Source organism: Paracoccus sp. SCN 68-21 (genome assembly GCF_001724535.1).
GTDB classification, from domain to species: Bacteria; Pseudomonadota; Alphaproteobacteria; order Rhodobacterales; family Rhodobacteraceae; genus Paracoccus; species Paracoccus hibiscisoli.
In genome coordinates this window covers 1-55,787 of record NZ_MEES01000012.1, presented here as the reverse complement: position 1 = coordinate 55,787, position 55,787 = coordinate 1, and the positions used below count along the sequence as shown (strand labels likewise).

58 protein-coding genes (1 of these 58 running past the window's edge) are annotated in these 55,787 nt (G+C 65.8%); 37 read left to right on the top strand and 21 right to left on the bottom strand.

Annotation, left to right across the window (positions count from 1 at the left end; genetic code table 11):
• The 7 genes in view from ABS73_RS06025 to ABS73_RS05995 are tightly spaced (at most 55 nt apart) and all read right to left on the bottom strand, a layout consistent with a single transcriptional unit that may run on beyond the window.
• A protein-coding gene (locus tag ABS73_RS06025; RefSeq protein ID WP_277023327.1) for a PqiC family protein crosses the window boundary here: on the bottom strand, positions 1-379 show its 5' portion. 272 nt of this gene lie to the left of the window's left edge; only the first 379 of its 651 coding nucleotides appear in the window; the start codon lies at positions 377-379; the stop codon falls past the left edge of the window.
• Between the two features lie 2 nt (positions 380-381).
• Entirely contained in the window at positions 382-2,433 is a 2,052-nt protein-coding gene (locus ABS73_RS06020) for a PqiB family protein (RefSeq protein ID WP_277023325.1), read from the bottom strand.
• Between the two features lie 31 nt (positions 2,434-2,464).
• Positions 2,465-3,121, bottom strand: a complete 657-nt coding sequence (locus ABS73_RS06015; protein ID WP_136855020.1) for a paraquat-inducible protein A — start codon at positions 3,119-3,121, stop codon at positions 2,465-2,467.
• A complete protein-coding gene (locus ABS73_RS06010; protein WP_338118607.1) occupies positions 3,118-3,888 on the bottom strand; it encodes a paraquat-inducible protein A in 771 nt (256 codons plus the stop codon). The genes ABS73_RS06015 and ABS73_RS06010 overlap by 4 nt, the downstream gene beginning before the upstream one ends.
• Positions 3,889-3,912: 24 nt before the next feature.
• Complete coding sequence (locus tag ABS73_RS06005) at positions 3,913-5,688, bottom strand: sensor histidine kinase (RefSeq protein ID WP_277023323.1); 1,776 nt, start codon at positions 5,686-5,688, stop codon at positions 3,913-3,915.
• 34 nt (positions 5,689-5,722) lie between these two features.
• Entirely contained in the window at positions 5,723-6,289 is a 567-nt protein-coding gene (locus tag ABS73_RS06000; protein ID WP_136855018.1) for an RNA polymerase sigma factor, read from the bottom strand.
• Between the two features lie 55 nt (positions 6,290-6,344).
• Positions 6,345-6,455, bottom strand: a complete 111-nt coding sequence (locus tag ABS73_RS05995; protein WP_231558891.1) for a NepR family anti-sigma factor — start codon at positions 6,453-6,455, stop codon at positions 6,345-6,347.
• Positions 6,456-6,586: 131 nt separating this feature from the next.
• On the opposite strand from ABS73_RS05995, the gene ABS73_RS05990 reads away from it, so the two are divergent.
• On the top strand, positions 6,587-7,390 hold the full coding sequence (locus tag ABS73_RS05990) for a response regulator (protein WP_136855017.1): 804 nt from the start codon (positions 6,587-6,589) through the stop codon (positions 7,388-7,390).
• 32 nt (positions 7,391-7,422) lie between these two features.
• Here ABS73_RS05990 and ABS73_RS05985 read toward each other — a convergent pair whose 3' ends face one another.
• Genes ABS73_RS05985 through ABS73_RS05970 form a run of 4 tightly spaced genes read right to left on the bottom strand, consistent with a single transcriptional unit; the run spans position 7,423 to position 10,504 of the window.
• Positions 7,423-8,313 (bottom strand): YihY/virulence factor BrkB family protein, encoded by an 891-nt coding sequence (locus ABS73_RS05985; protein ID WP_277023319.1) that lies wholly within the window; start codon positions 8,311-8,313, stop codon positions 7,423-7,425.
• Between the two features lie 55 nt (positions 8,314-8,368).
• A complete protein-coding gene (gene dnaQ, locus ABS73_RS05980; protein WP_277023317.1) occupies positions 8,369-9,073 on the bottom strand; it encodes a DNA polymerase III subunit epsilon in 705 nt (234 codons plus the stop codon).
• Complete coding sequence (gene coaE, locus ABS73_RS05975; RefSeq protein ID WP_277023315.1) at positions 9,066-9,653, bottom strand: dephospho-CoA kinase; 588 nt, start codon at positions 9,651-9,653, stop codon at positions 9,066-9,068. The genes dnaQ and coaE overlap by 8 nt, the downstream gene beginning before the upstream one ends.
• On the bottom strand, positions 9,650-10,504 hold the full coding sequence (locus ABS73_RS05970) for a shikimate dehydrogenase (RefSeq protein ID WP_277023336.1): 855 nt from the start codon (positions 10,502-10,504) through the stop codon (positions 9,650-9,652). The genes coaE and ABS73_RS05970 overlap by 4 nt, the downstream gene beginning before the upstream one ends.
• A gap of 494 nt (positions 10,505-10,998) precedes the next feature.
• Between ABS73_RS05970 and ABS73_RS05965 the strand changes: the two genes are divergently transcribed.
• From ABS73_RS05965 to ABS73_RS05935, 7 genes are all read left to right on the top strand, one after another.
• On the top strand, positions 10,999-11,445 hold the full coding sequence (locus ABS73_RS05965) for a CopD family protein (protein ID WP_277023313.1): 447 nt from the start codon (positions 10,999-11,001) through the stop codon (positions 11,443-11,445).
• Positions 11,446-11,573: 128 nt separating this feature from the next.
• Positions 11,574-12,845 (top strand): transcription termination factor Rho, encoded by a 1,272-nt coding sequence (rho, locus tag ABS73_RS05960; protein WP_136855011.1) that lies wholly within the window; start codon positions 11,574-11,576, stop codon positions 12,843-12,845.
• Positions 12,846-12,856: 11 nt separating this feature from the next.
• The gene (mnmE, locus tag ABS73_RS05955) at positions 12,857-14,119 is read left to right on the top strand and encodes a tRNA uridine-5-carboxymethylaminomethyl(34) synthesis GTPase MnmE (RefSeq protein WP_277023311.1); all 1,263 of its coding nucleotides are present in this window, start codon (positions 12,857-12,859) and stop codon (positions 14,117-14,119) included.
• Positions 14,120-14,131: 12 nt separating this feature from the next.
• Positions 14,132-15,994, top strand: coding sequence for a tRNA uridine-5-carboxymethylaminomethyl(34) synthesis enzyme MnmG (gene mnmG / locus ABS73_RS05950; protein ID WP_277023309.1), 1,863 nt, complete (start codon positions 14,132-14,134; stop codon positions 15,992-15,994).
• The gene (gene rsmG / locus ABS73_RS05945) at positions 15,991-16,581 is read left to right on the top strand and encodes a 16S rRNA (guanine(527)-N(7))-methyltransferase RsmG (protein ID WP_277023307.1); all 591 of its coding nucleotides are present in this window, start codon (positions 15,991-15,993) and stop codon (positions 16,579-16,581) included. Before mnmG ends, rsmG begins: the two co-directional genes overlap by 4 nt.
• Positions 16,574-17,359, top strand: coding sequence for a ParA family protein (locus ABS73_RS05940; RefSeq protein WP_277023306.1), 786 nt, complete (start codon positions 16,574-16,576; stop codon positions 17,357-17,359). The genes rsmG and ABS73_RS05940 overlap by 8 nt, the downstream gene beginning before the upstream one ends.
• On the top strand, positions 17,359-18,249 hold the full coding sequence (locus ABS73_RS05935; RefSeq protein ID WP_277023334.1) for a ParB/RepB/Spo0J family partition protein: 891 nt from the start codon (positions 17,359-17,361) through the stop codon (positions 18,247-18,249). The genes ABS73_RS05940 and ABS73_RS05935 overlap by 1 nt, the downstream gene beginning before the upstream one ends.
• A 41-nt stretch (positions 18,250-18,290) precedes the next feature.
• On the opposite strand, the gene ABS73_RS05930 is transcribed toward ABS73_RS05935, so the two are convergent.
• The 5 genes from ABS73_RS05930 to rph are packed head-to-tail and all read right to left on the bottom strand — an operon-like array spanning position 18,291 to position 21,497.
• The gene (locus ABS73_RS05930; RefSeq protein ID WP_277023304.1) at positions 18,291-18,647 is read right to left on the bottom strand and encodes a YbaN family protein; all 357 of its coding nucleotides are present in this window, start codon (positions 18,645-18,647) and stop codon (positions 18,291-18,293) included.
• 1 nt (position 18,648) lies between these two features.
• Positions 18,649-19,815, bottom strand: coding sequence for a radical SAM family heme chaperone HemW (hemW, locus tag ABS73_RS05925; protein ID WP_277023303.1), 1,167 nt, complete (start codon positions 19,813-19,815; stop codon positions 18,649-18,651).
• Entirely contained in the window at positions 19,812-20,186 is a 375-nt protein-coding gene (locus tag ABS73_RS05920; protein ID WP_277023302.1) for a RidA family protein, read from the bottom strand. Before ABS73_RS05920 ends, hemW begins: the two co-directional genes overlap by 4 nt.
• Positions 20,179-20,787: an RdgB/HAM1 family non-canonical purine NTP pyrophosphatase gene (gene rdgB, locus ABS73_RS05915; protein ID WP_277023300.1), complete on the bottom strand. Its 609-nt coding sequence runs from the start codon at positions 20,785-20,787 to the stop codon at positions 20,179-20,181. Before rdgB ends, ABS73_RS05920 begins: the two co-directional genes overlap by 8 nt.
• Positions 20,784-21,497, bottom strand: coding sequence for a ribonuclease PH (rph, locus tag ABS73_RS05910; RefSeq protein WP_136855002.1), 714 nt, complete (start codon positions 21,495-21,497; stop codon positions 20,784-20,786). The genes rdgB and rph overlap by 4 nt, the downstream gene beginning before the upstream one ends.
• 86 nt (positions 21,498-21,583) lie before the next feature.
• Between rph and hrcA the strand changes: the two genes are divergently transcribed.
• The 11 genes from hrcA (at position 21,584) to ABS73_RS05855 (ending at position 31,155) form a co-directional block, all read left to right on the top strand.
• Positions 21,584-22,639, top strand: a complete 1,056-nt coding sequence (hrcA, locus tag ABS73_RS05905; protein ID WP_136855001.1) for a heat-inducible transcriptional repressor HrcA — start codon at positions 21,584-21,586, stop codon at positions 22,637-22,639.
• Between the two features lie 6 nt (positions 22,640-22,645).
• Positions 22,646-23,176 carry a nucleotide exchange factor GrpE gene (locus ABS73_RS05900; protein ID WP_136855000.1) on the top strand — a complete coding sequence of 177 codons (531 nt, stop codon included), beginning with the start codon at positions 22,646-22,648 and terminating at the stop codon, positions 23,174-23,176.
• Positions 23,177-23,287: 111 nt separating this feature from the next.
• Positions 23,288-23,872: an S-(hydroxymethyl)glutathione synthase gene (gene gfa, locus ABS73_RS05895; protein WP_277023297.1), complete on the top strand. Its 585-nt coding sequence runs from the start codon at positions 23,288-23,290 to the stop codon at positions 23,870-23,872.
• A 95-nt stretch (positions 23,873-23,967) separates the two neighbouring features.
• Positions 23,968-25,098 (top strand): S-(hydroxymethyl)glutathione dehydrogenase/class III alcohol dehydrogenase, encoded by a 1,131-nt coding sequence (locus tag ABS73_RS05890; RefSeq protein WP_286693414.1) that lies wholly within the window; start codon positions 23,968-23,970, stop codon positions 25,096-25,098.
• 82 nt (positions 25,099-25,180) lie between these two features.
• The gene (locus tag ABS73_RS05885; protein ID WP_277019717.1) at positions 25,181-25,819 is read left to right on the top strand and encodes an ATP-dependent Clp protease proteolytic subunit; all 639 of its coding nucleotides are present in this window, start codon (positions 25,181-25,183) and stop codon (positions 25,817-25,819) included.
• Positions 25,816-26,337 (top strand): GNAT family N-acetyltransferase, encoded by a 522-nt coding sequence (locus ABS73_RS05880; protein ID WP_277019719.1) that lies wholly within the window; start codon positions 25,816-25,818, stop codon positions 26,335-26,337. Before ABS73_RS05885 ends, ABS73_RS05880 begins: the two co-directional genes overlap by 4 nt.
• On the top strand, positions 26,327-27,160 hold the full coding sequence (fghA, locus tag ABS73_RS05875) for an S-formylglutathione hydrolase (protein ID WP_277019721.1): 834 nt from the start codon (positions 26,327-26,329) through the stop codon (positions 27,158-27,160). Before ABS73_RS05880 ends, fghA begins: the two co-directional genes overlap by 11 nt.
• Positions 27,161-27,330: 170 nt before the next feature.
• Entirely contained in the window at positions 27,331-29,133 is a 1,803-nt protein-coding gene (locus tag ABS73_RS05870; RefSeq protein WP_277019723.1) for a methanol/ethanol family PQQ-dependent dehydrogenase, read from the top strand.
• 128 nt (positions 29,134-29,261) lie between these two features.
• Complete coding sequence (locus tag ABS73_RS05865) at positions 29,262-29,813, top strand: c-type cytochrome, methanol metabolism-related (protein ID WP_277019724.1); 552 nt, start codon at positions 29,262-29,264, stop codon at positions 29,811-29,813.
• Entirely contained in the window at positions 29,813-30,628 is an 816-nt protein-coding gene (locus ABS73_RS05860) for a quinoprotein dehydrogenase-associated putative ABC transporter substrate-binding protein (protein ID WP_277019726.1), read from the top strand. Before ABS73_RS05865 ends, ABS73_RS05860 begins: the two co-directional genes overlap by 1 nt.
• Positions 30,625-31,155, top strand: coding sequence for a PQQ-dependent catabolism-associated CXXCW motif protein (locus tag ABS73_RS05855; protein ID WP_277019728.1), 531 nt, complete (start codon positions 30,625-30,627; stop codon positions 31,153-31,155). The genes ABS73_RS05860 and ABS73_RS05855 overlap by 4 nt, the downstream gene beginning before the upstream one ends.
• Here the strand turns inward: ABS73_RS05855 and ABS73_RS05850 are convergent.
• From ABS73_RS05850 to ABS73_RS05840, 3 genes are read right to left on the bottom strand one after another with little or no spacing between them, the layout of a single operon-like run.
• Positions 31,130-32,056 (bottom strand): YncE family protein, encoded by a 927-nt coding sequence (locus ABS73_RS05850; RefSeq protein ID WP_277019730.1) that lies wholly within the window; start codon positions 32,054-32,056, stop codon positions 31,130-31,132. The two genes, ABS73_RS05855 and ABS73_RS05850, sit on opposite strands and share 26 nt — an antisense overlap.
• Entirely contained in the window at positions 32,056-32,613 is a 558-nt protein-coding gene (locus ABS73_RS05845; RefSeq protein WP_277019733.1) for an SRPBCC family protein, read from the bottom strand. The genes ABS73_RS05850 and ABS73_RS05845 overlap by 1 nt, the downstream gene beginning before the upstream one ends.
• Positions 32,610-33,125, bottom strand: coding sequence for a DUF3280 domain-containing protein (locus ABS73_RS05840; protein ID WP_277019734.1), 516 nt, complete (start codon positions 33,123-33,125; stop codon positions 32,610-32,612). The genes ABS73_RS05845 and ABS73_RS05840 overlap by 4 nt, the downstream gene beginning before the upstream one ends.
• Before the next feature lie 159 nt (positions 33,126-33,284).
• Here ABS73_RS05840 and ABS73_RS05835 point away from each other — a divergent pair, with 159 nt between their 5' ends.
• From ABS73_RS05835 to ABS73_RS05810, 6 genes are all read left to right on the top strand, one after another.
• Entirely contained in the window at positions 33,285-34,484 is a 1,200-nt protein-coding gene (locus tag ABS73_RS05835; protein ID WP_277019736.1) for a lanthanide ABC transporter ABC transporter substrate-binding protein PedA1, read from the top strand.
• Positions 34,481-35,452, top strand: a complete 972-nt coding sequence (locus ABS73_RS05830) for a YVTN family beta-propeller repeat protein (protein WP_277019738.1) — start codon at positions 34,481-34,483, stop codon at positions 35,450-35,452. Before ABS73_RS05835 ends, ABS73_RS05830 begins: the two co-directional genes overlap by 4 nt.
• 267 nt (positions 35,453-35,719) lie before the next feature.
• Positions 35,720-36,094: a cupredoxin domain-containing protein gene (locus ABS73_RS16835; protein WP_423805162.1), complete on the top strand. Its 375-nt coding sequence runs from the start codon at positions 35,720-35,722 to the stop codon at positions 36,092-36,094.
• Complete coding sequence (locus tag ABS73_RS05820) at positions 36,094-36,819, top strand: lanthanide ABC transporter ATP-binding protein PedB/LutE (protein WP_277019741.1); 726 nt, start codon at positions 36,094-36,096, stop codon at positions 36,817-36,819. Before ABS73_RS16835 ends, ABS73_RS05820 begins: the two co-directional genes overlap by 1 nt.
• Positions 36,816-37,640, top strand: a complete 825-nt coding sequence (locus tag ABS73_RS05815; protein ID WP_136854985.1) for a lanthanide ABC transporter permease protein PedC — start codon at positions 36,816-36,818, stop codon at positions 37,638-37,640. The genes ABS73_RS05820 and ABS73_RS05815 overlap by 4 nt, the downstream gene beginning before the upstream one ends.
• Positions 37,637-38,227, top strand: a complete 591-nt coding sequence (locus ABS73_RS05810; protein ID WP_277019743.1) for a hypothetical protein — start codon at positions 37,637-37,639, stop codon at positions 38,225-38,227. Before ABS73_RS05815 ends, ABS73_RS05810 begins: the two co-directional genes overlap by 4 nt.
• Positions 38,228-38,234: 7 nt before the next feature.
• On the opposite strand, the gene ABS73_RS05805 is transcribed toward ABS73_RS05810, so the two are convergent.
• Positions 38,235-39,215, bottom strand: coding sequence for a glycosyltransferase (locus ABS73_RS05805; RefSeq protein ID WP_277019745.1), 981 nt, complete (start codon positions 39,213-39,215; stop codon positions 38,235-38,237).
• A gap of 181 nt (positions 39,216-39,396) precedes the next feature.
• On the opposite strand from ABS73_RS05805, the gene rfbC reads away from it, so the two are divergent.
• From rfbC to ABS73_RS05770, 7 genes are read left to right on the top strand one after another with little or no spacing between them, the layout of a single operon-like run.
• The gene (gene rfbC / locus ABS73_RS05800; protein ID WP_277019766.1) at positions 39,397-39,951 is read left to right on the top strand and encodes a dTDP-4-dehydrorhamnose 3,5-epimerase; all 555 of its coding nucleotides are present in this window, start codon (positions 39,397-39,399) and stop codon (positions 39,949-39,951) included.
• Positions 39,948-40,985: a dTDP-glucose 4,6-dehydratase gene (gene rfbB, locus ABS73_RS05795; RefSeq protein WP_277019747.1), complete on the top strand. Its 1,038-nt coding sequence runs from the start codon at positions 39,948-39,950 to the stop codon at positions 40,983-40,985. The genes rfbC and rfbB overlap by 4 nt, the downstream gene beginning before the upstream one ends.
• On the top strand, positions 40,985-41,845 hold the full coding sequence (rfbD, locus tag ABS73_RS05790; protein ID WP_277019749.1) for a dTDP-4-dehydrorhamnose reductase: 861 nt from the start codon (positions 40,985-40,987) through the stop codon (positions 41,843-41,845). Before rfbB ends, rfbD begins: the two co-directional genes overlap by 1 nt.
• The gene (gene rfbA / locus ABS73_RS05785) at positions 41,842-42,714 is read left to right on the top strand and encodes a glucose-1-phosphate thymidylyltransferase RfbA (RefSeq protein ID WP_277019751.1); all 873 of its coding nucleotides are present in this window, start codon (positions 41,842-41,844) and stop codon (positions 42,712-42,714) included. Before rfbD ends, rfbA begins: the two co-directional genes overlap by 4 nt.
• Positions 42,715-42,763: 49 nt before the next feature.
• Positions 42,764-44,386: a glycosyltransferase gene (locus ABS73_RS05780; protein ID WP_277019753.1), complete on the top strand. Its 1,623-nt coding sequence runs from the start codon at positions 42,764-42,766 to the stop codon at positions 44,384-44,386.
• Positions 44,383-45,285: a glycosyltransferase family 2 protein gene (locus tag ABS73_RS05775; protein WP_277019754.1), complete on the top strand. Its 903-nt coding sequence runs from the start codon at positions 44,383-44,385 to the stop codon at positions 45,283-45,285. Before ABS73_RS05780 ends, ABS73_RS05775 begins: the two co-directional genes overlap by 4 nt.
• Entirely contained in the window at positions 45,285-46,160 is an 876-nt protein-coding gene (locus ABS73_RS05770) for a sulfotransferase family 2 domain-containing protein (protein ID WP_277019756.1), read from the top strand. Before ABS73_RS05775 ends, ABS73_RS05770 begins: the two co-directional genes overlap by 1 nt.
• Before the next feature lie 75 nt (positions 46,161-46,235).
• Here ABS73_RS05770 and ABS73_RS05765 read toward each other — a convergent pair whose 3' ends face one another.
• Positions 46,236-47,366, bottom strand: a complete 1,131-nt coding sequence (locus ABS73_RS05765; protein WP_277019757.1) for a UDP-galactopyranose/dTDP-fucopyranose mutase family protein — start codon at positions 47,364-47,366, stop codon at positions 46,236-46,238.
• A gap of 289 nt (positions 47,367-47,655) precedes the next feature.
• Between ABS73_RS05765 and ABS73_RS05760 the strand changes: the two genes are divergently transcribed.
• The 5 genes from ABS73_RS05760 to ABS73_RS05740 are packed head-to-tail and all read left to right on the top strand — an operon-like array spanning position 47,656 to position 55,694.
• A complete protein-coding gene (locus tag ABS73_RS05760) occupies positions 47,656-50,841 on the top strand; it encodes a glycosyltransferase (protein ID WP_277019759.1) in 3,186 nt (1,061 codons plus the stop codon).
• Complete coding sequence (locus tag ABS73_RS05755) at positions 50,841-52,241, top strand: sulfotransferase family protein (RefSeq protein WP_277019760.1); 1,401 nt, start codon at positions 50,841-50,843, stop codon at positions 52,239-52,241. The genes ABS73_RS05760 and ABS73_RS05755 overlap by 1 nt, the downstream gene beginning before the upstream one ends.
• A 43-nt stretch (positions 52,242-52,284) precedes the next feature.
• Positions 52,285-52,746, top strand: coding sequence for a hypothetical protein (locus ABS73_RS05750; RefSeq protein ID WP_277019761.1), 462 nt, complete (start codon positions 52,285-52,287; stop codon positions 52,744-52,746).
• A complete protein-coding gene (locus ABS73_RS05745; protein WP_277019763.1) occupies positions 52,733-55,201 on the top strand; it encodes a rhamnan synthesis F family protein in 2,469 nt (822 codons plus the stop codon). The genes ABS73_RS05750 and ABS73_RS05745 overlap by 14 nt, the downstream gene beginning before the upstream one ends.
• Positions 55,202-55,226: 25 nt before the next feature.
• Positions 55,227-55,694, top strand: a complete 468-nt coding sequence (locus ABS73_RS05740) for a hypothetical protein (RefSeq protein WP_277019764.1) — start codon at positions 55,227-55,229, stop codon at positions 55,692-55,694.
• Positions 55,695-55,787: the final 93 nt, after the last annotated feature.

Here is a 55,787-nt window from a genome sequence, read left to right as displayed (position 1 = left end):
CGACGCGCACCTCCAGCACGCGGGCCGGGGGCTGAGCCAGGGGCCAGGGCTCGCTGATGACGGTGGCACCCGACACGTCGCTGATCGCGCGGGCCAGCGTCGTGGTGAAGGCCCGCGCCGGATTGTCTGCCCACAGGTTGTCGGGGGTAGAGCGCACGGCCCCGTCGGGGGTCTGGAATGCGACCTCCTGATCCGAGGCGTAATCGGGCAGGGACACGTCCTTCAGCTCCGCAGTGCCCAAGCGGTTGGGCACCTGCACGCCGCTGACCGGCGGGTCGATCAGATAACGCCCGGTCTTTTCAGGGTTCGAACAGGCGCCCAGCAGGGTCGCGCCCATCAGGGCGGCCAGGGGCAGGCGGAACAGCGGGGCTAGGGTCATGTCTATCGTCCCAGGATGAAGGCGCGGGGATTGCGTTCGATCAGCCGGGCGACCGAGCCGATGGATTGGGTCGCCCGGCGCAGCTCGCGCAGCGCGCCGATCAGTTCGTTGTTGAAGGCCGACCGGTCGCCATAGCTGGAAAACAGCGTGTCGGCCCGTCCGGCGGTGGCCTGCAGACGCTGGATCAGCGCGGGCAGCTGCTGGACCGACACCGCGATCTGGTCGGCGGCGGTGCTGGCCGAATTCAGCGCATTGTTCAGGCTGCCCACCGCATTGCCGTCGCGCAGGTCGTTCAGAAGGCCGGTCGCGGCCTCCAGCGTGTTCGACAGGTTGCGCGGCAGCTGTTCGGCGTCTTGGCTGCCTAGCATGGCGCGCAGGTCGGCCAGGATTCCCTCGGCCTGCAGGCTGATCTCGGCAAAGCCGAATTCCTCAACCGCGGCGGCGGCGGCGTCGATCTGATCGACCATCGCGGGCACGTCGGCGGCGGCTTCGGTCACGGCGGTGAAGGCGGCGGAGGCCTCGTCCAGCATCCGCGCCAGGGTCTGGCCGCTGTCGGCCTGGCGCAGATCGCCGGTGATCGCGGCGATGTCGGACAGCGCGACGCTGCCCCCCTCGATCGCCTCGCGCAGCGCCAGGGGAATCGCGCGGGTGTCCTGCGATGTCGCAAGCGCGGTGATGCTGTCCAGCGTGTCGCGGGCCGAGGTCAGCAGCTCTTCGATGGGCAGATTGCCGATGCGGTTGACCAGGCCTTGGGCGCTGGCGGTGAAATCGTCCAGATCCCCCTCGACCGAGGGCAGCAGTGGATTGGGACCGGTTTCCGTGTCGATGGTCGCGGGTTCGGCCCCCGGAATGGTGACCAGCTCGACCATCAGGGTGGTGCCTAGAAAGCCTGCGCTGGCCACGCGTGCGCGCAGCCCGTCGCCGACCTCCTCGGTCAGCAGGGCCAGCGCGTCGTCTGCGGTGGACCCATCGCCCAGACCCATCCGGCGCGGAGAGATCAGCATGGTCACCAGCTGTCGGGGCGTGACGTTGCCATCGCCATCATCGGTCAGGGTGACGGCCAGCTCGGTCACGCGGCCCACGCGCAGGCCCTGGAACTGGACATCGGCGCCGCGCTCCAGCCCTTGCAGGCTGTCGTCGATCAGCATGCCGACGCGCAGCAGGGCGGTGTCGTCATCCTCGAAGCGCGCGGTGCGGGCGGTGCCCTCGTCAGGCTGGACGGCGAATTCCTGGCCCGGCTGGACCGGCGCGCCGCCGCTGACGAAGGTCTCGAAGGCGATGCCGCCCTGCAGCAGCGAGGACAGTGAATTGACGTTCAGCGCCACCCCCTGCGCCCCAAGCGAGACCGAGAACCCGGACGTGTCCCAGAACACCGTGGCGCTGGACAGGCGGGCGTCATGGGGCGCCTCGATGAAGGCATCGACCAGCACGCGGTCGCTGGCCTCGTCCAGGCGGACGTTCTCCAGCCGCCCGACCTCGACACCGCGGAACAGGACCGGCGCGCCCTCGGACAGGCCGTCGGCGGTCTCCATCGACAGCCGGACCCAGGTGCCGGGCTGGTCGTTGCGGATCAGGGGCGGGCGTTCCAGCCCCACAAACCGGGTCGCGGGCGCGGTGACATCGGCGTCCCAATACCCCTCGATGAAGGCACCGCTAAGGACCGTGTCCAGGCGCGTCACGCCCTGCGCGCTGACCTGCGGGCGCACGATCCAGAAGGCCGCCTGATCGTCGATATATTGCGCCACCTCGGTGTTGACGCGCAACGAGACGACGACGCGGGACAGATCTTCGGTGAACTTCACGCCCTCGACCCGGCCCACGGTGATCTCGCGAAAGCGCAGTGAGGTGTCGCCGGGGGTGATGCCGGTCGCGTCGGCAAATTCGACCTCGATCACGCTGCCGCGGTCGCGAAAGGCGTTCCAGGCGATGCCCAGGGTCACGACAAGCGCGATGATCGGCACGATCCAGATCACGTTGATCCCCGCCTGTGCCGCTCGGGCGGCTGTCTTGCGCACGGGGCTGGCCGGCGTCAGGGGCGGGGGCGTGTCGGTCATCGGCAGTCCTTGGGAATCGCGTGGGTGGCGTTCAGCGGCGGCTGCGCAGGGGCAGGCCGCGCCAGATCAATCGTGCGTCAAAGCTTTGCGCGGAAAGCATCGTGAAGGCAACCGACAGCGCGAAGGACACCGCCGCAGGCCCCGGATGGATCGAGGCGACAAAGCCCAGTTGCACCAGCGCGGACAGGATCGCCACAACAAAGACGTCGATCATCGACCAGCGCCCGATGAATTCCACCACCTCATAGATCTTCAGCCGGGTGTGGGCCTGATCGGTCGTGGCGGGCCTGCCCGCGACGATCGCCAGCCAGGCGATGGCGATGAACTTGCCCACCGGCACGATGACCGAGGCGACAAAGACGATGATCGCGATGTCCCAGCTGCCATAATGGATCAGCTCCATCACGCCGCCCAGGATCGTGGCCTCAGAATTGCCGGCCAGGCCCGCGAAGGTACGGGTACTCATCATCGGAAAGACGTTGGCGGGAATATAGGCGATGATGCCCGCCAGCCACCAGGCCCAGACCTTTTGCAGGCCGCGCCGGTCGGGGGGCACCAGATGCGCGCCGCAGCGCCGGCAGCGGTCCTGTTCCAGCGGCCAGACGCGGCCGCAGCGGTGGCATCCGATCAGACCGGCACGATGGGCGGTCAGGACCGGGGCCGCCGGCTGGTCTGTGGGGGCGCTCATGCGTCGTGGGCCAGGGCGGGGGGATCGGTGCGGGCGGGCTGGGGGCGGACCGGGTCGGGGCCAAAGGTCGTCCGGACCCCGGCATCCTCGATCGCGTCCCAGATGGAGGTCTGGCACATGAAGGCGCGGCTGGCCAGGTTCACGAAGATCAGCGCGCAGAACGCCCAGAAGGCCGGTCCCAGATGGACCGTCGCCAGCCCCGCCACCTTGACCAGAGCCACGGCGGTGCCGATCACGAAGATCTCGGCCATGGACCAGGGGCGCAGGATCTCGGACCAGCGGAAGGCGCGGGCGGCATGGCGGTGGGGCGGGCGGCCCTGCGCCAGCGGCACCAGCGTATAGACCAGCAGGAAGGACCGCGTGATCGGCAGGCCGATGATCATCGCCAGCACCGCGATGACCAGCGGCAGCAGCACCCCGTCGGCAAAGGCCAGCGCCACGTCGAAGAGAGAGCTGGCATTGCCGAAGCCCATCGTCGAGACCTCAAGGAACGGAAAGAACACCGCCCCCACCAGCAGCACCATCGAGGTGAAGGCCAGCGCGATCAGCTGGGCAAAGGCCCCGTCGCGCGGCTTGGCCAGGACCGTGCCGCAGCGGACGCAGCGCGCGGTCTCTCCGGGGTCGAGATCCTCCTCGACATGCAGGGCGTCGCAGAGCGGGCAGGCCATCAGCCCGGCCCCGGTCGCCAGATCATAAGTCTTGTCGCGTTCCATCGGCCCAAGATAGTGCCGCCAGCCCACCGCGCAAGCGCGACGCAAGCCGGTCATGCGAATTTGCGCGACGCCGCGGCGCTAATGCCGCGATCCGGCCCGCGCGGCCGAGGTCAGGACCACCTGACGCGGATCGCCCGAGCCCGACCCGCCACCAAAGGCCGCCTGTCCAACCTTGAAGGACAGCGCCAGGCGATAGCAGCCGTCCTGCGGTTCGGCGCTGATATCGCCTTCCAGCTGCATCGAGAAGGCCTCGATCAACTGGCTGCCCAGGCCGGTGCCGCTGGCGGCCTCGTCGGGGCCGGTGGAGTTCACGACCTCCAGCAGCCCGCGCCCCGGCTTGGGCGAGGTCAGCGCGACGCGCACCCAAGGGTTGCCCCCATCGGCGGGTCGCCCGGCATATTTCACGGCGTTGGTAAAGGCCTCGGTGGTCAGCAGGGTCAGCGGGACCGCCTGGTCGGGCAGCATGGTCAGCGGCTGGATGTCGGTGTGCACGATCAGGTCGCGTCCCGCCCCTGCCGAGGCCGATGACAGCTGGGTAATGATGTCCGAGATCAGCCGGTCGGCATTCACCTGATCCAGCTGTTCGGCCTGATAGAGGTTGCGATAGATCGTGGCCAGCGCCGCGACCCGGTCCTGAACCGACCGCAGCACGCGTTTCGCATCGCGGTCGTCGATCAGGCGGCTTTGCATGTTGATGATCGAGGCAATCAGCTGAAGGTTGTTCTTGACCCGGTGGTGGACCTCCTTGAGCAGGACGGTCTTTTCGATCACGGCCTGTTCCATCGCCTCTTCGTCGCGGATCAGGATGCGGGCCATGTTGTGGAATGTCTGGCTGACATCCGCGATCTCGGTGGGGGCGTCGGTCAGGACCGGGGGCGGGGTGTCGCGATTGCCGATGGCGAAACGGCGCATCTGGCCGCGCAGCACGGTGATATGGCGCAGGACCAGCCGGAACACTGCGAAATAGGCCACGGCCAGCGACACCACCCACAGCGCCACGGGCAGCATCACCGCGCCGAACCGCGACAGCTGGAACAGGCCCACGCCCGCGATGCTGGGGCTCCAACTGCCCAGGGCATAGACCAGGCCGGGCACGACCGGCACCACGGTAAAGACCCGCATCTCTCCGTTGTTGGCGCGCGACCGGAAGGTGGCCTCGCCCTGGCCGGGCAGGTTGATCAGGGGCACGTCGCGCGGCAGCAGGGTGGTGGGGTCGTCGCCCTGGGTGGTGTCCGCGATCAGCACGCGCCCGGCATTGTTGAAGGTCAGGATGCGCGCACCCTCGGTCCCGAAATCCATCGCATGGGTCGAACGCAACAGCTCCTGGCTGAGCGACAGGGCGGTCAGGCCCAGCAATTCGCGGTCGCGATACAGGGGTTGCAGGACGACAACCACGGGTTCACCGCTGACCGGGCCGCGGGCCAGGGCCGTCACGGCGGTCATGGGCACCTGCATGAAATCGGTCAGCAGATCGCTGTCGGACAGATCTAGCGGCGGCAGACCGGCCGGGGCCGAACTGCACGAGACGCTTCCATCCACCGGTACGAACAGCGCCTGGCGATAGGTGCCGCTGCGCTGGACAAAATTGCGCAGCAGGTCGGAACAGATGTCGGGCCGGTCCAGGCTTTCCAGGATGGCAGGCCCCAGGGCATCGGCCGAGCCAAGCGCGCTTTGCAGCAGCGCACGTTCGCCAGCGGCAGCCGAGGCGGTGCGGCCCAGCAGCGCGATTTCGGCGCTGCGTTCCGCCTCACGCGAGAGGTGAAGGTTCTGGACCAGCGAGATCAGGCCGATGGGCAGGATCGCGATGGACAGAAGCGCCCCGAGTCGAAACCCGAGGCGCCGCGTAAATTCCATCCGTTCCGTGATCCGCCTCAGCACCTCGACAGCCTCAGCGGGAGCTGTAGTTGTTCTGCGCCATCACGGCCAAGGTGGCCTGATCGGTCATGTTCAGCTCCTCGCCCTGTTCCAGGTGCAACAGCTCGGCCAATTTGCGGCGACCGCGATTGGCGCGCGACTTGACCGTGCCCACCGCGACGCCGGTCATGTCGGCGGCCTCCTCGTAGGAGAAGCCCGAGGCCCCGACCAGGATCAGCGCCTCGCGCTGTTCGTCGGGCAGCTTGTCGAAGGCCACGCGGAAATCGCGCAGGGCCAGGCGGCCGTCATGGTCGGGCCGGGTCGCTTGGCGTGCGGCATGGATGCCGTCGCTGTCGCTGACCTCGCGCTTGGTCTTGCGGCGCGACGAATAGAAGGTGTTGCGCAGGATGGTGAACAGCCAGGCGCGCAGATTCGTGCCGGCCTGAAACTTGTCCATGTTCGTCCAGGCCTTGACGATGGTATCCTGTACCAGATCGTCCGCCGAAGCGCCTTCGCGGGTCAGCGACAACGCAAAGGCCCGCAGCGCGGGCAGGTGGTCGACCAGCTGGTCGCGGGGATGGATCGAGGGGGATCTGGTCATGAAAGCAACTTACCGGAACAGGGTGACGCAAGGGCAGGGCTGGCCGGGGTCCGGGTCATTCCTGTTCCTTCAGTTTCTTGAGCAGCTCAAGAAACCTGTCCGGAATCTGGTCAGTGGCGTCCTGTTCGTAGACCCGCTTGAGGTTCTCATCGATCTGTTTTTCCACTGCCGCTCTCCGACGGTCGTCTCGTTTCGGTGTCATATTCGTGTCAGTCCTGACAAACTTGTGCGCACAGCATGCAACCGATAGGGGGTTCAGTTGGTTCCCTGCCATACGCGATTTAAGAGGACTGTGTAATGACTGTTGCCGATCTGGCCCAATCCATCGGGCGTGAGCTTCCGTTTCTGCGCCGCTACGCGCGCGCCCTGACCGGCAGCCAGCGCGCCGGCGACAATTATGCAGCCGCTACGCTGGAGGCGATCCTGACCGATCGCAGCGTGCTGGACGGCGAGGACGACCTGCGCATCGCGCTGTTCAAGACTTTTCACGTGATCTGGCAAAGCTCGGGCCAGCCGGTCGAGGATGCGGACATGTCCGCCCGCGAGCGTCGCGCCCAGGGCCATCTGCGCGGCCTGACGCCCAATTCCCGCGAGGCGCTGCTGCTGCGCACCATCGAGGAGCTGCGCAGCGACCAGATCGCCCGCGTCATGCAGATCGAGGTCGCCGAGGCCGACGAGCTGGTGCAGATCGCCCTGAACGAGATGGGTCAGGCCCTGCGCGGCAAGGTCATGGTCATCGAGGATGAGATGATCATCGCGATGGACCTGAAGGGCATCGTGCAGGCGATGGGCCATGACGTGACCGGCGTCGCGCGCACCCACACCGCCGCGATCGACCTGGCGGGCAAGCACCGCCCCGACCTGATCCTGGCCGACATCCAGCTGGCCGACGGATCGTCGGGCGTGGATGCCGTGAACGAGCTGCTGGCCAGCATGGGCGACATTCCGGTGATCTTCATCACCGCCTTCCCGGAGCGTCTGCTGACCGGCGACCGCCCCGAGCCCGCCTTCCTGATCTCCAAGCCCTACAGCGAGGAGCAGGTCCGTTCGGCGGTCAGCCAGGCGATGTTCTTTGCCTCGACCGAGGGCCTGTCGGCCTGATCCAGAAGGGGGCGCCCGCGCAGGGCGCCCCGTCATTTGGCCTTGTCGGCCAGAATGGCGTCAAAGCCGCTGCGCGCCTCGCGGGCGGCCTTCATGCGGCGGCGGCGGGCCAGCTCGACATTGATCAGCGCGCCCAGCAGCACCGAAAACCCCGCCAGATAGAACCACATCAGCAGCGCCACCACCGTGCCGATCGAACCATAGATGCGGTTGTAGCTGTTGAAGCTGCCCAGATAGGCCGAAAAGGCGATGGAGCCCGCCGACCACAGCACGGCGGCGAACAGCGCGCCCAACGTAAAGATCGGCGTGCGCGGCGTCTTGACGTTGGGGCCATAGCGATACAGCACGCCGATGGTCACGATGACCAGCAGGAACATCCCCGCCCAGGGCAGCACCGTCAGCAGCATGGACCGCACCGGCGCGAACACCATGAAGTTCAGCAGCACCGGCACCACCACGATGGTCGCCAGCCCCGCCAGCGAGATCCCCACGATCACCAGCGTCAGCGCATAGGCCAGCACGAAACCGAAGATGGTGGAATGGGCACGCACGCCATAGGCCGCGTTCAGCCCCCGGATCAGCGCATCCACCCCGGCCCGCGCCGCGATGGTGGCGATCATGAACGAGATGAACGAGGTCCAGCCCATCGACGTCCGCCCGTTCTGGGTCAGGGTCGTCACCTGGTCGTCGACGATGTCCGAGGCCCCGTCGGGCAGGAACTCATGCGCGACATCCAGATAGGCCAGCACGACCAGCGGGTCGAACCACAGGCTCCACAGCGCGATGATGGCGGCCAGGCCGGGAAAGACCGCGAACATGGCGTAAAAGGCCACGCCCGCCGCGATCAGGGTCATGTGGGTCTTGTCCATCCGTTCGAAGATGGCGCCCCAGAAAGAGCCGATGTCGCGCAGCCAGTCCAGCATTCCGCATCCCTTTTCGCCAGAATGGGCCGCGCAGCCCCCGCGTGCAAGACCGCCGTCAGGTCGCGGCGTAGCGCGCCCAGACCGAGTCCTCGCCCAGCTTGGCGACGAAGGCGGCATGCGCCTCGGCCTCGGCCGGGGTCAGGCGGGGGGGCAGGGCGCGGGCGCGGGCCGCGCGGGGGCGCATCTGGCCGTCGGGCATCCGCGACGCGTCGTCGCCCGAGGGACGGTCCAGCACCAGGTCGGGCTGGCGCCCGCCGATCAGCTCCAGATAGACCTCGGCTAGCAATTCGCTGTCCAGCAGCGCGCCGTGCAGCTCCCGGCCCGAATTGTCCACGCCAAAGCGGCGGCACAGCGCGTCCAGCGTCGCGGGCGATCCCGGGAATTTCTCGCGCGCCAGCATCAGCGTGTCCAGCGCCCGTGACCAGGGCAGCGGCTTGTGGCCCGCGCGCTTCAGTTCGGCGTTCAGGAATTTCATGTCAAAGCTGGCATTGTGGATCACCAGCTTGGCGTCGTCGGCGATGAAGTCCATGAAATCGCTGACGATTGCCGCGAATTTCGGCTTGTCGCGCAGGAAATCGTCGCCCAGGCCGTGGACGTCGAACGCCTCCTTGGGCATCGACCGTTCGGGGTTGATATAGACGTGAAAGGTGCGCCCGGTCGGCAGGTGGTTGATCAGCTCCAGCGCCCCGATCTCGACGATGCGGTCCGCGCCTTCGGCGTCAAAGCCGGTGGTTTCGGTGTCCAGGACGATCTCACGCATGGGGGGCAACCTCGTTCACGATATGGGCGACGGCGGCGCGGGCGGCGTCCAGGCTGTCGGTCGGAATGATCCAGTCCGCGCGGGCGCGCTTGTCCGCGTCAGGCATCTGGCGCGCCAGGATCATGGCCAGCATATCGCGCGTCATGCCCGGGCGTGCAAGCACGCGGGCGGCCTGGGTTTCGGGGTCGGTGGACACGACCGCCACCCCGTCCAGGTCCGGGGGCTGCGCGCTTTCGAACAGCAGCGGGATGTCCAGGACGACCAGGGGTGCGCCGTCATGTCGCGCCAGAAAGGCCTGCCGATCCTGCGCCACGAGGGGGTGGACGATCCCCTCCAGCCGCGCCAGCGCGCCGGAATCGGCGGCCAGCGCGTCCTTGAGGGCCGCGCGGTCGATGCCGCCGCCGCGAAGCGCGGTCGGAAAGGCCGCGGCGACCGGGTCCACCGCCGCGCCGCCCTGGGCATAGAGTCGGTGGACAGTCTCATCGGCATCCCAGACCGGATGCCCCAGGTCGCGGAACATCTGCGCGGTCGTTGATTTGCCCATGCCGATGCTGCCGGTCAGGCCAAGACGAAAGGTCATTCCAGCGCGACCCTGCGCGCCTGGTCGTCGACATCCGGGCGCTGGCCGAACCAGCGTTCGAAACCGGGCGCGGCCTGATGCAGCAGCATGCCCAGCCCATCGACGATGCGACAGCTGCGAGCCTGCGCCTCGGTCAGGAAGGGGGTCATCAGCGGGGTATAGACCAGGTCGGTGACCAGCGCGTCGGGCGACAGCGCGTCCATCGGCACGCGCAGGGGCTGCTTGCCCTGCATGCCGAGCGAGGTGGCGTTTACCACGGTCGAGGCGCCCTCCAGCATGTTGCCGACCTGCGCCCAGTCATAGACGACCAGCCGGGCGCCGAATTCGGCCTTGATCTGTTCGGCGCGCAGGCGGGTGCGGTTGGTGATGCGCAGTTCCTTGACGCCGCTGTCCAGCAGTGAGGCCACGACCGCCCGCGCAGCCCCCCCGGCCCCGATCACCGCCGCCGGCCCCCGGTCGGGCTGCCAGTCGGGGACGTTCTGGCGCAGGTTCGCGATGAAGCCGTAGCCGTCGGTGTTGTCGGCGTGAATCTTGCCGTCGGGACGAAAGATCAGCGTGTTTGCCGCGCCGATCAGTGCGGCGCGGTCGGTGACCGTGTCGGCCAAGGTCAGCACGGCCTCCTTGTGGGGGATGGTGACGTTCGCACCGACGAAACCGGCGCGGGGCAGGATGCGCAGCACCTCGGCCAGGTGTTCGGGCATCACCGGGATCGGGACGTAATGGCCCGGCAATCCGTATCGGGCCAGCCAATGCGCGTGCAGCCGCGGAGAGCGTGAATGCGCAATCGGCATGCCGATCACCCCGGCCAGGGGGGCATGGCTGATCTGGCTGGCGGGCAGGTCGTCTTGCATGGGCTTGATCATCACATCGCGGGTTCAGGGACAAGACTAGGGGCAGCACGGGCAGCGCGAAAGCCCCCCTGGGCACGGGATCGGACCCTGTGGCGGGGACGGCGCAGCCCCCGTGTGGACAAGTGGCGGGGGGAATCGGTGCGGGGCCTGCGGGCAAGCCGAGTCAATCCCTGACATGGGGCGATTTTCGCCAGGAACGGAACAAGAACGACGTGAGCTTCTCCACAGGTGGACGAATCATCCACCGAAACGGGCCATTCTGTGGACAAGTAAAAGGCAGGATCATTATCCGCAAAGTTATCCACAAATAACAGCTTTGTTTACAAACGGTTTTCGGGCTGTGGCACCGGTTTTTCACATCCTTGTCCACAGACGGTGATTCTGAGGAAATCACGGTGAGCAGAGTCCACGTCCTGCTATCCACAGGCCCTACTTCTACAACATTCCTTTCTTTATCCTTTTTATTTAAGAGAAGGGGGAAGAGAGGTTTCCCGATGTTCGACTGGCTGGCCCTGATCTATCCCTACGTGAAGGCCTTCCATGTGATGGCCGTCATTTCCTGGATGGCGGGGCTGTTCTATCTGCCCCGGCTGTTCGTTTATCACGCCGAACGCCGTGCCGGATTGGCCGAGCCGGTCGCCAGTTTCGTCATCATGGAGGACAAGCTGCTGCGGCTGATCATGAATCCGGCGATGATCGCGACCTGGATCAGCGGTCTGTCGCTGGTGCTGACGCCCGGGATCGTCAGCTGGGACATGATCTGGCCGTGGATCAAGGCCATCTGCGTGATCGCGATGAGCGCGTTTCACATGTGGTGCGCCCGAGAGCGCAGGATTCTGGCGGGCGGAACCGCGCAGGCGGGGCGCACCTATCGTCTGATGAACGAGGTTCCGACCCTGTTGATGGTGGCGATCGTGTCTTCGGTGATCATCAAGTTCTGATCGAAAAGATTGACTCGTGCGGACCGGGGCCTTATCTGCGCCCCAACCCCGGCCGTCCGGCACGGGATTCCCTGGAACACCCGTCTTCTCCGCTCCGATATGTCGCGCGGCCGAAAGTTTGCATCAGAATGACCGAAGAACGCCTGAATCTGTCCGACCTCAAGGCCAAAAGCCCCGCCGACCTGCTGTCGATGGCCGAGGAATGGGAGATCGAGAACGCCTCGACCATGCGCAAGGGCGAGATGATGTTCTCGATCCTCAAGGAGCATGCCGAGGAGGGGTGGGAAATCGGCGGTGGCGGCGTGCTGGAGGTCGTGCAGGACGGATTCGGGTTCCTGCGCTCGACCGAGGCGAACTATCTGCCCGGTCCCGATGACATCTATGTCAGCCCCGACATGATCCGGCAGCATTCGCTGCGCACGGGCGACACAGTCGACGGTGTGATCCGCGCACCGGGCGACAACGAACGCTATTTCGCGATGACCAAGGTCGAGACGATCAACTTTGAGGATCCCGAAAAGGCGCGTCACAAGGTGGCCTTCGACAACCTGACGCCGCTTTATCCCGATGAGCGGCTGAAGATGGAGATCGAGGACCCGACCCTGAAGGATCGCAGCGCCAGGATAATTGATCTGGTCGCGCCGATCGGCAAGGGCCAGCGGTCGCTGATCGTGGCGCCCCCGCGGACCGGCAAGACGGTCCTGCTGCAGAATATCGCGCATTCGATCGAGAAGAATCACCCCGAATGCTATCTGATCGTCCTGCTGATCGACGAACGCCCCGAGGAAGTCACCGACATGCAGCGCAGCGTGCGCGGCGAGGTGGTGTCGTCGACCTTCGATGAACCGGCCAGCCGACACGTCGCCGTGTCGGAGATGGTGATCGAGAAGGCCAAGCGACTAGTCGAGCATAAACGAGATGTTGTGATCCTTTTGGACTCGATCACAAGACTTGGCCGGGCCTTCAACACTGTTGTGCCCAGCTCGGGCAAGGTGCTGACTGGTGGTGTCGATGCGAATGCCCTGCAGCGCCCGAAGCGCTTCTTTGGCGCGGCGCGCAACATCGAGGAGGGCGGCAGCCTGACCATCATCGCCACCGCGCTGATCGATACGGGATCGCGCATGGACGAGGTGATCTTCGAGGAGTTCAAGGGAACGGGCAACAGCGAGATCGTGCTGGACCGCAAGGTCGCCGACAAGCGCGTCTTCCCGGCGATGGACATCCTCAAGTCCGGCACGCGCAAAGAAGAGCTGCTGGTCGATAGCAAGGATCTGCAGAAGACCTATCTGCTGCGGCGCATCCTGAACCCGATGGGCACGACGGATGCCGTCGAGTTCCTGATCTCCAAGATGAAGCAGACCAAGAGCAATGCCGAGTTCTTCGACTCGATGAACGCCTAGACGGGGCAGCGATGGACCTGATCTTTGCAGAGGCCACCCCGCCCGGGCGGGGGGGCGTTTCCGTGATCCGGCTGAGCGGTGATCGTGCCCGGGCCGTGGCGGAGACGCTGGTCGGGTCGATGCCGCTGTCGCGCCACGCCTATTTCCGCGCGGTGACCCATGAGGATGAGCCGATCGATCAGGCGCTGGCGATGTGGTTCGCGGCGGGTTCCAGCTTTACCGGCGAGGAGGTCGCGGAACTGCACCTTCACGGGGCGCCCGCGGTGGTCCGCAGGGTGGGGGCCGCACTGCTGGACTTGGGGGCACGTCCGGCCGATGCTGGAGAGTTCACGCGGCGGGCGTTCCTGCACGGTCGGATGGACCTGGCCGAGGTCGAAGGTCTAGGCGATCTTCTGATTGCGGAAACGGAGTCGCAACGGAAGTTGGCCCTGAGGGCGGCTGGCGGTGAATTGGCCCGAAAGCTGGCGGGCTGGCGCGACATGCTGATCGAGGCCGGGGCGCTGGTCGAGGTCAGCGTCGATTTTGCGGATGAGGATGTCCCCGATGAGGTGCCGCCCCGGGTTTTTGACCTGGTGGCGACATTGCGTCAGGCCTTGCAGCAGGAGCTGGACGGGTTTCGCGCCGCAGAGCGTGTGCGTGCCGGCTTTGACATCGCGATCATCGGGCCTCCGAACGCAGGAAAATCGAGCTTTCTGAATCGGTTGGCCAAAAGAGATGTTGCCATCGTGTCAGACCGTGCCGGCACGACGCGGGATGTCATAGAGCTGAGATACGATCTTGAAGGTCTGGCGGTGGCCTTTCTGGATACTGCAGGTCTGAGGGAGTCGGGCGATGATATCGAGCAGATCGGTATCGAAAGAGCGTTTTCCCGGGCGCGGGCAGCCGACATGAGGATTCATCTGTCACGGGACGGTTCGCGGGTCGATGAGCTGTGGGTGCCGGGCGATCTTGTGGTGCAGAGCCACGCCGACCTTGGTGCCTCTGCGCCGTTGGCGATTTCTGCCGTCACAGGGCAGGGGATCGGTGCAGTCTTGACGCAAATCGTTGAGACGCTTGGGTCGAAGGTCTCAGACGCCGGACTGATCAGTCACGAGCGGCAACGTTTGGAGGTCGTCTCGGCCTTGGCTGCATTGGAGGGTGCTGACTCTCTGCCTGCTGAACTGTTGGCTGAATCGCTTCGCCGTGCCAATATCGCTTTGGATCGCCTACTTGGACGAATCGATCCTGATGACTATCTGGACAAAATATTCTCGTCCTTCTGCATCGGGAAATAGGGAGTGTTTCACGTGAAACATTACGACGTTGCAGTGATTGGCGGAGGGCATGCCGGATTGGAGGCTGCCACATCAGCCGCCCGGATGGGCGCTGCTGTTATCCTGCTGACAATGCGCAAAGAAGACATTGGAACTCTTTCATGCAATCCGGCGATCGGAGGGCTGGGAAAAGGGCATTTGGTTCGCGAGGTTGACGCCATGGATGGCGTCATGGCACGTATCGCCGACCGTGCCGGAATCCAGTTCCGGCTGTTGAACCGCCGCAAGGGCCCGGCTGTTCAGGGGCCGCGCGCGCAGATGGACCGGGATCTCTACCGCAAAGCGGCTTGGGAGCTTATCAGCACTTATCCTGGCCTGGATCTCGCCTTTGGCGAGGTTGAAGATTTGCTTGGCACCAAGCAGAGGGTGACAGGTGTTCGTCTGGCGGATGGACGTGAAGTCCAAGCGAAGACTGTTGTACTGACGACGGGCACGTTCCTGCGCGGAACAATTCATATTGGGGATGAGTGCCGACAAGCCGGTCGCTGGGGCGACGGGGCTGCGCACAAACTGAGTGCCAGCATGGAGCGGTTTGGGTTAAAAATGGGACGGTTGAAAACCGGAACGCCGCCGCGGATCGATGCCAATTCCATAGATTGGACCTGCCTTGAGGTTCAGCCGGGCGACGATGAGCCCGTGATGTTCTCGTATCTCAGCGATGCACCTGAGGCGCCTCAGGTCAGCTGTGCCATCACCCACACAAATGCCATCACGCATCGGATCATACGAGAAAATCTAGGGAAATCGGCACTTTATGGTGGGAACATTACCGGGGTAGGGCCGCGATATTGCCCGTCCATTGAGGATAAAATCGTCCGATTTGCTGATAAAGAGTCGCACCAGATCTTCCTGGAGCCTGAAGGGCTGGAAAGCAGCACAGTCTATCCGAACGGCATTTCGACGTCGTTGCCTGAAGACGTTCAACTGGAATACGTGCGGTCCATTCGCGGGCTGGAAAATGCGCAGATTATTCAGCCCGGATACGCGGTGGAGTATGATTACGTGGATCCACGGTCACTCGACTCATCGCTAGCCGTCCGATCGGTCGATGGTTTATTCCTGGCCGGCCAGATCAATGGTACGACTGGGTATGAGGAGGCGGCGGCGCAAGGGCTTGTAGCGGGCGTGAACGCAGCTTTGTTTGTCCAGGGTGAGAAGCCCGTGCATTTCAGTCGATCGGACAGCTATATCGGCGTCATGATCGACGATTTGATCTCTAAGGGTGTTTCCGAACCCTATCGGATGTTCACATCCAGGGCCGAATTTCGTTTGTCCCTCCGGGCGGACAATGCGGATCAGCGCCTGACGCCGATGGCGATGCAACTTGGCTGCGCGGGCCTAGAGAGGGTTGAGGCATTTACGCGTCGCCAAGCTGCTTACGAAGCTGCGCGAGAAACCTGCGAATCCCTGCGGTTGTCGCCAACTCAACTTTCACGGATGTGCATACATGTCCGCCAAGATGGGCAATCGCGGTCCGTGTTTTCTCTGCTTGGGCAATCGGACATTGACCCTAATAGGCTTATTGCCGAGCTGCCTCAGATAGCCGCGATATCAGCTGCATCGCTAAACCAGATTAAGAACGACGCGCTTTATAGTCAGTATACCGAACGTCAGAACCGAGACGCCGACGCGCTCAAGGCGAACGCGCAAATGCTGTTAGATTCCAACCTCCGCTATGATACCCTCGGGGGGCTTTCTGCCGAACTGTCGCGAAAGTTGCAGGAGCGGCGGCCCGCTAACCTGGCAGAAGCGTCTCGAATTGAGGGCATGACGCCTGCTGCGTTGACCCTTCTTATCGCTGCATCCCGTTCCGTTGTTCGAAGTCATGCAGGATGAATGTTTCACGTGAAACAGAGGAGCGTTTGGCAACTTACCGCACTATGGTAGAAAAGTGGAATGCGCGGATCAATCTTGTTTCCGCTTCGACCATTCCTTCGTTGCGGGCGCGGCACATTGATGATTGTGCGCAGATCATTGATCACTCCGGGCCAGTAAAAGGGCGATGGGTCGACCTTGGTAGCGGCGGGGGGTTTCCTGGAATTGTGGTTGCAATCTTGACGGCGGACTGGGAGCTGAACGTTACGCTTGTTGAGAGCGACCAGAGGAAATCCGCATTTCTCCGCGCGGTTCTCCGAGAGACTGGCCTTACTAAAGCGTCTGTCATCTCGGACCGGATCGAGTCCGTACCGCCCTTGGAAGCCGATCATGTCTCTGCTCGCGCCTTGGCGCCACTGGCATCCCTTTTGCCCATGGTTGAGCGTCATATGCAGCCGCAAGGGCAGGCTTGGCTGATGAAAGGTCAGGCATGGCGCCAAGAATGTGAGGCGGCCAAAAACGATTGGCGATTTGATCTTCGTGCCATTCCCAGTAGAACAGATCCCGAAGCGGCAATTCTGAACATCACCGGAGTCTCGCATGCCTGAACAAAATATTGTGGCCATCGCGAACCAAAAGGGGGGGGTGGGGAAGACCACTACGGCTGTCAATCTGGGCGCCGCTCTGGCCGAGGCGGGACATTCCGTCATCCTGATCGACCTCGACCCGCAGGGGAATGCATCGACCGGACTGGGCATCACGGCCGACCAGAGACGCCATACAGTTTATGAGCTGTTGACCGGCGAGATCGATCTGTCCTCCGCCGCTGTTGAAACCGATGTCAGCAATCTCCGGGTTGTTCCATCGACCTCCGACCTTGCCTCTGCGGATGTGGATCTCTCCCAGACTGCGGATCGCACGCGCCTTCTGGAACGTCAGTTGGCGTCTGCGCCCGCCGGAACCATCGTTCTGATCGACTGCCCTCCGGCGTTGGGGCTGTTGACCGTGAATGCCATGGTCGCCGCATCCAGTGTTCTTGTACCGCTGCAGGCGGAATTTTATGCGCTCGAAGGGTTGTCCCAACTTCTGGGGACGGTCAAACAGGTCCGTCAAGGCGCCAATCCCCGCCTTAGGATCAACGGAATCCTACTGACCATGTCTGATTATCGCAACAACCTGTCCCAGCAGGTCGAAGCGGACGCGCGCGAAACTTTGGGTGACTTGGTCTATCCTACCGTCATTCCACGGAACGTTCGCGTGTCCGAGGCGCCGTCCCATGCGCAGCCCGTCCTTGCATACGACCCACAGTCCAAGGGTAGCGTCGCCTATCGTCAGTTCGCGACCGAGTTCATGGCTCGCCTTAACCTCATCCCGGAGATTGCATGATGTCAGATGCCAAGACCGCCAAGAGGGGCCTCGGTCGTGGACTCTCCGCCCTAATGGCGGACATGGATCTGGGAGATGCGCCCGCCAGCGCTGCGCGTGACAAGACGGTGCTGCCGATCGAGCAGATCACCGCCAACCCTGATCAGCCCCGGCGCAGCTTTGATCCAGAGGCATTGCAGGAGTTGGCGGCGTCGCTAAAGCAGCGCGGTGTTCTGCAACCGCTGATCGTCCGCCCGCATCCGCGCGATCACGGCCTGTACCAGATCGTCGCCGGTGAGCGCCGGTGGCGCGCCGCCCAAATGGCGCAGTTGCACGAGATGCCCGTGATCATCCGCGATATGTCCGATACCGAGGTCCTGGAAGTCGCGATTATCGAAAACATCCAGCGCGCCGATCTGAACGCCATCGAAGAGGCGGCGTCCTTTCGTCAGCTGATGGACCGTTTCGGCCATACGCAGGAGCGACTGGCCGAGGCCTTGAACAAAAGCCGCAGCCATATAGCGAACCTGCTGCGCCTGCTGAGCCTTCCCGATTCCGTCCAGGAGATGGTCAAGGACGGCAAGATCAGCGCAGGCCATGCACGCGCCCTGATCACTGCGCCCGACGCGGCGCAACTGGCGCGAAAGGTTGCGGAGAAGGGGCTTTCGGTCCGCGATACCGAAGATATGGTTCGCAAGCTGTCCCAATCACCCGATGCAAAGCCGCGCAAATCACCCCGCAGCTCTGAGAAGGATGCCGACACGCGTGCGTTGGAGGGTGATCTGTCAGCTCATCTCAAGATGAAGGTCGAGATTGCGCATGCAGGCCCGGATGGCGGACAGTTGGTCATCACCTACAAGGATCTGGACCAGCTTGATCACCTCTGCCAGCTTCTGGGCGGGAATGGGTAACAACATGTGGTGTCCGTTCTGAAAACAGCCACCACATTTGCTTAGAATTCTGGTCGCCGGATCAGGAAAATCGCGACAAGGCCGCAGATTCCGGCTTGGCTTGCCACAACCCAGATCGGCATCCCCACCCACCACGACAGGACCACGCCAGACGTCATCGCGCTGATCGCCCAGACTTTGGCCAGGCGCCCGACCACCCCCCGATCCCTCCACGCCCGGACCGGTGGGCCATAGGTCGGGTGGTTCATGATCCGCTGTTCCAGTACCGGCGACGACCGCGCAAAAGCCCATGCGGCGACCAGCAGGAAGGGCACCGTCGGCATGACGGGTAGGGCCACCCCGATGATGCCCAGCACTGTGAAGAACCACCCAACTGCCAACCAGAGCCTGCGCCGCATCTTATCGTGCCAATTCGCGCAGGATGGCGTTCAGAACCGGCCGACCCGCAGCGGTCGCACGCAGGCGATCGCCCTCATGGCGCACCATGCCAAGCGATTCCAGCGACGCGATCGCAGCCGCATCCAGCGGCTCGCCTGCCAGCGCGGCAAAGCGGGCGGTGTCCAGGCCCTCGGTCAGCCGCATGCCCATCAGCAGATATTCCGTCGCCTGTTCACCTTGGGGGATGAACTCGCGCGGCAGTTCACCCGTTCCCTGACCCTCGACGGCATCCAGCCAGGCGCCGGGTGCACGAAGCGCCTCGGTGGCAGTGCGCCCGGTGGGCAGGGTCAGGCGGCCATGCGCACCCGGGCCGACTGCAGCCCAATCACCCTGCCGCCAATAGACCAGGTTGTGACGGCTTTCCGCCCCGCTCCGGGCGTGGTTCGAGATCTCATAGCAGCCCATTCCGGCCGCCTCGCAGATCTCCTGCGTGTCGAAATACATGTCGGCCGACAGATCGTCATCGGGCAGACCGCGCAGAAGTCCCGCGTCGGCCCGGGCGCCCAAGGCCGTCCCCGGTTCGATGGTCAGCTGATACAGCGACAGGTGATCGGCGGCCATGGCCAGCGCCTCGCGCAGCTCATCCCGCCAAGCGTCCCGCTGTTGGCCTTGGCGGGCATAGATCAAATCGAAACTGATGCGGCCAAAGACGTCGCGGGCCACGTCGAACGCGGCCCGCGCCTCGGCCACGGAATGCATCCGGCCAAGACGGCGCAGATCGGCATCGTTCAGCGCCTGGATGCCCATCGACAGGCGGTTCACGCCCGCATCGGCAAAGCCCTGGAACCGGCCCTTTTCGACGCTGGTTGGGTTCGCCTCCAGCGAGATCTCGATATCGTTGGTGAAACCCCAGCCCGCGCGGGCGGCGGTGATGACCGCATCGACGGTGTCCGGCTCCATCAGCGATGGCGTGCCGCCGCCGAAAAAGATGCTGCCCAGATGCCGTCCCGGCGTCTCGGCGGCCAGCCGCGCGATCTCGGACGACAGGGCGGTCGCCCATCGCGTCTGGTCGACCCGTGCCACGACATGGCTGTTGAAATCGCAATAGGGGCATTTGGCTGCACAAAACGGCCAATGGACATAGAGGCCGAACCCGCCCGCGCGCCAGTCTTCGCCCGCCTTGGTCATCCCCGGAATGCCGTGACTTCGATCTCGACCTGCATTTCAGGCCGGATCAGGCCCGCGACGATCATGGTCGCCGCCGGGCGGATCTGCCCAAGCGCCTCGGAGAGGGCAGGAGCGATCCGCTCGACCAGGGCCGCATCGGTGATGGTGTACTGCACGCGGACGATGTCATCGGGCGCGAACCCCGCCTGATCCAGCACCGAAAATATGGTGGCAAAGCAGTTGCGGGCCTGCTGGCACGGATCGTCGGGCATGGTCATGTCCGCATAATCATAGCCCGTTACGCCCGAGACAAAGCACCAGTCGCCCTTGATCACGGCCCGGCTATAGGCCAGCCGTGCCTCGAAGGGCGATCCGGTGGACAGCCTATGCAAAGCAGGCCTCGATCATCCGGGCCACGGCGCGGGCGCGGTGGCTGAGGCTGTTCTTCATCTCAGTCGACATCTCGCCAAGCGTGACCTGATGCCCGTCCGGCTGAAAGATCGGGTCATAGCCGTGACCTTCGGCCCCGCGCGGGGGCCAGACGACCTGACCGGGCAGCACGCCCTCGAACAGCGCCTCGTGGCCGTCGGGCCACATCAGGACCAGCGTGCAGCGGAACTGCGCCGCATGCGGGGCAGGGGTGCCCGTCGCCTGCACCGCGTCCCAGGTCCGCTGCATCGCCATCGCGAAATCGCGGCCCTGGCCGGTCTCGGCCCAATCGGCGGTATAGACCCCGGGCGCGCCGCCCAGGGCATCGACCGAGATGCCGCTGTCATCGGCCAGCACGGGCAGGCCGGTCGCCTGCATCGCGGCCCGCGCCTTGATGCGGGCGTTGCCGGCAAAGCTGTCCTCGGTCTCGGCGGGTTCGGACAGGCCCATCTGGGCCGCGCCCACCACCTCGACCCCGTAGGGGGCCAGCAGGGCGCGCATCTCGTCCAGCTTGCCCGCGTTATGGGTCGCGACCAGCAGACGCTTTTCGGTAAAGGCCCTCACGCGATCGCAGCCTTCTGGGCTGCGACCAGATCGGCCATCCCGGCCTCGGCCAGGTCCAGCAGGCGGCCCATCTCGTCGCGCGAGAATGTCGCGCCCTCGGCGGACATCTGCACCTCGATCAGGCGGCCCGCGCCGGTCAGCACGAAGTTGCCGTCGGTCCCGGCCTCGCTGTCCTCGGCATAGTCCAGGTCCAGCAGCGGCTGGCCGGCATAGATGCCGCAGCTGACGGCCGCCACATGGTCCAGGATCGGGTCGCTGGTGATCGCGCCCGCCTTCAGCAGCTTGTTCACCGCCAGCCGCAGCGCGACCCAGCCCCCGGTGATCGACGCGCAGCGCGTGCCGCCATCGGCCTGGATCACGTCGCAATCGATGCTGATCTGACGCTCTCCCAACGCGCTGCGGTCGATGCCCGCGCGCAGGCTGCGGCCGATAAGCCGCTGGATTTCCTGCGTGCGGCCCGATTGCTTGCCCTGCGCCGCCTCGCGGCGGTTGCGCGTGTTGGTCGCGCGTGGCAGCATGCCGTATTCGGCCGTGACCCATCCCAGACCGGTGCCCTTCAGGAAACGCGGCGGGCTGTCCTCGATGGTGGCGGTGCACAGGACATGCGTGTCGCCGCACTTGATCAGGCAGGAGCCCTCGGCATGGCGCATCACCCCGGTTTCAATTGAAATCGGACGCATTTGGGCTAGATTCCGGCCGGACGGGCGCATGACTGTTCCTTTTCGTGAATATCCCCTGCCCATAGCGCCCGGGGCCCCCCACACGCAACCCCAACAGGGGTCACAAGACAGAGCTGATGACCCAGGAATCGCTGCTGAACGAGATGAACGACCGCTCCCGCGAGGTGTTTCGCCGGGTGGTCGAATCCTATCTGGAAACCGGAGAGCCGGTGGGCTCGCGCACGCTGACCCGCGCGCTGTCGGAAAAGGTCAGCGCCGCGACGATCCGCAACGTGATGCAGGACCTGGAGTTCATGGGGCTTCTGGACAGCCCGCATGCCTCGGCCGGGCGGATGCCCTCGCAGATGGGGCTGCGCCTGTTCGTGGACGGCATGATGGAGATCGACGCCGTCAACTCGACCGACCGCGCGGCCATCGACCAGACGCTTGGCAATGACGACCCCGAAACCGGGGTGCTGCTGGACCGGGTCAGCACCGCCCTGTCGTCGATCACGCGGGGCGCATCGCTGGTCCTGATGCCCAAGCACGAGGCGCCGATCCGCCATATCGAATTCGTCAGCCTAGGGCCGGACCGGGCGCTTGTGGTGCTGGTCTTTGCCGATGGGCATGTGGAAAACCGCATCTTTACCCCGCCGCCGGGCCAGACCCCGTCCTCGATGCGCGAGGCCGGGAATTTCCTCAACGCCATGGCCGAGGGTAAGACCCTGGCCGAGCTGCGCGGCCATCTGTCCCAGCAGATTAACGCGCGGCGGCGCGAGCTGGACGTGCTGGCGGCCGAGCTGGTGGAATCGGGCATCGCGCTGTGGGGGGCCGAGGCCGCCGATCCGCGCCTGATCGTGCGGGGCCGCGCGAACCTGTTGGACAGCGAGGCCGCCGATCTGAACCGCATCCGCATTCTGTTCGACGATCTGGAGCGCAAGCGCGACATCGTCGAATTCCTGGAGCTGACCGAGCGCGGAGAGGGGGTGCGCATCTTCATCGGGTCGGAAAACACGCTTTTTTCACTTTCGGGTTCCGCTCTGGTCGTTTCACCCTATATGAATGCCGACCGGAAAATTGTAGGCGCGGTGGGTGTCATCGGGCCGACCCGGCTGAATTACGGCCGGATCGTGCCGATCGTCGATTATACCGCGCAGCTGGTCGGGCGGGTGCTGTCCGGCCGGAAAGGATGAAGTGAAATGACCGAGCAGAACGAACAGCCCATGGACGAGTTTCTGGACGACCCGCTGGCCGATCCCGATGACGCCCTGGCGCGCCTGACCGCCGAGCGTGACGAGATGCGCGACAAGTGGATGCGCGCCCTGGCCGATGCCGAGAACTCGCGCAAGCGGGCCGACAAGGACCGCCGCGACGCCGAGAATTACGGCGGATCGCGCCTGGCGCGCGACCTGCTGCCGGTGCATGACGCCCTGACCCGCGCGCTGGACGCGGCGGGCGAGGAACAGCGCACCGCCGCCGCCGCCCTGATCGAGGGGGTCGAGCTGACCCTGCGCGAGCTGTCCAACGTCTTCACCAAGCACGGCATCACCATTATCCGCCCCGAGCCGGGCGACAAGTTCGACCCCACCCATCACGAGGCCATGTTCGAGGCCCCGGTCCCCGGCACCGTCGCGGGCCACATCATCCAAGTGATGGATAACGGCTTCATGCTGCATGACCGCCTGCTGCGTCCGGCCAAGGTCGGCGTGTCGTCCACGCCCGCCAGTTAAAGGCGCCGCGGCCCGGCCACCCGGCCGGGCTGCTACCACCTTCCGCTGACTTGCCGATCATTCCTGATGGCGCGACGCTTGGTCACATCCGGTCAGCCAGAGGAGGGGATGATGACCAGCACTGAAGGTGTCCATATCCACCCTGCCGTCGATCACGGCATTGCGAAAGGCAGTCCGGGATTCTCGGGCAGCGTGCTGTCCTGTCATTGTGCCACGAACCCGGTCCGTGTCCGGGTCGGCGCACAGACCGCCCATAACCACGTCTGCGGGTGCACGAAATGCTGGAAGCCCGATGACGCGGTGTTCAGCCAGATCGCGGTCGTGTCCCGCGATGCGGTCGAGGTGCTGGAGGGCGCCGACAAGCTGGAGGTCGTCGATGCCTCTGCCGCCATCCAGCGCCATCGCTGCCGCGACTGCGGCGTCCACATGTATGGCCGGATCGAGAACAAGGACCATCCGTTCTATGGCCTCGATTTCGTGCATACCGAACTGTCCGGCGACGCGGGCTGGTCGGCGCCCGAATTCGCGGCCTTTGTCAGCTCGGTCATCGAATCAGGGGTCGATCCGTCGCGGATGGACGGCATCCGGTCGCGCCTGCGCGAGCTTGGGCTGGACCCCTATGATGCGCTGTCCCCACCGCTGATGGACGCGATCGCGACCCATGTCGCCAAACGCGCGGGCGCGCTGCCTGCTTGACGGCATGCGCCTGCCGCTGGAAGAACCGCCAAGGGGCCGCACCGTCGGCCCCTTCGCCCTGACCGATACGCCCAAGAGGGAACAGGAGAATATTCATGAGAACCCGTGCCGCCGTGGCCCTCGAGGCCGGCAAACCGCTGGAAGTGATGGAGGTCAATCTGGAAGGCCCCAAGGCCGGCGAGGTCATGATCGAGATCAAGGCCACCGGCATCTGCCACACCGACGAATTCACCCGCTCGGGCGACGACCCGGAGGGCATCTTTCCCGCCATCCTGGGCCATGAGGGCGCGGGCGTCGTGGTCGAGGTCGGCGAGGGCGTCACCTCCCTGAAGGTCGGCGACCACGTGATCCCGCTCTATACCCCCGAATGCCGCGAATGCGCGTCCTGCCTGTCGGGCAAGACGAACCTGTGCACCAAGATCCGCGCCACCCAAGGCAAGGGCCTGATGCCCGACGGCACGACCCGCTTCTCCATGCTGGATGGCACGCCGATCTATCACTACATGGGCTGCTCGACCTTCGCGAACCACACGGTGCTGCCGGAAATCGCGGTCGCCAAGGTCCGCGACGACGCGCCCTTCGACAAGATCTGCTATATCGGCTGCGGCGTCACCACCGGCATCGGCGCGGTGATCAACACCGCCAAGGTCGAGATCGGTGCCAAGGCCGTCGTCTTCGGTCTGGGCGGCATCGGGTTGAACGTGATCCAGGGCCTGCGTCTGGCGGGCGCGGACATGATCATCGGCGTCGATCTGAACAACGATAAGAAAGAGATGGCCGAACGCTTCGGCATGACGCATTTCGTCAACCCCAAGGAAATCGACGGCGGCATCGTCCAGCACATCGTCGAGATGACCAAGACCCCGTTCGATCAGATCGGCGGCGCCGATTACAGCTTTGACGCCACCGGCAGCACCAAGGTGATGCGCGACGCGCTGGAATGCACCCATCGGGGTTGGGGCGTGTCGGTCATCATCGGCGTGGCGGCCGCGGGCGCGGAAATCAGCACCCGTCCGTTCCAGCTGGTCACCGGCCGCGTCTGGAAGGGCACGGCCTTTGGTGGCGCGCGCGGCCGGACCGATGTCCCCAAGATCGTCGACTGGTACATGGACGGCAAGATCGAGATCGACCCGATGATCACCCACACGATGCCGCTGGATGACATCAACAAGGGGTTCGACCTGATGCATAACGGCGAATCCATTCGCTCGGTCGTCCTTTACTGATCCTTCATGGCTGCTTAGGTAAAAGGACGGCGGGGCCCGCGCGCCCCGCCGTCGCCATAAGAATGAACGAAGGAGCAGGCCCATGCGCCACCAGTGGCTGGACGACGACGACGATCACGAGGAAGACGACGACCGCCAGCCCAAGGGCGACAAGGATGGCGGCCTGGGCCTGCCCGAGGGCGACAAGATCGGCAAGCTGTACTTCAAGTCGCGCACGGTCATCGTGGCGGGCGCCATCAACGACAAGCTGGCGCAGCGCACGGTGGCCCATCTGCTGGCCCTGGCCGAGGACAGCGACAAGCCGATCAACATGCTGATCTCGTCCCCCGGCGGGCACGTGGAATCGGGCGACATGATCCATGACGTGATCAAGTTTATCCGCCCCACCGTGCGCACCATCGGCTCGGGCTGGGTGGCCTCCGCCGGCGCGCTGATCTTTGTCGCGGCGAAAAAGGAAAACCGCTACTGCCTGCCCAACACGCGGTTCCTGATCCACCAGCCCTCGGGCGGGATCGGCGGCACGTCGTCGGACATGATGATCCAGGCGGAACAGGTGCGCCTGATGCGCGACCGTCTGAACCAGATCTTTGCCGAGGCGACCGGTCAGACGATGGAACGCATCGAAAAGGACACGCAGCGCGACTTCTGGCTGAACACCAAGGAGGCGCTGGATTACGGCCTGCTGGGCCAGATCATCCGCACCGTGGACGACCTGAAATGAGCGGGACTGGCGGGGTGGCGATCCGCCCCGCCAGACCGGACGACCACGACGCCATCTGGGACATCCTGCGCCCCGTCTATCGCGCGGGAGAGACCTACTGCATGCCCCGCGACGTCGACCGGGACCAGGCGATCCGCGACTGGTTCGCGGCCCCCTTTTCCGCCTTCGTGGCGCTCGTCGACGGGCGCATCCTGGGGACCAGCCATGTCGGCGCGAACCGTCCGGCGGGCGGGTCGCATGTCGCCAACGCCTCGTTCGCCACCCATCCCGATGCCCGCGGCCGGGGCGTGGCGCGCGCGTTGGTCGATCACGCGAAATCCTGGGCTGCGGGACAGGGCTTCCGCGCGATGCAGTTCAACTTCGTCGTGTCCACCAATGCCGATGCCGTCCATTTGTGGCAGAAGGCCGGGTTTGAGGTTGTGGGCTGCCTGCCGGGCGCGTTTCTTCATCCCCAGTACGGGCCGGTCGATGCGCTGGTCATGTTCCACACCCTGAAGGGAGACACCGATGAGCCTTGAGACTCTGTCCGAAACCCGCAGCTTTGGCGGCACCCAGGGCGTCTATCGCCACGCATCGCAGGCGACCGGCACCGACATGACCTTTGCGGTCTACCTGCCCGAACTGGCGCTGCACGGGCGCGTGCCGGTGCTGTGGTACCTATCGGGCCTGACCTGCAACCACGAGAACGCGATGACCAAGGCCGCCGCCCAGCAATGGTGCGACGAGGCCGGCATCGCCATCATCTTTCCCGACACCTCGCCCCGGGGCGAGGGCGTGGCCAATGACGAGGCCTATGACCTGGGGCAGGGTGCCGGCTTTTACGTCAATGCCACCCAGGACCCGTGGAAGCCGCATTTTCAGATGTGGGATTACATCACCGCGGAACTGCCCGAACTGGTCGCCGACAACTTTGCCATCGACGCCGATGCCATGGGCATCACCGGCCATTCGATGGGCGGGCATGGCGCGCTGACCATCGCGATGACCCATCCCGACCGCTACAAGTCGGTCTCGGCCTTCTCGCCCATCGCGAACCCGACGGAATCGGACTGGGGCCGCAAGCAGTTCACCGCCTATCTGGGCGAGGATCGGGACAGCTGGCGCGCCCATGACGCGACGCTGCTGATGACCGAACGCGGCTATCCCGGAGAGGTGCTGATCGACCAGGGCGCCAACGATCAGTTCCTGGACCTGCTGCGTCCCGAATCGTTGGCCCATGCAATGATGGCACGCCGCCAGCCCGGCCAGTTCCGCATGCATCCGGGCTATGACCACAGCTACTTCTTCGTGCAGAGCTTCATGGCCGACCATGTCTTCTGGCACGCCGAACGGCTGGTCTGAACCGATTGCCGATCATTCCCGTCACCCCTGCCGTTTTCCCATAAGACTTTAGGGGCAAAGGGCAGGGGCTGCGATTGACGCAAGGGGGTGCCCGACCAACTACTTGGACATGGACTGCCGCGGGAGGAGGAAACCTGCGGCGCTGCATCCAGGGAGCGGAGGAGCACTCTATGAAAAATCTCTTGAACAGCGCGGCAGTCGCGCTGCTGATGACGGGCGTATCGGCCTATGCCAACGAAAGCGTCCTGACCGAGACGGGCAATTCGGCGCAATGGGCGATCCAGACCGGCGACTATGCCAACCAGCGTTATTCCGAACTGGACCAGATCAACCGCGACAACGTCGGCGACCTGCGCGTGGCCTGGACCTTTTCGACCGGCGTGCTGCGCGGCCATGAGGGTGGCCCGCTGGTGGTCGACAACGTCATGTATGTCCACACGCCCTTCCCCAACAACATCTTTGCGCTGGACCTGAACGACAACGGCAAGATCCTGTGGCGCCACACCCCCCAGCAGGACCCCGAGGTCATCGCGGTCATGTGCTGCGACACCGTCTATCGCGGCCCGGCCTATGCGGACGGCATGATCATCAGCCACCAGGCCGACACCACGCTGCTGGCGCTGGATGCCAAGACCGGCGAAGTGAAGTGGTCGGTCAAGACCGGCGATCCGGCCATCGGAGAGACCAACACCGCGACCGTGATGCCCGTGGGCGACAAGGTCCTGGTCGGCGTGTCGGGCGGCGAATACGGCGTGCGCGGCCGCATCACCGCCTATAACCTGGCGGACGGCACCGAGGCGTGGAAGGCCTGGTCCACCGGCCCCGACGACGAGATGCTGGTCAACCCCGAGACGACCATGCATCTGGGCCAGCCCATCGGCGCGGACAGCTCTCTGAACAGCTGGGAAGGCGATCAGTGGAAGATCGGCGGCGGTTCGACCTGGGGCTGGTTCAGCTATGACCCGGACCTGAACCTGGTCTATTACGGCACCGGCAACCCCTCGACCTGGAACCCCAGCCAGCGTCCGGGCGACAACCGCTGGTCCATGACCATCATGGCCCGCGATGCCGATACCGGAGAGGCCAAGTGGTTCTATCAGAAGACGCCCCATGACGAATGGGACTATGACGGCGTCAACGAGAACATCCTGATCGACAAGGAGATCGACGGCGTCGAGCGCAAGCTGCTGGTGAACTTCGACCGTAACGGGTTCGCCTATACGCTGGACCGCGAGACCGGAGAGCTGCTGGTCGCCGAAAAGTTCGACCCGGCGGTGAACTGGGCCACCGAAGTCGACATGAACCCCGATTCGGACACCTATGGTCGTCCGATGGTCGTGGCCGAATACTCGACCGCCCAGAACGGCGAGGATGTGAACACCACCGGCGTCTGCCCGGCGGCCTTGGGCACTAAGGACCAGCAGCCTGCGTCTTACTCGCCCAAGACCGGCCTGTTCTACGTCCCGACCAACCACGTCTGCATGGACTATGAGCCGTTCCGCGTGGCCTATACCGCGGGCCAGCCCTATGTCGGCGCGACCCTGTCGATGTACCCGGCCCCCGACAGCCATGGCGGCATGGGCAACTTCATCGCCTGGGATGCCGTCGCGGGCGAGATCAAGTGGTCCCTGCCCGAGCAGTTCTCGGTCTGGTCGGGCGCCCTGGCGACCGCGGGCGACGTGGTCTTCTATGGCACGCTGGAGGGCTTCCTGAAGGCCGTCGATGCCGAGACCGGAGAGGAGCTGTACAGCTTCAAGACGCCGTCGGGCATCATCGGCAACACGATGACCTACGAGCATGACGGCAAGCAGTACATCGCCGTTCTGTCGGGTGTCGGCGGATGGGCCGGGATCGGTCTGGCGGCCGGTCTGACCAACCCCAATGACGGTCTGGGCGCCGTGGGCGGCTATGCCGCGCTGAGCGACTATACCGAACTGGGCGGTCAGCTGACCGTGTTCGAACTGCCGAACTGAGACCAGCAGGCGGGCCGCCTCATACTTTGGGCCCGGATACGCAAGCGTGACCTTTGATGGCGCCGCCCCAGCATTAGACTGGGGCGGAACCGTCTGAGGAGACAGACGACTTTGGGAGGACTTCCGACATGAAAGCCATCACCAGCCTCACGGCGCTGGTCCTGGGTGCGTCCCTGGCCGGCATGGCCTTGGCGCAGACTGAAACGGCCCCCGCCCCCGAGGCTGCCGAGGGTGCCATGGTCCTGGCGAACGGCCAGGACATGACCCCCGTTGAGGAGATGGACGGCCGCTGGCGCAATGCCGAGGGCATCCCGACCTTCAACGTCGAGGACGGCGTGGTCGATTTCGCGACCTTCAACGGGTTCCGCCGCTATCACGCGGAATGCCATGTCTGCCACGGCCCCGATGGCGAAGGGTCGACCTATGCGCCGGCGCTGAAGAATTCCGTGCTGCGGATGGATTACTATGACTTCATGCAGGTCGTGGCCTCGGGCAAGCAGGGCACGAACTCGGTCATGCCGGCATTCGGCACCAACAAGAACGTCTGGTGCTATATCGACGACATCTATGTCTATCTGCTGGCGCATGGCACCGACACGATCGGGCGCGGACGCCCCGCCGAACGGGCCGACAAATCCGAGGATTACACGGCGCAGGAAGATTCCTGCATGTCCAGCTGATGCTGCGCCGCATCGGCGTCCTGGGGTTGATCGCGGGGATGCTGGCCAGCCCCGTGACGGCGCAGGTCGCCGACCTCCGTTCGACCACGCAGTTCCGGGTCTGCGCGGACCCGGCCAACGCGCCCATGTCGGACCGCGACGGCACCGGCTTTGAGAACCGTCTGGCGGAATTCGTGGGACAGACGCTGGGCCTGCCCGTCACCTACAGCTGGTTTCCCTCGGGCATGGGCTTTATCCAGCGGACCCTGCGGATGGGCACCTGCGACGTGGTGATCGGCTATGCCCAAGGCGATGAGCTGGTCCAGAACACCAATCATTACTACACCTCGGTCTATGGCATCGTGACGCGCCGCGACGGTCCCCTGGCGCAGGTGGACCGGCTGACCGACCCGGCGCTCAAGGATCACGGCATCGGCGTGGTCGCGGGCACGCCGCCCGCCACGCATCTGGCCCGGGCGGGGCTGGCCCCCAACATGCGCGGCGTCGATCTGTTCGTCGACCGCCGGGTCGAGGACCCGATGGGCGATCTGCTGGAGGGTGTCCGCAGCGGAGAGATGGGCGCCGCGGTCATGTGGGGCCCGCTGGCCGGGCCGCGCGTCAAGGACGACCCCGACCTGCAGTTCACGCCGCTGCTGCACGAAGAGGCCAATCCGCGCCTGTTCTATCGCATCACCATGGGCGTGCGCATGGAGGAGCAGGAATGGAAGCGCGAGCTGAACAGCCTGATCCGCCGCAACCAGGATGCCATCAACGACATCCTGCACGAGGCCGGGGTGCCGCTGGTCGACGATTACGGCAAGGCGCTGTTGCCATGACCCGTGCGGCGGTCCTGGCGCTGTTGCTGGCACCCGCCGCCTGGGCACAGACGGTGCCCGAGCCCGACACCTATCGCGGAGAGCCCTATCGCGCGCCGGTGCCCGCGACCCTGACCGGCGCGCAGGTCATCGGCATCGACGAGGCCGTGGCCCTGCACGAGGCGGGCGCGGCCTTCGTGGACGCGATGCCGCGCAAGGCCCGCCCCGAGGGTCTGCCCGAAGGCACCCTGTGGAACGAGCCGCCGCACCAGACCATCCCCGGCGCGCTGTGGCTGTGGAACACCGGCTATCAGGCGCTGGCCCCGGCCGAGGAGGCGCGGCTTCGCGACGGCCTGACCCGTGCTCAACAGGGCGACCCGGACCGCCCGCTGGTGATCTTTTGCCGCGCCGATTGCTGGATGAGCTGGAACGCCGCGCGCCGCGCCGTCGAATGGGGGTTCGAGCCGGTGCTGTGGTTTCCCGGCGGTACCGATGCCTGGGAACAGGCCGGCCGGCCGCTGGTCATCGCGGACCCTGTCGCCCCGTAAAGCTGCCAAAGGCGCGGGGGCCGGGGGGCATCGCGATGCGGTGCGTCACCTCCAGCGTCAGGGCGTCCAGAACGACCAGGCTGTCCGAATCCCAGTTCGCGACCGCCACGCCGCTGCCATCGGGCAGGGGGGCGATGCCTTCGGGATAGTCGCCGATGGGCACGGTGGCCAGAACCGCCAGCGTCGCGGCATCAAAGACCGTGACCGTGCCATCATACTGATCGGTGACAAAGCCCCGACCGGCAGCGAAAGCCACGGCATAGGGGTGGCTGCCCGTCGGCACCTGCCCGACCAGCCGCCCGGCCACGGGGTCGATGACCGATACAAGGTCGCCTTGCACATCCGCCGTGAACAGCCGCCCGTCGTGAAAGGTGATGCCGAAGGGATGCGCGCCCGCCGTCGCCACCCGGTGCAGACGCGCCCCGCTGGCGGCGTCAAAGATGCTGACCGAATCCGCATCGCGATCGGCCGTCGCGACCAGCAGGCCATCGGCGCTGACCGCGACGCCCGCCGGGGCCGGGCCGGTCGGCACGGCCCAGACCGGTTGCAGCGACGCGTCCAGCCGGGTCAGGCGCGCGTCGTACCAATGCGTCACGAATACCGCCCCACCGCCCACCGCGAGCCCGAAAGCCCCGGCCCCCAGATCGACGTGGTTGAGAAGGTGGGCGTCCTCGTCCAGGACATGCAGGCGCCCGGTATCGGCGGCGATGACATAGGCGCGCCCCGCGACCGGGTCATAGGCCACGGGTGCGGGTGCGCCGGGAATGTCGGCCTGCGCCAGGATCTCCCCCCGACCCAGATCCACCACCGTCACCGCATTGCCGTTCTGGGATGTCACGAAAGCCAGATCCCCGGCCATGACCGGGGACCCCATCAGCACCAGCAGCAGGGCGCGCAGCACTATTCGGCGCGGCCGAACCGCTCGGCCAGCGCGTCCAGCCCGGCCTGATAGACGCCCTCGACCGCGGCGATGGCGGCATCGTCGTTCAGCTCGGCCGGGGGATCGTTGTTGGGAAAGCCGCGATAGAAGCCGCCGCGCCACAGCACCTCGGCCTTGCCGTCCTTGTCGCTGACCTGCAGCGTCGAGGAATAGTTGGTGACCGGCAGCACCGCCGTGTCGACCTGGGTGATCATATAGCGGTACTGCATCTTGTCGTTGTCGATGCCCATCAGCTGTTCGGTGATGGTGGCGTCGCCGTCGCCCTCCAGTGTCAGCACACGGGTCGATTCGTCGGCGACATCCGCGGGCGCGCCCTCGGGGACCATCGCAGTCTGGGCCACCACGGGGTGCCAGCTCATGTCGTCGAACCGGCCGATCACCTCCCAGACCTCGGCGGGGGTGGCGTCCAGCATCACCGTCTGTTCGGTCTTGAGCCGCGACGGGCCATGCGCCCCCGCCACCGTCGTCATGGCCAGAACCGCACCAAGCGCACCGGCCAAAAGCGTCGTATTCCTCATTCCTTCCGTTCCTCCCGAAAGATCACATTTCTCAGCAGATAGCTGTAGCCGCGCCGGAACGCGTCATCGGTGTTGCCCCGGATCTCGACCGATCCGGCACGCAGGGTGCGTCCCGTCTCCGCGTCGCGGATGTGCAGGTTCACCGACTGGATCAGGTTCGACACCTTCTGGACCTCGCCCGCGATGACATAGTCGGTGCCCATCTCGCGGGCGATGCGGGCATCGGCGCCGTTCGAATGCACGGGGTTCAGGATCTGGGCCACCGCCTCGGGGGGCGGGGCGGTCAGATCAAAGCCCCGCGCGGCCAGATCCTGGGCGATATAGGCCTCGGTCATGGCGATGCGGTCGGTCTCATCCGCGCGGATGCCGTTGATCGCGCCCTCGGTCGAGGTGTCGATGTAATGGATGCCGAACCAGGTCGCGGTGCCGGGCGGCGGTGCGCCCTGTGCCAGGGCGGTCGCGGGGGCCAGCAGGGCCAGCAGCAGGGTCGATATCGGTCCGGTTCGGGTCATGATCCGACCATGCGCCCGACCATGCCGGGCGTCTATCAGACAAAAGCCGTAGCCGCCTCAGACCTTGGGTTGAGGGAAAACTTCCCGCGTTCGGCGGGAACAATAACCGGGTTGCCGCAGGCCGAATCCCCGCCCACCATGACCCCAGGGAGAGAGAAAATGCTCAAGGGAATCATAGGACTTTTGGTGGGTGCCGCGGCACTGGCCCAGCCCGCTGCGGCCCAGTCCCCCGATCCGGTGCTGATCCGCGCCGCCGTTCTGCGGGTTGACGATCCGGGCCTGCCGCCGATCTCGCGGCTGGATCTGCCGCCCGCCGATCTGGGGTTCGCGGGCGCCCGCCTGGCGATCGAGGACAATGACACGACCGGGCGCTTCATGGGCCAGGATTTCGAGGCCGAGGAGGTCACGGCCACCCCCGACACCGCCGAGGCCGAGCTGGCCCGGCTGCTGGATGACGGGATCGAGTTCGTGGTGCTGCTGGCCGATGACGCCACGACGCTGGCCCTGGCCGATCAGGCGGGGGATCGGGCGATGGTCTTCAACGCGATGGCGCGGGGCGACAACCTGCGCGGGGCCGATTGCCGGTTCAACACGATCCACGTCGCGCCAAGCCGGGCGATGCTGGCCGACGGTCTGGCCCAGTTCCTGATGTGGAAGAACTGGCCGCGCTGGTTCCTGATCCACGGCAGCCACCCGCAGGACCAGGCCATGGCCGATGCCTATCGCACGGCCGCCGCCAAGTTCGGCGCCCGCATCGTCGAGGAACGCGAATTCGAGGATACCGGCGGCGCCCGGCGCACCGACAGCGGCCATGTGCAGGTCCAAGCGCAGATGCCGGTATTCACCCAACGCGCGGCCGAGCATGACATCGTCATCACCGCCGACGAGGCCGACGTCTTTGCCGCCCATCTGCCCTATCTGACCTGGGACCCGCGCCCGGTGGCCGGGTCGGCGGGCCTGGTGCCGCGCAGCTGGCATCCGGCGATGGAGGCCTGGGGCGGCACCCAGTTCCAGAACCGCTTTGAACGCCTGGCCGCGCGTCCCATCCGCGAGGCCGATTATCAGACCTGGCTGTCGCTGCGCATCGTCGGAGAGGCCGCCACCCGCACGAATTCCGGCGATCCCGCGACGCTCAAGGCCTTCATTCTGTCCGACGATTTCGACGTGGCGGGTTTTAAGGGTCAGGCGCTGACGGTCCGCGACTGGGACCACCAGGTGCGCCAGCCTATCCTGCTGACCACGGGGGTTCTTACCACCTCCGTCAGCCCGCAGGACCAGTATCTGCACCAGACCAGCCAGCTGGACACGCTGGGCATCGACCGCCCCGAAACGCAATGCCAATTTCCGGAGACGCCATGAGACATCTGCTTTCCGCCACCGCCGGTCTGGCCCTGATGCTGGCATCGGGCCCTGCCATGGCCAACCGCGTCTTTGTCAGCAACGAGCGCAGCAACGACATCACCGTCCTGGACGGCGAGACCTTCGAGGTGATCGGTACCTATCCCGCCGGCAACCGCCCGCGCGGGATCACCATCAGCCCGGACGGGACCGAGTTGTATGTCTGCGCATCCGACGACGATCTGGTGCGCGTCTTCGATCCGAACACCATGGAGGAGCTGCACACCCTGCCCTCGGGGCCGGACCCCGAGCTGTTCGTGCTGCACCCGTCGGGCAACCCCCTGTACATCGCGAACGAGGATGACAACATCGTCACCGTCGTCGACGTCAAGACCCGCCAGGTCCTGGCCGAGATTCCGGTCGGCGTGGAGCCCGAAGGCATGGGCGTCAGCCCGGACGGGCGCGTGGTGATCAACACCTCGGAAACCACCAATATGGCGCATTTCATCGACACCGAGACGTTCGAGATCACCGCGAACGTGCTGGTCGACAGCCGCCCCCGTTTTGCCCAGTTCACCGCCGACGGGTCCAAGCTGTACGTGACCTCCGAGATCGGCGGCACGGTCAGCGTGATCGACCCTGAGACGCAGCAGATCACAAAAAAGATCAGCTTTGAGATTCCGGGCGTCCTGCCCGAGGCGATCCAGCCGGTCGGCGCGCGCGTCACCTCGGATGGCAAGAAACTGTATGTCGCCCTGGGTCCGGCCAATCGCATCGCGGTGGTGGATGCAGAAACCGACGAGGTGATCGATTATCTGCTGGTCGGGCAGCGGGTCTGGCAGCTGGCCTTCAACCCCGATGAGACGCGGCTTTATACCACCAACGGCAATTCGAACGACGTCTCGATCATCGATGTCGAGACAGACGAGGTGCTGCGCTCGGTCCAGGTCGGACAGCAGCCTTGGGGCGTCGTCGTGGCGCCGAACTGATATCAATACCGGAGGAGACGATCCATGAGCACCATTACCAGACTGATGGCCGGGGCAGCCCTTGCCCTTGTCATGACAGCGCCCGTCTACGCGCAGGATGCCGAAGCTCCCGCAGGCGATGCTGTCGTCGGCGAAGAAGCGGCGCCGGGCACGCAATCGGGCGAGGCGACCGATCAGTCCAACGACCCGGCGGCAACCGATACCGATGATGATGACGACGAGGAGGCCGCAGCAGAGGAGGGTGGCGGTGTCTATGAGGCCGGCGGCATGCACGAATACGGGTTCTCGGGGCTTTTGGACCGGCAGAACCGCACCGATCTGGCGCCCCTGACGCTTGCCTCGGGACAACCTGTCGCCGGGGGTGAATACACGATCAAGTCCGGCGGATACTATCGGATCGAGATCAACGCCGACGGCAGCCAGGAGTTGGCCCTGTCGGGGGGCGATTTCTTCCGCGCCATCTGGATCAACGAGATCGTCATCGAGGATATCGAGATCCGCCCGATGGGCGTCCACAGCATCGAGTTCGACAGTGCGGGAACCGCGCGGCTGAGCTTTATCGCGGTGCTGCCGGGGCGCTATACGCTGTCTGTGCCCGGCTCATCGGGGGACACGTTGCAGGCCGTGTTCAACATCCAGTAATGACCGCGCCCGCCCTGCAGATCGACAATGTCAGCCACAGCTTCGGCGCCGTCCAGGCGCTGAAGGACGTGTCTCTGACCGTTCCGCAGGGCGGGTTCACCGCCCTGCTGGGCGTGAATGGCGCGGGCAAGACGACGCTGTTCTCGCTGATCACGCGGCTTTATAACAACCGATCCGGCACGATACGGGTCGGCGGCCACGACCTGCGGCGCGAACCGTCGCGGGCGCTGGCCCGTCTGGGCGTGGTGTTCCAAAGCCGCGCGATGGATGCCGACCTGACCATCCGCCAGAACCTGATCTATCACGCCAGCCTGCACGGCATTCCCGGCCGCCTGGCCCGGCCCCGCATCGACACGGTCCTGGCTCAGGTCGATCTGGCCGACCGCGCCGATGCCCGCGTCACCGCCCTGTCGGGCGGCCAGTCGCGCCGGGCCGAGATCGCGCGCGCCCTGATCCACCGCCCCGACCTCTTGCTGCTGGACGAGGCGACCGTGGGCCTGGACGTCAAATCGCGGGCCGAGGTGCTGGCCCTGACCCGCCGGCTGATCGCGCGCGACGGGGTGTCCGCGCTGTGGGCCACGCATATCATGGACGAGATCGACCCCGCCGACGACCTGGTGATCCTGCATCGCGGCGCGGTGCTGCGCCACGGCCCGGCGCGCGATATCGCGGGCGCGCAGGGGCTGACCCGCGCCTTTCTGGACCTGACCGGGGTGGCGCCGTGACCCCGCCCACCGCCCATGCGCGCGGCTGGCTGACCGCGTTCCTGGGCATCGCCCGGCGCGAGACGCTGCGTTTTGTCAATCAGCGGGGCCGGTTTCTGGCGGCGCTGGTGCGGCCGCTGGTCTGGCTGTTCATCTTTGCCGCCGGGTTCCGTGCTGTGCTGGGCCTGTCGATCACGCCGCCCTATCAGACCTATGTCCTCTACGAGGTCTATGTGACCCCCGGACTGGTCGCGATGATCCAGCTGTTCAACGGCATGCAATCGTCGCTGTCGATGGTCTATGACCGAGAGACCGGGGCCATGCGCACCCTGCTGGTCAGCCCCTTCCCGCGCTGGTTCCTGCTGGGGTCCAAGCTGATCGCGGGGGTGATCGTGTCGATCATCCAGGTCTTCACCTTTCTGGCGATCGCCTATTGGTGGGGCATCCGCCCGCCCGTCTGGGGCTATGTCGCGGTGATCCCGGCGCTGATCCTGTCGGGGCTGATGCTGGGCGCGATGGGGCTGTTCCTGTCCAGCGCCATCCGCCAGCTGGAGAATTTCGCGGGCGTCATGAACTTCGTGATCTTTCCGATGTTCTTCGCCTCGTCCGCGCTCTATCCGCTGTGGCGCATGCGCGAGAGCAGCCCGCTGTTATACGACATCTGCCGCTTCAACCCGTTCACCCATGCGGTCGAACTGATCCGCTTTGCGCTGTATCTGCGCGTCGAATGGACCTCTCTGGCGGTGGTCCTAGGATGTTTGGCGGGGTTTTTTGGCGCGGCGGTGTTCATGTATGATCCGCAAAAGGGCCTCTGGGCCCGCCGGAAAGGAGGCCCCGCATGATCCGCATCACCTTGGCCCTGGCGCTGCTGGCAGGCCCCGCCTTTGGCGCGGCGGGCACCGACCCCGACTGGCCCTGCATCCAGCGCAAGCAGCCGAACCTGTCGATGGGGCAGGTCTGGACGGGCCCCCTGCCGGACGAGGAGGCGCTGGCCCTGGTCCGCGACCCGCAGATCGCCCGCCTGGCCGAACGGCTGGAACAGCGCCGCCTGCCGCTGGATCAGGCCGAGGCCGAGATCGCCGATTTCGCCGCCGGGGCGTCGCAGGCCCAGCTGGTCGCGCTGATGCAGGCGATCTTTGACCGCATCGACAGCGACCGCGGCGCGCTGATCGGGGGCATCGCGCGCTATGGCCAGTCCCAGCTGAACCTGTCCCTGCGCATCGAGGACCGCCGCGCCCGCATGGCCGCCCTGGAGGCCGCCGACCCGCCCGATTTCGACGCCATCGACGCCGAGGAAAAGGCTCTGGACTGGGAACAGCGGATCTTTACCGAACGCCAGCAGTCGCTGACCTATGTCTGCGAGACGCCGGTGATCCTGGAACAGCGGGTCTTTGCCCTGGGCCGCGCCATCGCGGGCCACCTGGACTGACCCGCGCCTAGTCGGGGCGGGTCAGGCGCAACACCTCATCATGGGTGCGGTCCAGCCGCGCGGCCAGCCCGTCGCGCACGGCCTGATCCAGGATGGTGCGGAACAGCGCCGCGTCGGGGCCGTAATCGGCGGCCTTGCGGCGCCATTTGCGCAACAGCAGCGGCACCAGCGGCCAGAACCACGGCCCCGCCGCCACGCGATAGGCCATCAGCGCGTTGCGATACATGTAGAACACCTTCCACAGGGGCCGCAGCACGACGCCGCCCTGACCCTGCACGGCGGTGGTGTCATGATCGAACCGCACCTGCGGCGCAAAGCCGATGCGCAGGCCCTGGCGACGCATCAGCAGCGTATAAAGTTGATCGTCGCCATATATGAACAGGCGCGGATCGGGCAGGCCCGCCCGCTGCAGCGCCGCGCGCGACAGGAACAGGCCGACGAAACTGCTCATGTCTACGGGCAGGATTGGGCCGTCGGCGCGGTATTCGGCATCGGTCAGGTGAAAGCCGCGGCGCCCGCGCCCCAGGGGCATCCGCGCCAGCGTGCGCAGAAAGGCGCCGGGATGCCAGAACGGGTTGCGATAGGGGCGGTTCATCTCGCAGATGCTTCCGTCGGGGTGGAACACCGCCGCGCCGATGGCGTCCCAGCCTGTCAGGTCAAGCGCGTAAAAGGCGTCAAAGGCGCCCGGGGCAGGGCGGCCGTCATCGTCCATGACCACCGTCCAGTCCGAAGGGCCCTCGTCCCGGGCCAGCCGCATGCCCACGGAAAACCCGCCCGCGCCGCCCAGGTTGCTGTCGCAGCGATGCACGAGCAGGCGCGGGTCGCCCTGCGCGGCCAACCAGGCGGCGGTTCCGTCGGTCGAGGCGTTGTCCACCACGATCACCCGCTGCACCGGCTGCTCCAGCAGCCGCGTCAGGGTCACGGACAGCTTGTCCAGCCGGTCATGCGTGACGACCACGGCGGTGATCGAGGGTCGGAAGGGGGCCATGCGTGCCGCTCTTGTCTGGGCCGGCGGGGGCCGGCGGGTCGGGGCGGGCGATACCACGAAGCGCCTTGGCGCGGCAACCGCGGCCCCGGCCCGCGCATCGCCGGGCTTTCCGGCCCGGATGGGGCTGACATTCGCGGCGCGTGGCCCTAAACAGCACCCACATTCAAGACCCGAGGCGATGATGCAGATTGAGTCCACCCCGCTTTCCGGCGTGCTGATCCTGACACCTGCGCGGCATGGCGACGCGCGGGGGTTCTTCTCCGAAAGCTGGAACCGGCGCACGCTGATGCAGGCGGGCGTCGACCTGCCCGAATTCGTGCAGGACAACCATTCGATGTCGATGCAGGTGGGCACGCTGCGCGGCCTGCACTATCAGGCGCCGCCCCATGCGCAGGGCAAGCTGGTGCGCTGCGGCCGGGGCCGCCTGTTCGACGTGGCCGTCGATGCGCGCCGCGGCAGCCCGACCTTTGGCCAGTGGTTCGGGACCGAGCTGTCCTTCGAGAACGGGCGCCAGCTGTGGATTCCCGCAGGCTTTCTGCACGGGTTCGTGACGCGAGAGCCTGACACTGAAATCGTCTACAAATGCACCGACCATTACGACCGCGCGTCGGATGGGGCGGTTGCCTGGGACAGCCTGGGCATCGACTGGGGCGTGGACGACCCGCTTCTGTCGGACAAGGACCGCGCCGCCCCGGCCTTTGCCGACTGGACCAGCCCGTTCGAGGTGACGCCATGAAGATCCTGATCACCGGCGGCGCCGGCTTCATCGGCTCTGCCGTCGTCCGCCTGGCCATCGCGCGCGGCCATCACGTCGTGAACCTGGACGCGCTGACCTATGCCGCGAACCTGGAGAACGTGGCCCAAGCCGCGCAGTCCGACCGCTATGCGTTCGAGCAGGCCGATATCCGCGACCGCGCCGCGCTGGACCGCATCCTGGCGGATCACCGCCCCGACGCGATCATGCACCTGGCCGCGGAAAGCCATGTGGACCGGTCCATCGACGGCCCGGCGGCTTTCGTGGAGACCAACGTGATCGGCACGTTCAACATGCTGGAGGCCGCCCGCGCCTATTGGACGGCCCAGGGCAAGCCCGACAGCTTTCGGTTTCACCACATCTCGACCGACGAGGTCTTCGGCTCGCTGGGCGAGACGGGGCAGTTCACGGAAACCACCCCCTATGACCCGCGCAGCCCCTATTCGGCCAGCAAGGCGGGGTCCGACCATCTGGTCCGCGCCTGGGCCGAGACCTATGGCCTGCCGGTCGTGCTGACCAACTGTTCCAACAATTACGGCCCCTATCACTTCCCCGAAAAACTGGTGCCGGTGGTGATCCTCAAGGCGCTGTCGGGCCAGCCGATCCCGGTCTATGGCGATGGCGGCAACATCCGCGACTGGCTGTATGTCGAGGATCACGCCGACGCGCTGCTGCTGGTCCTGGAAAAGGGCCAGCTGAACCGCAGCTACAACATCGGCGGAGAGAACGAGGCCACGAATATCGACCTGGTCCGCACCATCTGCGCGCATATGGACGACCTACACCCTGCAGGCGCGCCCCATGCCGACCTGATCACCTTTGTGACGGACCGTCCCGGCCATGACCGCCGCTATGCGATCGACCCGACCCGCATCCGCACGGAACTGGGCTGGCGCCCGTCCGTGACGGTCGAGGAGGGGCTGCGCCGCACGGTCGAATGGTACCTGGCCAATCGCGACTGGTGGCAGCCGCTGCTGGACCGCGAGGGCGTGGGTAAGCGCCTGGGGACCGCGTGATGCAGGGATTGCTGGTCTTTGGCCGCACGGGCCAGGTCGCGCGGGAACTGGCCGCCTTGGCCCCGGAGGCGACCTTCCTTGGCCGCGACCGTGCCGACCTGACCGACCCCGCCGCCTGTGCCGCGGCGATCCGCGAGGCGCGTCCCCGCGCGGTCATCGACGCCGCCGCCTATACCGCCGTGGACCGGGCCGAGACGGATGCGGACACCGCCCGCCTGGTCAATGCCGACGCCCCCACCGCGATGGCGCAGGCCTGCGCCGAATTGGGCATCCCGTTCCTGCATATCTCGACCGATTATGTCTTTGACGGATCGGGCGATCAGCCGCGGGCCGAGGATGCGCCGACCGCGCCCCTGGGCGTCTATGGCGCGACCAAGCTGGCCGGAGAGCAGGGCGTGGCCGCCGCGGGCGGCCGGTGGGCCGTGATGCGGACCTCTTGGGTGTTTTCCGCCCATGGCGCGAATTTCGTGAAAACGATGCTACGCCTTGGGGCGGAGCGGGACCGGCTGACGGTGGTGGCCGACCAGATCGGCGGGCCGACCCCCGCCGCCGACATCGCAAGCGCCGCCCTGCGGATGATCCGCGTCATGCGCGACCGGCCCGACACCACGGGCGGCATCTATCACTTTGCCGGCGCCCCCAACGCCTCCTGGGCCGATTTCGCGCGCGAGATCATGGCGCAGGCGTCCCTAGGCGCGCAGGTGGCCGACATCCCCTCATCCGACTATCCGACGCCTGCCGCGCGGCCGCTGAATTCGCGGCTGGATTGCGGGCGCATCGCGCGCGATTTCGGGATCGCGCGCCCCGACTGGCGGGCCGGGCTGGCCCGCGTTCTGGACCAACTGAAGGACAAGGCATGACACAGCGCAAGGGCATCATCCTGGCAGGCGGGTCGGGCACGCGGCTGTATCCCATCACCATGGGTGTGTCGAAACAGCTGCTGCCGCTGTATGACAAGCCGATGATCTACTATCCGATCACGGTGCTGATGCTGGCCCGCATCCGCGACATCGCGATCATCACCACCCCCGAGGATCAGGACCAGTTCCGCCGCCTGCTGGGCGATGGCAGCCAATGGGGGATCCGCTTCACCTATATCATCCAGCCCAGCCCGGACGGCCTGGCGCAGGCCTATATCCTGGCCGAGGATTTCCTGGCGGGCAGCCCCTCCGCGATGGTGCTGGGCGACAACATCTTCTTCGGGCACGGCCTGCCCGAACTGCTGGCCTCGGCGGATGGGCGCGACAGCGGCGGGACGGTCTTTGGCTATCGCGTGTCGGACCCGGAACGCTATGGCGTGGTGGATTTCGACGACCAGATGCGCGCCCGCGCGATCATCGAGAAACCGACGATGCCGCCCTCGGACTATGCGGTGACGGGGCTGTATTTCCTGGACGGCACTGCGCCCGCCCGCGCCCGCGCCGTCCAGCCATCGCCCCGCGGAGAGCTGGAGATCACGACCCTGCTGGAGAGCTACTTGCATGACGGCAGCCTGACGGTCGAGCGTATGGGCCGCGGTTTCGCCTGGCTGGACACGGGCACCCATGCCAGCCTGCTGGATGCCGGAAACTTCGTGCGCACGCTGGAGAACCGCCAGGGCCTGCAGACCGGCTGCCCCGAGGAGATCGCCCATGAGGCCGGCTGGATCAGCGACGATCAGCTGCGCGAACGCGCCGCCCGGTTCGCCAAGAACGATTACGGCGCCTATCTGCTGCGCCTGATCGACTGACCCCACACCCGGCCCGCCCGATGGCCGGCCCCATGGATTGACGACGCCCATGTCCGAGCTTGCATCCCAGAAACCCGCCGACCCGGCCCTGGCCGCCCATGTCGCCGCATCCATCGCCGAGGCGCGCGGGATCTATCGGACCCTGTTTCCGACCCGGCGGCTGCATTTCGTGCTGTCCATGGGGCACGATCCGGTCTGGGCCCGCCCTGAGGTGACCGAGGGGCCGCATCTGCCGCGCCCGCAGGATCTGGGCGCCGACTATCTGGGGACCATCACCTGTCCCGGCCCCCATCCCGACGCGCCCGAGGTGACCATCCGCCTGGCCATCCCGCGCCCGCCGACCCCCGGAGAGCTGCGCCAGACCGATGCGCCCTGGCGCCCGATCCGCCGCCTGGACTGGCTGTTCCGCGCCAGCCCCCTGGCCTATGAGCAGATGCGCTATGGCGCCGAGATGCTGCGCAAGCGGCGGGCCGACCGCCGGGCCGACCGGGTGGCCAGGCCCCTGGGGCGCGGGTCGGCGCTGATCGGCACGCCCCGGCCCCCGGCCTCGGACAAGCGGCCCGCCATCCTGATCGGCATGCACTGGTTGGAGATGGGCGGCGCCGAAAAGCTGGGCTTTGACACGGTGCGGTGGGCGCTGGCGGCGGGGCTGCGGGTGTTCGTGGTGGCCTCGATCCCGTCGATCCAGCGGCTGGCCGACCGGCTGCCGGACCACCCAGACGTGACCTTCATCCGGCTGGACCGCTATCTGCCCCATGCGCTGTGGCCGCGCTATGTCGAAAGGCTGGCCCTGGCCGAGAACATCCGCGCGGTGCATATCCATCATTGTACGCCGCTGTATGACAGCCTGCCGATGCTGCGCATGCACCTGCCCTGGGTGCAGACGATCGACAGCACCCATATCATCGAATACGCGAACGGGGGCTATCCGCGCATCTCGGGGGTCTGGTCCAACTATCTGGACATGCAGCATGTCATCAGCCGCGAACTGGTCGATTACATGCAGGGGACCTTTCACGCGCCGGCGGGGCAGGTGGTTCTGGGCCGCATGCTGGATCGCGACGACACGGCCGCCAGCCTGCCACCGCTGCGCCTGACGGCCGGTCAGAAGACGCTGCATGTCAGCTTTATCGGGCGGCTTTATTACCAGAAGCGGCCGGTGGTCGTGGTCGAATGCCTGCGCGCGCTGGATGCCTGGGCCACCCGCAACGGCGTGACGCTGAGCGCGACCATCGTGGGCGAGGGCCCGTTTGAGGCGACGCTGGTGGCCCTTCTGCGCCGCCACGGGCTGTCGGGCAAGGTGGCGATGCTGCCGGGCAAGACCGACATTCCCGCGCTGCTGGGCCGGTCCGACATCCTGCTGTTGCCTTCGAGCAACGAGGGGCTGGCGCTGGTGTGCTATGAGGCCGTGGCGCATGGCTGCATCCCGATCTCGACCCGCGTGGGCTCTCAGGACGAGGTGCTGCCCGAGGGGCTGCTGGTGCCGCTGGCGCCGCGCGCCACCATCGGCCAGACGGTCGCGGCCGTGGATGCGATGTGGCGCGACGCCGACCTGCTGGCGCGTCACAAGGACGGGCTGCAGCAGGCCTGGGCGCGCCTATCCGCCGACCCGACCGCCGAGGAGGTTCTGACCCCCGTCTATCGCCGCATCGCCGAGGGAGGAGGCGCATGAGCGTGCTGACCATGACCGCGGCGGTGATCGTGACCTTCAACCGCTCGGCCAAGCTGATGAAGGTGCTGGACGCGCTGGCGGCCCAGACCATGCGGCCCGACATCGTGCTGGTGGTCGACAATGCCTCGACCGACGACACGGCGGCGCTGGTCCAGGCCCGCGCCCAGGCCGACCCGACCATCCGCCATCTGCGCCTGCCCGAGAATATCGGCGGCGCGGGCGGGTTCCATGCCGGGATCAAGGCCGCCTATCAGCTGGGCGCGCAGTATTTCTGGGTCTCGGATGACGACGCCTATCCGCAGCCCGACGCGATCGGCGCGCTGCATGACGCGCTGATGGGCTTTCAGACGCAGACCGGCTGGCGGCCCAGCTTTGCCTGTTCGCGTGTCGAATGGATCGACGGGTCGCTGTGCGAGATGAACTGCCCGCGGCCGGTCTGGGACTGGGCGCGGTTCGTTCAGCCCGGGCAGGCCTGGGCGCTGGTGGACAGCGCGTCCTTTGTTTCGGTGATGATCCCGCGATGGGCGGTCACGGAGCATGGCCTGCCCATCGCCGATTATTTCATCTGGTTCGACGATGCCGAATACACCCGCCGCATCGCGCGCAGCTATCCCGGCATCTTCGTGCCCGAAAGCGTGGTGACCCATGACACCCCGGACAACAAGGGCGTGAACTTTGCCCTGGTGGATGACAAGACCCTGTGGAAGTTCAGGTATGGCGCCCGCAACGAGACCTCGTTCCGCCGCCGCGAGGCGGGGATGCTCAGCGTGCTGGCCTATGCTTACGGCGTGCGTCGCCAGATGCGTGGCGGCGGCGTGGCCCGCCCCCTGCGGCGGGCCATTTACCGCGCTATCCTGAAAGGTTATTCCTTCCGACCTGCTATCGAGCGAGTGACGTGATGACCCAAGATTCCTCTCTGCGGCGCATGGCTTCTAGATTGGCCGCTCGCGGGCGTGCCTTGAAGATGCCCCAGCCAGTTCGGCCTGATCCAGCTATGATTGACCGCCTAGCGTCCGAGTTCGGTGTGTCATCTCCCGTGATGTCCGATTTCGTCAAGCGCTTTTCGCCTGCGATGGTTTCTCCGAACCAGTTTCAAGCCAATTCTGATACGATGCTCTTCGTGCATATTCCTAAGACAGCTGGAATGTCTGTAGGTAAGGCTCTGCAACAAACCTTTGACCACTTTTACGGTGTCGAATGGAATAATGCGGGGGCCTCCTTCCGCAAACTGGCGCGTAGGGCTGCCTACATGCAGTCGAGGGCTAATGTACGCCAGGTTATTATAGGCCATTATGGTTGGGCTGAAATACAGTTCTGGCACAATCAGGAATTGCCAGTCAAATCAGGGACGATTTTGCGTGATCCTGTTCAGCGCATGATTTCGAACTTTAATTATAACAGTTCAGAAGCACATCCTGCACACAAGGATTTTATTAAGCGTCACCCTACCATTGAAGGTTACATCGGAAGCACTGATTTTGATGTTCAATTGACGCAAGCCATTGGGATGGTCTCGTCCTTTGAAGACGTTTTGAGAAAGCTAACAGCTTATTATAGCTTTATTGGCGTGACAGAGCGGTTAGGCCAGTCACTGTCATATCTATCTCGATCACATGGGCTACCGCCTATCCAAGAATATCATGCGAATGTCGGCTCAAAGCCTGCGGAGGAACTATCTGAATCTGTTCGCCAGCTGATATTGGATCGCAATCATAACGACTGCAAGATCCATGCCTTGATGATGCATCTCTACGCGGCTGCTGATTCCGCTTAAGCGACCCATGCTTTCACCAGCCTCCTGGCGATTAGTTTCAGGACGGCGCCACCCCCGTGGCGCCGGGGCGCCCGGTCACAGTGGATCGCGCAGGAAGGCCGGGGCCGGTCCCTGAGAGAAGGCCTGGGCGGTGTCCAGCGCCTCGCGGATGGTCACGTCCATGTCCAGATAGCGATAGGTGCCAAGGCGGCCCACGAAGGTCACTCCCGGCGTCGCACGGGCCAGGTCGACATACTGCTCCAGCAGCGCCTTTTCCTCGACCAGGCGGATCGGGTAATAGGGCGTGTCGCCAGGCTCTGCCGCGCGGGAATATTCGCGATAGCAGACCGAGCCCTCGTGGCTTTCCCAGGGGCTGAAATGCTTGTGTTCGGTGATGCGGGTATAGGGCACGTCGCGGTCGCCGTAATTCATCACCGCGCAGCCCTGATAGTCGCCCTGATGGGTGAACCGCTCGAAATCCAGCGTGCGATAGCCAAGCCGCCCCAACCGATAGTCGAAATACCCGTCCAGCGGCCCCGACCAGAACACATGATCGGCCTGCGCCGCCATGTCGGGATGATAGGCCGTGTCCAGATCGACGCTGATGCGCGGGTGGTCCAGGATCGCCGCGACCATCGCGCTGTAGCCGTCCTGCGGCATGCCCTGGAAGCGGTGGAAGAAATAGTTGTCGTCATAGTTGAACCGCACCGGCAGCCGCTTGAGGATCGAGGCGGGCAGTTCGGTTGGCGAACAGCCCCACTGCTTTTCGGTATAGCCCTTGAAGAACGCCTCATACAGTTCGGGGCCGACGAAACGCAGCGCCTGCTCCTCAAAGGTCTGCGGGTCGGTGATGGTGGTGTCGGCCTTGCTCTCGATCAGGGCGCGGGCCTCTTCGGGGCGTAGGGTGGTGCCGAAGAACTGGTTGATCGTCAGCAGGTTCACGGGCAGCGAATAGACCCGGCTCTGCGCGGTCGTCTTGACCCGGTTCTGGAACGGCAGAAAGCGGGCAAAGCGGTTGACGTAATCCCACACGCCCGCGTCGTCGGTGTGAAAGATGTGCGGGCCATAGACATGCATCATCACGCCGGTCTCGGCATCGCGTTCGGTGTGGCAGTTGCCCGCGATATGGGGCCGCGCATCGATGATGCGGCAATCGTGCCCCGCCTCGGCCAGGGCCCGCCCGATCACGGCCCCCGACAGCCCCGCGCCCACCAGAAGTATCCTCATCATCCCGTCCTGTCCGCTGCCCGGCAGCCACCCTGCCGTGCCCTGCTATAGCCGTGCTTGCCCTGCGATCCAACCGGGCAGTCCGACCGGCCCTTTGGTGGGATTACGCGCAGGGGCGCTCATCTGCCCCGTTCGGTTCGGCAACCTCTGGTGGTGTCGGGGGCGCCTGTGCTAGGGGGCAGCATGCCTGCCGTTTTGGCGTGAACCCATGCGGGACCGCGCGCCGGCCTGCGAAACCGACGACACGCGGCCGCCCTCCGCCGACCGCCGCCCAGAGGAGCCCTGACCGGTGCCCGAAGAAATCCCGGACCTGACCCTGCCCGCGCCCACCGACCGCAACCCCGACGCCTTTGCCCTGATCGTCCATGTCTGGCACCTGGACACGCTGGACGACCTGTCGGCGGCCTGCGGGAACTTTCCCGCCGATGCCGACCGGTTCGTGACCTTCGCGGACACGCTGTCGCCGGAGGACCGCCAGCGCATCGCCGACCGCTTTGAGGGCGCGCAGCTGGTGCCTGTGCAGAACCTGGGCCAGGATGTCGGCGCGCTGATGCAGCTGATGGACCAGGTGGATCTGGCCCGCTACGGCTTTGTCTGCAAGATCCACTCCAAAAAGGGCCTCAAGATGCCCGAGGCCTGGCGCCGGACGCTGCTGGGCGGGGTGCTGGGGTCGCGCCGGCAGGTCGATCAGATCATCGCGGGCTTTCGCGGCGATCCGCAGGTGATGCTGGCGGGCGCGCGGCAGCTGTTCCTCTATGGCCCGGCCTATCTGTGGAAGAACGCGGACGGCATCGACGACCTGGCCGGGCCGCTGCTGCAGGGGTTTGATTTCCGTAGCCAGGACTGGGGCTTTGTCGCGGGCACCTGCTTCTGGATCCGCACGGGCATCCTGCTGCGGCTCAAGGCGCTGCAGATCGACTGGCAGCCGGGCGCCTATGCCGATGACGGCACCCCCGCCCTTGTGCTGGAGCGTCTGTTCGGCATGCTGGTCGCCATCGACGGCGGCACCGTGCTGCTCAGCGATCAGCGCGACGGGGACGTCCTGCCGCAGCGGGTCACCGGCTTTCCGGCGACGATGTCGCGCGAACGCATCCCCATTACCGACACCCTGTCAGAGCTGGAGGCCGCGCGCCGCCGCCGCCAGCGCAGCCGCACGGTGCCCAAGCGGCGCCGGGTGGCGGTCTTTGCCAGCTACAGCGGCGACGGCGTGCTGCCCCCGCAGGTCCAACCCTATCTGGAGGGGCTGCGGCCCTTTGTGGACCGCATCGTGGTGGTCTGCGACAACACCATCGGGCCCCTCCGCCGCGAGGTGCTGGCCAAGCTGGCGGACCATGTCATCGCCGAACGGCATGGCGAATACGATTTCGGTTCCTACAAGCGCGGCGTGGCCTGGGCGCGGCAGGCCGGTTGGCTGGACGAGGCCGACGACCTGATTCTGTGCAACGACAGCTGTTTCGGCCCGGTGGGCAGCTTTGCCCCCATGTTCGAACGGATGGAGTCGCGGCACCTGGATTTCTGGGGCGCCACCGACAGCCAGGAATTCCACCCGCATCTGCAAAGCTTTTTCGTGGTGCTGGGCTGGCATGTGTTCCAGTCGCCGGTTTTCCGCAATTTCATCGAAGGCATCACCAAACAGCCAAACGTCCAGCAGGTCATCATGAAATATGAGATCGGCTTGACTAAAACGCTTTCGGATGCAGGATACACTTTTGGAGCTATGGTTGAAAACCGCCTTAAGGGTGCTCATGAGAAAGACCCAACCTACCGGAACATTTCTGCCCATCCGGTTAGGGCGATTGAAATGGGCTTGCCCTTAGTAAAGGTAAAGGCTTTGCGCCAGACGCAAAGTAATTTTGAGGGAATTAGGCCTCTACTGGTTTGGCTGCGTGAAAATTCACCTGCAATTTTCTCAGCTGCAATATCTGATGTCCTTGTCTCACGCTTTCTCAATACTGACAGGGTCGGGTTCTCGATTGTGATGCCGACGCGCAATCGCGCGTGGTGTATTGTATCGGCAATACGATCCGTTTTGGCTCAAACCCACACCTTTTTTGAGCTTATCATTGTTGATGATGCCTCGACCGATAATACTGAAGAGCTTTTACAAAATGAATTTTCAGAAGAAATTCTATGCGGGCGTTTGCGCTACATAAAGTTATATGACAATGTTGGCGTCAGCGCTGCGAGAAATGCGGGGGTTATCCACGCAAAATACGAGTGGATCGCCTATGTTGATACCGACAACGAAGTTCGCCCTGAATTTCTAAGCGTTCTTTCCAGTTCAATAATTGAGCACCCTAAGAGGGATTGTTTTTATGGGCGGCTTTTAAATAAAATTAGTGGTGATTTAATTGGTGCACGAGGGTTTTCACGCAAGGATTTGTTGAGCGACAACTATATCGATCTGGGGGCATTTTGTCACCGGAAGGATCTATTCTATCAATTTGGCGGGTTTGATCCAAGTCTTCGTCGACTTGTGGACTGGGATTTAATAATCCGGTTCACTGGCCATCAGGACCCTGTGTCTGTGCCTCGTGTCTTCTTAGATTATAGCGATGATGAAAATGGGCAGAGCGCTGATCGTATATCGGTACGGGAGTCTTATCTGAAAGCGAGAGTTGCGGTGCACAGCAAGCATTCGCCGCGTCCGACTGTCTCGACCGCGATCCTCAGCTACAACCACCAGGAATTCATCGTCGAGGCCATCGAGAGCGCGCTGGAACAGCGTGGCGATTACACGCACGAGATCCTGCTGGCCGATGACGGCTCGTCCGACGGGACGGCGCGGATCATGGCGCGCTATGCCGCGCGCTATCCCGACCGCATCCGCAACATCAGCACCGGCGGCAATCTGGGCGTTTCGGCCAATTACCAGCATTGCTTCCGCGAGGCGGCGGGCAACCACGTCGCCATCCTGGAGGGCGACGACTACTGGACCGACCCCGACAAGAACGCCCGCCAGGCCGATTTCCTGGCCTCTCACCCCGAGGCGGGGGCGGTCTTTTCGCGGATCGAGCTGTTCGACATGGCCCGAAACAGCCGCCGGGTGCTGAAGCGGCAGGACGGCCTTCCCCCCCTGCTGACCAGCTGGCATTTTTCGCAGAATGAACATCTGAACCTTATCGGCAATTTTTCGTCACTGATGGGGAGGCGTTCCGTTCTGCGTGGTATGCCGGACCAGGTTTATCACCCACGTCTCAACGAAATATCCATGTCCTTCTATCTCGACAGGATCGGAAAGATCGGCTTTATCGACAAGGTGATGGGGGTGTATCGCCTCAATCCATCCAGCGTCTGGACAGGAGCGGATCAGGTGAGCAAACTGGAGCAGGCGATCGCCACCCGCGCGGGTGCGCTGGCCGTCGCGCGTCCCGCCTATCAGGCCGTCATCCGCCAAAGAATGCTGGAAAAGCAACAGCAGCTTCAGGCCCTGCAGGCGCAGAACCCGCAGGCCCTCATCCAACAGGGCAGATGATGACCGAACAGCCGCATACGGACCGCCCCGGCAAGGTGGCGGTCGTCGTCCTGGGAATGCACCGGTCGGGGACGTCCTCGCTGGCGGGGATGCTGGACGGGCTGGGCTGCCGCGGGCCCGCGACCTTGATGCCGGCGAGCGATACGAATGCCGCGGGCTATTACGAATCGCTGCCGGTGTTCCGGCTGAACGACGCGATCCTGACCGCGCTTGGGTCGCGGTGGGACGACTGGCGCCCGCTGCGCCCCGACGTGCATCTGTCGCCCCGCCTGGCCGAGTTCCACGACAAGGCCCGCGCCGTGGTCGCGGCGGAATATGGCGACGGGTCGCTGATCTATCTCAAGGACCCACGCATCAGCCTGCTGCTGCCGTTCTGGCGGGGGGTGCTGCGCGATGCGGGCTATCGCTGCGTTTATCTGCACACCCATCGCAGCCCCTCCGAGATCGGCGCATCGCTGCAGCGGCGCGACGACATCGACCCCGGCCTGTCGCTGCTGGCCTGGCTGTCGCAGGTGCTGCAGGCGGAACGCCACAGCCGGGGGGAGGTGCGGCACTTCACCTCTTACGAGGCGCTGCTGCGCGACCCGGCCGCCGTCGCCGCCGCGTCGGAGGCGGCCTTTGGCTTTCCCTGGCCGCGCCCGGCCGAGGCGGGGGCAGGGCGCGTGAACCGGGCGCTGCGCCATCACGACGCCGGCGCGCAGGCGGTGCTGGAGGATAGCCGCGTGCCCGGCCTGATCCGCCAGACCCTGGAGATTTTGGAGCGGTGGGCCGCCACGGGTGAACAGGCCGACGACCACGCCCGGCTGGACGACATCGCCACGGCCTTTGACGAGGCCGAGGGGCTGTTCGCGGGGGCCATGCAGGCCCTGCGCGCCCGGTCCGCCCAGCTGGCGCCCGCCCGCGCCCGCGAAGAGACGCTCAAGACCGAAAAGGCGGCGCTGGAGACGCGCCTGACCCAAGCGACCAAGGACAAAGCCATGCTGGACGAGCACCTAACCCAGATCACCCAGGCCCGCGACGAGGCCCTGCGCGACCGCGATGCCGCCCGCCAGGCCCAGGCCGAGGCCGAGGCCCACCAGGCCCGCCAGCTGCAGGAGCTGGACATGCTGACCGACCGCCTGATCGACCGCGATGCCGCGCTGGCGGCGATCCGGCGCGACACGCTGGCCATGACGAACCGCGCCACGCAGCTGGAACAGCAGAACGCCCGCCTGAAGGCCGAGCAGCAGCAGCGCAGCGCCGGAGCCGAGGCCGCGCGCCAGCAGCTGGACCAGACCCGCAAGGAGGTCGAGGCCCTGCGGCGTCAGCTGGACGACCAGCGCCAGGAGTTTCTGTCCAGCACCTCGTGGCGGGTCAGCGCACCGGTCCGCGTTCTGGGCCGTCTGGTCCGGCGCCGCTGATCGCCCCGTCGCATCCGGCCGCGGCCCGTCCGGGGGAGGGCGCATGATCATCATCCACGTTCAGGGCCACCGACAACCTTCGGATCTGGCCGATCTGCTGGCGTCAAGCCCGGACGGGGTGATCCTTGCGGGCACGGCGACGGCGGTGGGCGAAGGGGGGCCGGACGCGGTCCTGCGGCTGGTCATGCTGCAGGCGCAGGACGATGCCTTCGTGGTGCTGTCCCATTGCCTACATCATTTTCGCCATGTGCTGGCGACCCGTCCGGGGGCCCTGCGCTATCACCGCGGTGCGGGTATCGGGCCAGAGCCGCGCGACGACGCACCCCTGACCTGGCAGGCCGATGCGAATGGCAGGGTCACGGCCTGCCACCTGTCGCCGCTGGCGGCCGGCAGCCCGCTGCTGCGCCCCGCGGCGATGCGTCTGGCGGCCGTGCCGATGCGCGACACCCGCCGGTTCGCCTTTCTGCGGGCGGTTCTGCAAGGGGGGTCGCATGTCCCCGGATGATCTGTGGGCGGCGCTGGCGGGGCCTTTGGGGGTGCTGGACGCGCGGCCCGATTTCCGTCTGGACCCGGCGTTCGATGGCGCCGCCGGGGCGCATTGCACCGCCTATGCCGCGCTGCGCGCGCAGGCCCCGCATATCGACCTGCCGCTGGCCGCGCTGGTCACGCATCCGGCCCTGGGGGCGTTGATCGCAGAGGGCAATCCCGACGCGCTTGAGCTGGCGCATGAGCTGATCGCCCTGGGCGCGCCGGTCGATCGGCAGGTGTCCTGGTTCTCTCATCGGACCTATCTGGAGTGGTATCCCGACATCGCCGCGGCGGGCATGAACCCGCTGATGCATTATCTGCGCTTTGGCTGGGTCGAGGGCGGGCGCCGCACCTTGGCCGACCTGCATCAGGGCCTGCACCGGGGGCGGCAACCGCTGCGCCCGGACCTGCCCACGCTGCTGGTCTGCACGCACAGCCTGGCGTCCGGTGCCGATCCGGCGCTGGTCGATCTGCTGCGGCATCCGGGCCTGGGCGGGCACAACCTGATCCTGGCCGCGCTGTCGGGCGGACCCATGCTGGAGACGCTGCTGCCCGAATGCTGCGCGGTCCTGATCACGCCGCATCCGCTGCGCGAGATGCCCCATATCGACGACGCGGGCTTTGACCGGATCGATACCGCGATCCTCTCTTCGGCCGAGGCTGCGCTGTTCGCGCACCCTTTGGTCGCGCAGGAGATCCCGTTCGCGGTCTGTCTGGCCGATTATCCCGACCCGCCCCTGGCCCGCTGGAAATCACGTTGCGTGACCGCTTTTGCCGACCTGCTGGTCTTTTCGTCCGATCACCTGCGCGACCGATGGGCCGGGCGTCTGGCCGATGTCGGCGCCGATGCAGGAACGGACGGCGTCGTCATTCCGCCCCGCCCGCTGATAGCGGGCACGGTCGCCCCGGCCGACCGCCAGGCGGCGCGGACGGCGCTGTCGCGGGCCGTGGGCCAGGATCTGGACGGCAGGCGGGTCATCTGCGGCACGGGGCCGTTGGACTGGCGCCATGGCCCGGACCTGTTCGCGCAGGCCGCCCGCATCGCCGCGCGGTCCCATCCCGAGATGCTGTTCGTCTGGGTCTGCACCGGCCTCGACCGGCACGAACCCTGCCGGGATGCGGCCTTTGGTCGTCATCTGCGGGACCTGTGCGCGGACGGCCCGGTGATCCTGCTGCGCGACGGTCCGCCCGCCGACCGGGTGATGCAGGCCGCCGATGCGATGTTCCTGTCGGCCCGCCAGGCGGCGCTGCCCGAGGCGGTGTTCGACGCGGTGTCCCACGGCCTGCCGGTGGTCTGCCTTGACCGCGCGACGGGCTTTGCCGATGCGCGATATCGCCGGGCGGGTCTCATCACCGTCGTCGCCCCCGGCGACCCGTCGGATGCCCTGACCGCCCTGTCGGCGACGCCCGCGACCGTGGTGCCGCCGCAGGCCCCCGCCCCGTGGCGCGACGCCATCCTGTCGGCGCTGCGCATGCGCCTGGCCCGCCAGCGCCTGGCCGCGGTCGGAGAGAGCCGGTTCGACATTCCGCAGCTGTTCAGCGCGTCCGAGGCCGATCGCCCGCGGCGCCGCCGCGAGCGGGAAAAGCTGTTCCGCCTGGACCGCCGCGTGCTGTGGCGCGATGCGGATCACGCCCGCGCGGTGGTTGCCGCATCGGACAACTGGCTGCACCACCGCCTGCGGATCGAGGATGACCGACCCCTGCCCACCGACGCGGATCTGCCGCCATTCGCGATCCATATGCATGCCTTTCATCTGGATGATCTGGCCGCCGATCTGGGCGGCCATCTGGCCTTTGCGCGCGCCTCGCGCATCGTGATCACCACCGATACCCCCGCCAAGGCCGCGCGGATCGGTGCGATGGCCGATGGGCTGGGGCTGACGGTCCAGGTGTTGGTGGTGCCCAATCAGGGCCGCGACATCCTGCCGTTCCTGCGGCTGTTCGGTCGGGGCGGGGCCGCGGGCGACGATCTGATCTGGTGCCACCTGCACCAGAAGAAATCGCTGCGCGCGGCGGCGCATGGGGATCGCTGGCGGCGGTTCCTGCATCGCGTCCTGCTGGGCGATGGCGGGGGGCTGTCCTCGGCCCTGGGCCAGATCGCGGCGCCGGGTGTCGGGCTGGTGGCGCCCTTTGATCCGCATGTCGTGTCCTGGGACGATCAGCGCCCCCTGCTGCCGGGCGTGGCCGACCGGTTTCCGGGGCTGCTGCCGGACCATCCGCTGCTGTTTCCGCTGGGCAACATGTTCTGGACCCGCGCCGACGTCGCGCGCGAGATGCTGGCGCTGTTCACCGAGGACTACCCCTGGCCCGCCGAGCCGATCCCCGATGACGGCACCGTCTATCACCTGATCGAGCGGCTGTGGCCCGCCGTCGCGGCCCGGATGGGGCTGGCGTCGGTGTTCATCCACAACCCGGACGAGGCCCGCATATGACCCCCCAGACCGGAAGGCCCCGCAGATGAGCCAGCCCCCCGCCCCGCAAGACGATGACCGCGCCGATCTGGCCCGCGCCGAGGCGCAGCTGGCCGATCTGCGTCAGCAGGTGATGATCCTGGAGGGCCGGTGCCAGGTGGCCGAGGCGCAGCTGCGCCCCTTGGCCGACCGCCAGGTCCGCGACATGCACGAGCGGCTGTCGCTGGCCCTGGCCCTGGACGATCCCGACGCGCTGAGCCAGACGCTGGCGCAGCTGACCGCGCGGGTCGAGCGCGCCGCCAAGGACGACCGGCAGGCCCGCGACGCGTTGGAGGCAAGGCTGCGTCAGGGCGCCGATGACCTTGCACGGGTCAGCGCCGAACGGGACCAGGCCCTGGCCCAGCTGGCCGCCTGCCGCGATCAGGCCGCGCAGCGCGAGGCGGCGTTTCTGTCCAGCACCTCGTGGCGGGTGACGGCGCCGCTGCGGGCGGTGATGCGCGTTCTGCGGCGCTAAAGCGTTTCTGCAAAAACCGGAATCATGGGATTCCCAAAGGGGTCTGCTTGTGATTCATCCTCCCAGAAAGGATGAATCATGTCAGCACCTTTA

Bases quoted from the DNA above. Each gene is read 5' to 3' on its own strand.
- ABS73_RS05765 (WP_277019757.1), bottom strand. From the start codon at position 47,366: ATGAGGATACTTCTGGTGGGCGCGGGGCTGTCGGGGGCCGTGATCGGG.
- coaE (WP_277023315.1), bottom strand. From the start codon at position 9,653: ATGACCTTTCGTCTTGGCCTGACCGGCAGCATCGGCATGGGCAAATCA.
- rfbB (WP_277019747.1), top strand. From the start codon at position 39,948: ATGAAGATCCTGATCACCGGCGGCGCCGGCTTCATCGGCTCTGCCGTC.
- ABS73_RS05870 (WP_277019723.1), top strand. From the start codon at position 27,331: ATGAAAAATCTCTTGAACAGCGCGGCAGTCGCGCTGCTGATGACGGGC.
- ABS73_RS05755 (WP_277019760.1), top strand. From the start codon at position 50,841: ATGACCGAACAGCCGCATACGGACCGCCCCGGCAAGGTGGCGGTCGTC.
- fghA (WP_277019721.1), top strand. From the start codon at position 26,327: ATGAGCCTTGAGACTCTGTCCGAAACCCGCAGCTTTGGCGGCACCCAG.
- ABS73_RS05820 (WP_277019741.1), top strand. From the start codon at position 36,094: ATGACCGCGCCCGCCCTGCAGATCGACAATGTCAGCCACAGCTTCGGC.
- ABS73_RS05835 (WP_277019736.1), top strand. From the start codon at position 33,285: ATGCTCAAGGGAATCATAGGACTTTTGGTGGGTGCCGCGGCACTGGCC.
- rsmG (WP_277023307.1), top strand. From the start codon at position 15,991: ATGAATGTTTCACGTGAAACAGAGGAGCGTTTGGCAACTTACCGCACT.
- ABS73_RS05860 (WP_277019726.1), top strand. From the start codon at position 29,813: ATGCTGCGCCGCATCGGCGTCCTGGGGTTGATCGCGGGGATGCTGGCC.
- ABS73_RS05845 (WP_277019733.1), bottom strand. From the start codon at position 32,613: ATGAGGAATACGACGCTTTTGGCCGGTGCGCTTGGTGCGGTTCTGGCC.
- ABS73_RS05775 (WP_277019754.1), top strand. From the start codon at position 44,383: ATGAGCGTGCTGACCATGACCGCGGCGGTGATCGTGACCTTCAACCGC.
- ABS73_RS05780 (WP_277019753.1), top strand. From the start codon at position 42,764: ATGTCCGAGCTTGCATCCCAGAAACCCGCCGACCCGGCCCTGGCCGCC.
- ABS73_RS05930 (WP_277023304.1), bottom strand. From the start codon at position 18,647: ATGCGGCGCAGGCTCTGGTTGGCAGTTGGGTGGTTCTTCACAGTGCTG.
- ABS73_RS05885 (WP_277019717.1), top strand. From the start codon at position 25,181: ATGCGCCACCAGTGGCTGGACGACGACGACGATCACGAGGAAGACGAC.
- ABS73_RS05965 (WP_277023313.1), top strand. From the start codon at position 10,999: ATGTTCGACTGGCTGGCCCTGATCTATCCCTACGTGAAGGCCTTCCAT.
- mnmE (WP_277023311.1), top strand. From the start codon at position 12,857: ATGGACCTGATCTTTGCAGAGGCCACCCCGCCCGGGCGGGGGGGCGTT.
- hemW (WP_277023303.1), bottom strand. From the start codon at position 19,815: ATGACCAAGGCGGGCGAAGACTGGCGCGCGGGCGGGTTCGGCCTCTAT.
- ABS73_RS05750 (WP_277019761.1), top strand. From the start codon at position 52,285: ATGATCATCATCCACGTTCAGGGCCACCGACAACCTTCGGATCTGGCC.
- ABS73_RS06010 (WP_338118607.1), bottom strand. From the start codon at position 3,888: ATGACCGGCTTGCGTCGCGCTTGCGCGGTGGGCTGGCGGCACTATCTT.
- ABS73_RS06015 (WP_136855020.1), bottom strand. From the start codon at position 3,121: ATGAGCGCCCCCACAGACCAGCCGGCGGCCCCGGTCCTGACCGCCCAT.
- ABS73_RS06020 (WP_277023325.1), bottom strand. From the start codon at position 2,433: ATGACCGACACGCCCCCGCCCCTGACGCCGGCCAGCCCCGTGCGCAAG.
- ABS73_RS05840 (WP_277019734.1), bottom strand. From the start codon at position 33,125: ATGACCCGAACCGGACCGATATCGACCCTGCTGCTGGCCCTGCTGGCC.
- ABS73_RS16835 (WP_423805162.1), top strand. From the start codon at position 35,720: ATGCACGAATACGGGTTCTCGGGGCTTTTGGACCGGCAGAACCGCACC.
- ABS73_RS05880 (WP_277019719.1), top strand. From the start codon at position 25,816: ATGAGCGGGACTGGCGGGGTGGCGATCCGCCCCGCCAGACCGGACGAC.
- ABS73_RS05970 (WP_277023336.1), bottom strand. From the start codon at position 10,504: ATGCAAGACGACCTGCCCGCCAGCCAGATCAGCCATGCCCCCCTGGCC.
- rfbD (WP_277019749.1), top strand. From the start codon at position 40,985: ATGCAGGGATTGCTGGTCTTTGGCCGCACGGGCCAGGTCGCGCGGGAA.
- ABS73_RS05830 (WP_277019738.1), top strand. From the start codon at position 34,481: ATGAGACATCTGCTTTCCGCCACCGCCGGTCTGGCCCTGATGCTGGCA.
- hrcA (WP_136855001.1), top strand. From the start codon at position 21,584: ATGACCCAGGAATCGCTGCTGAACGAGATGAACGACCGCTCCCGCGAG.
- ABS73_RS05890 (WP_286693414.1), top strand. From the start codon at position 23,968: ATGAGAACCCGTGCCGCCGTGGCCCTCGAGGCCGGCAAACCGCTGGAA.
- rph (WP_136855002.1), bottom strand. From the start codon at position 21,497: ATGCGCCCGTCCGGCCGGAATCTAGCCCAAATGCGTCCGATTTCAATT.
- ABS73_RS06000 (WP_136855018.1), bottom strand. From the start codon at position 6,289: ATGACCAGATCCCCCTCGATCCATCCCCGCGACCAGCTGGTCGACCAC.
- dnaQ (WP_277023317.1), bottom strand. From the start codon at position 9,073: ATGCGTGAGATCGTCCTGGACACCGAAACCACCGGCTTTGACGCCGAA.
- ABS73_RS05865 (WP_277019724.1), top strand. From the start codon at position 29,262: ATGAAAGCCATCACCAGCCTCACGGCGCTGGTCCTGGGTGCGTCCCTG.
- ABS73_RS05855 (WP_277019728.1), top strand. From the start codon at position 30,625: ATGACCCGTGCGGCGGTCCTGGCGCTGTTGCTGGCACCCGCCGCCTGG.
- rho (WP_136855011.1), top strand. From the start codon at position 11,574: ATGACCGAAGAACGCCTGAATCTGTCCGACCTCAAGGCCAAAAGCCCC.
- ABS73_RS05745 (WP_277019763.1), top strand. From the start codon at position 52,733: ATGTCCCCGGATGATCTGTGGGCGGCGCTGGCGGGGCCTTTGGGGGTG.
- ABS73_RS05770 (WP_277019756.1), top strand. From the start codon at position 45,285: ATGACCCAAGATTCCTCTCTGCGGCGCATGGCTTCTAGATTGGCCGCT.
- ABS73_RS05740 (WP_277019764.1), top strand. From the start codon at position 55,227: ATGAGCCAGCCCCCCGCCCCGCAAGACGATGACCGCGCCGATCTGGCC.
- ABS73_RS05810 (WP_277019743.1), top strand. From the start codon at position 37,637: ATGATCCGCATCACCTTGGCCCTGGCGCTGCTGGCAGGCCCCGCCTTT.
- ABS73_RS05900 (WP_136855000.1), top strand. From the start codon at position 22,646: ATGACCGAGCAGAACGAACAGCCCATGGACGAGTTTCTGGACGACCCG.
- ABS73_RS06005 (WP_277023323.1), bottom strand. From the start codon at position 5,688: ATGGAATTTACGCGGCGCCTCGGGTTTCGACTCGGGGCGCTTCTGTCC.
- rfbA (WP_277019751.1), top strand. From the start codon at position 41,842: ATGACACAGCGCAAGGGCATCATCCTGGCAGGCGGGTCGGGCACGCGG.
- ABS73_RS05940 (WP_277023306.1), top strand. From the start codon at position 16,574: ATGCCTGAACAAAATATTGTGGCCATCGCGAACCAAAAGGGGGGGGTG.
- ABS73_RS05990 (WP_136855017.1), top strand. From the start codon at position 6,587: ATGACTGTTGCCGATCTGGCCCAATCCATCGGGCGTGAGCTTCCGTTT.
- ABS73_RS05935 (WP_277023334.1), top strand. From the start codon at position 17,359: ATGTCAGATGCCAAGACCGCCAAGAGGGGCCTCGGTCGTGGACTCTCC.
- rfbC (WP_277019766.1), top strand. From the start codon at position 39,397: ATGCAGATTGAGTCCACCCCGCTTTCCGGCGTGCTGATCCTGACACCT.
- ABS73_RS05985 (WP_277023319.1), bottom strand. From the start codon at position 8,313: ATGCTGGACTGGCTGCGCGACATCGGCTCTTTCTGGGGCGCCATCTTC.
- ABS73_RS05805 (WP_277019745.1), bottom strand. From the start codon at position 39,215: ATGGCCCCCTTCCGACCCTCGATCACCGCCGTGGTCGTCACGCATGAC.
- gfa (WP_277023297.1), top strand. From the start codon at position 23,288: ATGACCAGCACTGAAGGTGTCCATATCCACCCTGCCGTCGATCACGGC.